The organism is Pseudomonas sp. MF6396 (genome assembly GCF_002018915.1).
GTDB lineage: Bacteria > Pseudomonadota > Gammaproteobacteria > Pseudomonadales > Pseudomonadaceae > Aquipseudomonas > Aquipseudomonas palmensis.
The window spans coordinates 1-57,671 of the sequence record NZ_MVOK01000020.1; the positions used below are offsets into that span (position 1 = coordinate 1).

The window sequence follows — 57,671 nt, forward strand, 5'->3', positions numbered from 1 at the left end:
TCGTTTCACTTCAAACACTTGACTCGCTTCGATCTCTCGTAGCGGGAGGCGAATTCTACAGCGTTACAACCTGCTGTCAACCACCTTTTTCACCGCTGCCGATCTTTCGATCGAAGCACCTCCAGCCCGACCTGAAACGTCCAACTCGTTGATATTCAAGGAGTTTTTCGTTCCGACTGCGCCGGAAGTGGGGCGAATTATAGAGAGATTAAATCGTGCGTCAAGGGCTAATTTGAAACTTTCGTCACCGATACACGCTTGCGCCCTCCCAGACGGGGAATGCGCTTCTCTATAGAAGGCACTCTCAGCAGCATCAACAACCCACCGATGACCGCGTACACCGTCCATTCCTTGAGGTCTGCCCGCACTATCCACAGAAAATGCAGCAGCCCCAGACCCAGGATCACGTAAACAAGCCGGTGCAGCTTCTTCCACCGCGCGCCCAAGCGGCGCTGGCTGTAGCGGTTGGAGGTCACCGCCAGTGCCAGCAGCCCGACAAGCGCCAAACTCCCAACAATGATGTAAGGGCGCTTGCGCAACTCGACGCCCAACTGCCCCCAGTCCAACCCGAGGATAAAGAACAGGTAGGCACACAAGTGCATCAGCACATAGGCAAAGCACCACAGGCCGAGCTGCCGGCGCACCACGATCCAGCCAGACCAGCCTGTCAGCTTCTGCAACGGCGTCATGCAAAGCGTTACCAGCAGCATGACCAGAGCACCCTGCCCCATCCTGTCCACCAGCACCTTGCCCGGATCGGGGCCCAGCGCATCGAGCACAGCCTGGGCCAGCCAGTACAGCGGCCAGACACAAGCCAACAGAAAGGCCGCGAAACGAAACAGTGGATAGCGCATCAGTAGTTCTTCCGCAGGTCCAGGCCGCTATATAAAGAAGCCACTTCGTCCGCATAGCCGTTGAACATCTGCGTATCGCGAACGTTGGGGCTGAACAGGCCGCTGGGCAGCCTGCGCTCACGGGCCTGGGTCCAGCGCGGGTGGTCCACCGTGGGGTTCACGTTGGCATAGAACCCGTACTCTTCAGGCGCGATGTTCTGCCAGGTGGTGCGCGGCTGCTGCTCGACCAGGCTGATACGCACGATGGACTTGATGCTCTTGAACCCATACTTCCACGGCACCACAAGGCGCAGCGGCGCACCGTTCTGGTTGGGCAGTTCGCGGCCATACATGCCCACCGCCAGGATGGCCAGCGGGTTCATCGCCTCATCCAGTCGCAGCCCTTCCACATAGGGCCAGTCGATCAAGGCGAAGCCCGAACGCTGCCCGGGCATGTGCTTTGGATCCTGCAGGGTTTCGAAGCGGATGTACCGGGCCTTGGAGGTCGGCTCCACCTGCTTGAGCAATGCCGAAATCGGAAACCCCAACCAGGGGATCACCATCGACCAAGCCTCCACACAACGCAGCCGGTAGATGCGCTCTTGCAACTGATAAGGCTTCATGAAGTCTTCGAGCGCATAGCGGCCCGGCTTACCGACCTCGCCATCCACCACCACCGTCCATGGCGAAGTCGGCAGCGCACCCGCATTGGCAGCAGGGTCGCCCTTGTCGGTTCCGAACTCGTAGAAGTTGTTGTAGTGCGTGGCATCCTTGAACGGCGTGATCGCTTCACCCTTGACCGTTACCGCCTGCCATTGGGTGCCCGGCAGTTTTTCGGCAAACCAGTTGGGGGCAGCACCGGCGTCGACGTCCGCATACTGCGAAACCTCGGCGGCAGCGGCCCAGCGCGGCAAGCTGCCGACCGCCAATGCAGCCGCAGTGCCACCCAGCAGAGCGCGTCGGGAGAGATAGAGGGACTCAGGCGTGATTTCCGATTCTTTGCAGTCGGAAGGCCGGGACAGCTTGATAAGCATAAAGACTCCGTAGAACCGGTGAGCTGATGCACCAGTAGACTACGGAGCCTTGGGGAAATTACATCACTGCTCGGTGGTTTTCTTGCGACGCGAACGCAACAGGTACTGGATAGGACCCGACGCGGCATACGCGAGGAAAATCAGCAGCAGAATGCGTGGCGGATCGCTGAACACCACCGCGAACACCAGCACCACCACAAGGATCGCCACAAACGGCACCCGCCCCTTGAGGTCCAGCTCCTTGAAGCTGTTGTACTTGATGTTGCTGACCATCAGCATGCCGGCAGCCGCCACCAGCAGCGCCACCAGGAACGAGAGCTTGGAACCCTGGATGCCATAGTCGCTGAACGCCCAGACCGTACCCGCAACCACGCCGGCTGCCGCCGGGCTGGCCAGGCCGATGAAGTAGCGCTTGTCGGCCTTGCCGACCTGGGTATTGAAGCGTGCCAGGCGCAATGCCGCACCCGCCACATAGATGAAGGCAACCATCCAGCCGACCTTGCCCATGTCACCCAGTGCCCAGCCGAAGGCCAGCAACGCCGGGGCCACGCCAAAGGCGACCATGTCGGACAACGAGTCGTACTCGGCGCCGAAGGCGCTCTGGGTGTTGGTCATGCGGGCAACACGCCCGTCCAGACCATCGAGCACCATGGCGACGAAGATCGCGATGGCGGCGAAAGCGAAGTACTTGCTCGCTTCGCGCGGATCACCGGCACTCAGGGCGCTCTGCGCACTCATGGAGTTGATGATCGAATAGAAACCGGCGAACAGGTTCGCAGTGGTGAACAGGTTGGGCAGCAGATAGATGCCGCGATGCCGTACCTTGCGTCCTTCGGCGTCATGCCCTTCTTCAACATGCTCATCGATCGGTAGCAGGCTTTCGGCGTCAGAGGCCTTGTTCGGCTCTTCGGGACGTTCGCTCATGGACATTACCTTGCAACGGTTTGGAAAGTTTCGACAGACGTCTGCGACGAGGGTTCGCCGGCAAACGATGAAGCTTTATACCAGAAGCTGACTGCCTAAACGAAAAAACGCGGCCGAAGCCGCGTTTTCATCGCATCAGATCAAGATCAGTTCTTGGCCTTGTCGACGATTTTGTTCGCTGCGATCCAAGGCATCATCGAACGCAGTTGCTCGCCGATGACTTCGATACCGTGGGCAGCGTTGTTGCGACGCTTGGCGGTCATCGAAGGATAGCCGGTAGCGCCTTCGCTGATGAACATCTTGGCGTATTCGCCGTCCTGAATGCGTTTCAGGGCATTGCGCATGGCCTGACGGGATTCGGCGTTGATGACTTCAGGGCCGGTCACGTACTCGCCATATTCGGCGTTGTTGGAGATCGAGTAGTTCATGTTGGCGATACCGCCTTCGTACATGAGGTCAACGATCAGCTTCAGTTCGTGCAGGCACTCGAAGTAGGCCATTTCTGGCGCGTAGCCCGCTTCAACCAGGGTTTCGAAGCCGGCCTTGACCAGCTCGACGGTACCGCCGCACAGAACGGCCTGCTCGCCGAACAGGTCGGTTTCGGTCTCGTCCTTGAAGGTGGTTTCGATGATGCCGGTACGGCCGCCACCAACGCCTGCGGCGTAGGACAGGGCAACGTTCTTGGCATTGCCGGAAGCGTCCTGGTAGATGGCGATCAGGTCAGGGATACCGCCGCCTTTCACGAACTCGGAACGTACGGTGTGACCAGGCGCTTTTGGCGCGATCATGATCACGTCCAGGTCAGCACGTGGAACGACCTGGTTGTAGTGGATAGCGAAACCGTGGGAGAAGGCCAGGGTGGCGCCCTTCTTGATGTTCGGCTCGACTTCGTTCTTGTACAGCTGCGACTGGAACTCGTCCGGGGTCAGGATCATGACCAGGTCGGCACCGGCAACAGCGCTTGCCACGTCAGCCACTTTCAGGCCGTGGGCTTCGGCTTTGGCAACGGTGGCCGAACCTTTACGCAGACCGACAGTGACATCCACACCGGAGTCTTTCAGGTTGCACGCTTGAGCGTGGCCCTGGGAACCGTAACCGATGATGGCAACTTTCTTGCCCTGGATGATCGAAAGGTCGCAGTCTTTGTCGTAGAAAACTTTCATGAAAATACCCCTGGTTATCTCGGCCCTTTCAGGCCATTCGCTAATTTTTTGAGTTAGATGCTGAGCACTTTGTCGCCACGGGCAATGCCGGTGACACCACTGCGTACTGTTTCGAGAATGGACGCGGTACCAATCGACTGGATGAAGCTGTCCAGCTTGTCGCTGGTGCCCGACAGCTGCACGGTATAGACCGTGCTGCTGACGTCGACGATCTGTCCACGATAGATATCGGTGGTGCGCTTGATCTCGGCACGCTGCGCACCCGTGGCCTTGATCTTGACCAGCATCAGTTCACGCTCGATGTGCGCGCTTTCCGACAGGTCGACCAGCTTGACCACTTCAACCAGCTTGTTCAGGTTCTTGGTGATCTGCTCGATCACCTCGTCATGACCAACCGTGGTCAACGTCAGGCGCGACAGGGTCGGGTCTTCGGTCGGGGCGACGGTCAGGCTTTCGATGTTGTAGTTGCGCTGCGAGAACAGGCCGACCACACGGGACAAGGCACCTGGTTCGTTTTCCAACAGCAGGGAAATAATGTGCCGCATGATTAGGTCCGCTCCGTCTTGCTCAGCCACATATCGCGCATCGAGCCGTCTTTGATCTGCATCGGGTAGACGTGCTCGCTGTTGTCGACCTGGATATCGATGAACACCAACCGGTCTTTCATGGCGAAGGCTTCCTCGAGCTTGGGCTTGAGGTCCTTCAGGTCGGTGATGCGGATACCCACGTGACCATAGGCTTCGGCCAGCTTGACGAAGTCAGGCAGCGATTCCATGTAGGAGTGCGAGTGACGGCTGTTGTAGGCCATGTCCTGCCATTGGCGAACCATGCCCAACACGCCATTGTTCAGGTTGACGATCTTTACCGGCAGGTCGTACTGCAGGCAGGTAGAGAGCTCCTGAATGTTCATCTGGATGCTGCCCTCGCCGGTGACACAGGCAACGTCCTGGTCCGGGAAGTTCAGCTTGACGCCCATGGCCGCCGGGAAACCGAAGCCCATGGTGCCCAGGCCACCGGAGTTGATCCAGCGGTTCGGCTTGTTGAAGCGGTAGTACTGCGCCGCGAACATCTGGTGCTGACCCACGTCGGAGGTGACGAACGCATCCCCCTTGGTGACTTCGCACAGGGTTTCGATCACGGTCTGCGGCTTGATGACGCTGCCATCGCCCTTGTTGTACGGGAACATGATGCCGTCGCCACGCCATTCGGCAATCTGCTTCCACCAGGCATCCATCGCCGCCTGATCAGGCTTCTCGCCGATTTCGCGCAAGGTGGCGAGCATTTCGCTCAACACGCTCTCGACCGGGCCGACGATAGGCACATCGGCCTTGATGGTCTTGGAGATCGATGCCGGGTCGATGTCGATGTGGATGACCTTGGCATTCGGGCAGAACCGCGCCGGGCCGTTGACCACACGGTCGTCGAAACGCGCACCGACGGCCAGGATCACGTCGGCATGGTGCATCGCCAGGTTGGCCGTGTAGCTGCCGTGCATGCCGAGCATGCCCAGGAACTGACGGTCGGTGCCCGGATAGCCACCCAGCCCCATGAGGGTATTGGTGACCGGCAGGTTGAGCAGTTGCGCGACCTCGGTCAACGCAGCCGAGCCACCACCGAGGATCACGCCACCGCCGGAGTAGACGATCGGACGCTTGGCGGCCAGCAGCATCTCGGCGGCCTTGCGGATCTGACCCGAGTGCCCGCGAACGGCCGGGCTGTAGGAGCGCAGCTTGACCTTTTTCGGGTAGACGTACTCGAACTTCTCGGCCGGGTTGGTCATGTCTTTCGGAATATCGACGACAACCGGGCCAGGACGACCGGATTCAGCCAGGTAGAAGGCTTTTTTCAGGATTTCAGGAATTTCCGAGGCATGTTTGATCATGAAGCTGTGCTTCACGATCGGCCGCGAGATACCGATCATGTCGGTTTCCTGGAAGGCATCGGTACCGACCATGGTGCTGGGCACCTGACCGGAGAGGATGACCATCGGGATGGAGTCCATGTACGCCGTGGCAATACCGGTGATGGCATTGGTGGCACCCGGACCGGAAGTCACCAGTACCACGCCGGCCTTGCCGGTGGCACGGGCATAACCGTCGGCCATGTGGGTTGCCGCCTGCTCGTGGCGAACCAGGATGTGGCTTACTTCCGGTTCCTTGAACAGGGCATCGTATACATGCAGGAGAGCACCGCCAGGGTACCCGTAGATGTGCTTAACGCCTTCGTCACGCAAAAAGCGGACGACCATTTCAGCGCCAGATAAAAGCTCCACGTTGTTCACCTCTAAAACGCCAGAATACCGTCCAGGCAGGACGGGTCTTAATAGGTTTACTGCCAAGCAGAGCATGAGCGACGAAATCGCCGACTACGTCAGCACTGACTGAGCAAGTATTGGGAGCGCCCCAAAGTGTTGCGGGGTTTTCCCACCCAGCGCGAGGTAACGCGTTGCGGGGTGTAACAGGTCGGCGCGGGTGTGCGCCTCATGATCTGCTTAGCGGGTCTGCTTCTGGCAGTCCCTCTACAGCGGAAACTGGATTCTTCTGATTCTGCGCCTGCAAGTCAAGAAAAATTATTGCCAATTTTTCCAAATGACGATCCGCAGCCACCACGAATTACAAAGACAGCAGCAGAAAAACAAACTTCAGAAACAAAAAGAGCCACAATCTGCGGCTCTTAGGGTGAAAATAGGGAAATTCAGGCAGAAGCACTGATCAATTGGTCAAACTCTGCTAATAGACGACGCAACTCGCGACTTTCTTGCGGCCGATCCACGTACACCGTTTCAGCCATCACCAGGATGCCCGAGGCACTGGGCAGCGGCGCACCGCTTTCGAGTATCTGTTTCATCTTCGGCAGAAAGATCCACTGCAGCCACTGATCGAAGTTCATGGCGTCGACGGCGAACGGCGTTGTGCTGGCCAGGGCTTGCGCACTGGGCGCCTCGGCGGACCACCAGCCCTGCCTGTGCAGCTCGTGCTCTATCAGCAGCAGGTGGTCTGCAATCGCCAGAATGCGCGCCTCCATTACAGGCTGACCTTGGCTTTCTGGCGAGCCAACGCGGCGCCGGCGGCGTCACCCTGCTTGTCGCGCGCCTGGGCGATGATGTCCCACAGGCCGGCCTGCAGATCGGGGCGACCGTTGGCGTAGGTCAGGGCACGGCGCGCCAGCTGTTCGGACTGCGCCGCATCGCCCTGGGCCAGTCGCACCTGGGCCAGACGGTAGAGTACCTGCGGTTCACGCGGGGCAATGCGCTGGGCACGCTCAAGGCTGGACGAGGCGCCGTTGAGATCGCCGCCGGTCTGCTGCGTCTGCGCCGTGGTCAACAGCGCCAGCACCGGGCCATCGAGCTGTTCGTCAGCCGAGAGGCCGCCGCTGCCGGCGTTCGAACTGGGAATGCCGGTGGGTGCGCTCGGTGCGCTGTAGCCACCGCTGCTGGTGCTCGGGAACGGCGCCGAATTCTGCGGGCCTGGGGTAATCGGCCCGGTGTCGATCGACGCTGGCCCGGTAGGCGCCGCAAAGGTCTGGATCGGCTCGGAGCCGGCGCCCTGGGGCACCATCACCGTCACCCCGGAATCCTGCGGCATCGCCTGCGCCTGGCGAGTACCGGTGTTCACGGCAGCGCCGGCACGGTTGGCCGATACCCGCTCGCTGTTGGAAACCCGCGTCCCTGAATCCACTACGGGGATCGAGCCACGCTGCACGCTGGCGCAACCTGTAAGCAAAGCCAGTGCCGTCAAGGCAGGAAACAACCACTTGTTCACGTCACACCCTCTTTGCTGTGCTTTGGCTTAATTCATCCAGCCCTTGACCCAGTCCATCACGGACTCGGCAGGTGCCTGCTCGCCGCCACAGGCGGCGCCGGCCACTGGCTCACTGCCGCGAATATACGGCATCTGTACCGCGCCCGGGCAGCTGGCATCGGAACCTTGGCCGGTATGCGGATCGACCCAGGCCTGCACCACGTTGTCAGGCTGTGGCATGTCCAGCGGCAGCGGGTCGGCCTTGCGCATGAAGCTGGTCCAGACCTGCAACGCGCCGGTGGCGCCGGTGAACGGTGTCTTGCCGTTATCATCGCGACCCAGCCACACCACTGCCAGCAGGTCCTGGCTGAACCCTGCGAACCAGCTGTCACGCGAATCGTTGCTGGTACCGGTCTTGCCGGCCAGGTTCAACGAACTGGGCAATACACTGTAAACCGAGCGCCCGGTACCTTCACGCATCACCCGCTGCATGGCGTTCTGCACCAGATAGATGGAGCCCGGGTCGAAGGTCTGCTGGATCTGGAACGGGTAGCGCTTGAGCGGCTCGCCCTCGGCGGTCAGCACGCTGCGGATGCCTCGCATCGGCGTGTTGAAGCCGCCATTGGCCAGGGTCTGGTACATGGTCGCAACCTGCACCGGCGACATGCCCCCGGCACCCAGCAGCATCGACGGGAAGGCCGGCCAGTCGACGTTGACACCCAGGCGGCCAATGGTCTTGAGCACGTTGGGCACGCCCACTTCCAGGCCAAGCTTGGCGGTCGACAGATTGTAGGAATTGGCCAGCCCCTGGTACAGGAAGATCGTGCCATGGGCGCGCCGGTCGTAGTTCTGCGGCTTCCACACCTGGCCGTCGGCGCCCTTCACCGAGAAGGGTTCATCCTGCACCCAGCTGGTGAGGGTGAACTGGCTCGGTTTTTCCAGCGCGGTCAGGTACACCGCCGGCTTGACCAGCGAGCCGATGGGACGCACGGCGTCGATGGCACGGTTGAAACCGGCAAACCCGGCCTGGCGGCTGCCGATCAGTGCCTGCACCTCCCCGGTTTCCGGGTTGGTCACCACCATCGCCGCCTCGACTTCGTCCGCCCCCTTGCGCCCGCTGAGGCGCTTGAAGGTTTCGTTCATCGCCGCTTCGGACTTCATCTGCAGGATCGGGTCGAAGCTGGTGAAGATACGCAGCCCCTCCTCGGTCAAGTCTTCGTCACGGTAGTCCTGGCGCAACTGGCGCTTGACCAGGTCGAGGAAGCCGGGGAACGAGCTGTCCGCCAGGCTGCCGCGCTTGGTCACACCCAGTGGCATTTTCTTCGCGGCTTCGACCGCCTCGGGGGTCGCCACGCCCTGCTCGGCCAGCAGGTCGAGCACCAGGTTGCGACGCGTCAACGCGCGTTCCGGGGAACGACGCGGATTGTAGTAGGACGGCCCCTTGACCATGCCCACCAGCAGCGCCACCTGGTGCAGCTTGAGCTCGGACAGCGGCTGGCTGAAGAAGAACTGGCTGGCCAGGCCGAAACCGTGCACCGCACGCTGGCCATCCTGGCCCACGAACACCTCGTTGAGGTACGCCTCGAGGATGTCGCGCTTGCTGTAGTGGGCTTCGAGCAGCAGCGCCATCATCGCTTCGTTGAGCTTGCGGCTGAGGCTGCGCTCGTTGGTCAGGTAGAAGTTCTTGACCAACTGCTGGGTCAGGGTACTGCCGCCCTGGCGCATGGCGCCGGACGAGGTGTTGACCCAGATGGCCCGCGCAATCGACTTGGGCGACACTCCGAAGTGGTGGTAGAAGTCACGGTCTTCCACCGCCACCAGGGTTTCGAGCAGATAGGGCGGCGCCTGATCGAGCTTGATCAGGATGCGGTCTTCAAGGTTCTTCGGGTAGATGCCGCCGATCAGCAGCGGCTCCAGGCGCACCACGTCGAGCTTCGAGCCATTGGTACCGCTCAGGCCGGCAACGTAGTCGCCCGAGAAGCGTACGCGCACGCCCTGGGCTTTTTCCATGCCTTCATAGAACTGGAAGCCGCGGGTATTGAGGTCGATGGTGTTGCCATTGACCGAGGCTGCGCCCGGGCCGTTGGCCACGCTTTCGCGGCGATAGCCCAGGGCATCGAGCTCGATCAGGAAGTCGTTCTTGCTCAGCTTCTGCCCGACGAACAGCTCGAGCGGGCGTGCGTAGACCTTGGCCGGGATGGTCCAGCGTTTGCCGGAGAATTTCTCCTGGACCACGGCATCGAGATAAACCGCAAAGCCGGCCAGCACCACAAGGCCGACCAGGCTGAGCTTGAGGGCCCAGCCCAACCAGGCGCGCGCGCGGCCAGAAGGGCGTTTTTTAGAGGTACGGGAAGATCGGGTACGAGTCATGGCGGCGGATTATACGCACTTTATGGCTTGTCGACAGACGCCCTCCGGCGGTTTGCAGCGGCCCCGCTTGCCGCCATAATGGTCGATTCGAATCTCCCACGACCCAGAAGGATCGACCGTGAGCCAAGCCTTGATCGCCGCCCTGCAAAACCCGGCCCTGTTTGCGCACCCTGTAAAGGAATTCCAGGTCATCGAGACGCACATTTCCTGGGTGCTGCTCACGGGCGAATACGCCTACAAGATCAAGAAACCGATGAACTTCGGCTTCCTGGACTTCACCGAGCTGTCGGGTCGCGCGCATTTCTGCGCCGAAGAACTGCGCCTCAACCAGCGCCTGACCGACGACCTGTACCTGGAAGTACTGCCCATCACCGGCAGCGTCGAGGCCCCGCAGCTGGGAGGTGACGGCGCGCCGATCGAGTACGCGCTGAAAATGCGCCAGTTCCCCCAGAACCAGATGCTCAGCACGCTGCAGGCCAATGGCGAACTGACCGCTGCGCATATCGACCAGATGGCCCGCCAGATCGCCCAGTTCCACCTGGCCGCACCGAAAGTGGCTGTCGAACACCCACTGGGCACGCCCGACAGCGTGATGGCTCCGGTTGAACAGAACTTCGAACAGATTCGCCCGTTCCTCAGCGACAAGGCCGACCTGGTGCAGCTCGATGCGTTGCAGGCCTGGGCGCGCAGCAGCTTCGATCGACTGCATGGCCTGTTCGAAACGCGCAAGGCCGAAGGTTTCATACGCGAGTGCCATGGCGATATCCACCTGGGCAACGCCACACTGATCGACGGCAAGGTGGTGATTTTCGACTGCATCGAATTCAACGAACCCTTCCGCCTGACCGATGTGTACGCCGATACGGCGTTCCTGGCCATGGACCTGGAAGACCGCGGCCTCAAGTCGCTGGCGCGGCGCTTCATCAGCCAGTACCTGGAAATCACCGGCGATTACGCCGGCCTCGAACTGCTGAACTTCTACAAGGCCTACCGTGCGCTGGTGCGGGCCAAGGTCGCGCTGTTCAGCATGCCGGCCGACGCCGATGGCGTACAACGGGCCACCACCCTGCGTCAGTACCGCAACTACGCCAACCTGGCCGAGAGCTACAGCGCCATCCCGTCGCGCCTGCTGGCCATCACCCACGGTGTGTCGGCCGTTGGCAAAAGCCATGTCGCCATGCGCATGGTCGAAGCACTGGGTGCCATTCGCCTGCGCTCGGACGTTGAACGCAAGCGCCTGTTCGGCGAGCAGGCCGAGCAGGCCGCCGGTCAGCTGCAACAAGGCATCTACGCCGATGACGCCAGCCAGAAGACCTACCAGCACCTGCATCAGCTGGCCGGAACAATCCTGCGCGCGGGGTTCCCGGTGGTGATCGATGCCACCTACCTCAAGCAGGCACAGCGCCAGGCCGCCGCCGACGTTGCCAGCGAAACCGGCGTTCCCTTCCTGATCCTCGACTGCAATGCACCGGACGCCGTGATCGCCAGCTGGCTGGCACAGCGCCAGGCCGACCAGAACGACCCGTCCGACGCCACTCTGGAAGTGGTCGCCGCCCAGCAAGCCAGTCGCGACCCGCTGACAGGCGAAGAGCTGCTCAAGGCCAAGCGCGTGGAAACCAACGAAAGCGGCAGCCTGGATGAACTGGTCAAGCAGATTCGCCAGCGCCTGCCCGGCCTTTAAAACGGCGAGGGCGTGAAGCAGTCCACACTTCACGCCTCTATCTCGGGCGCCTCCGCACAGTGGCACTATAATGCCATCATCAGGCCACACAAGGAGGCGCCCTCATGAACCAGCCACGCCAGCTCGACAGCGCGCTATACGCTCTGGTGCACAAGGAACACATCGCGGAATTCAATCGTGAGAAGCCCAGGAACGCCATTGTCGACTTCAAGGACGGTGACTTTCGAGGGCTGGACCTGCGCAAGCTGGACACCGAGGGCATCGATTTCAGTGGCGCCTACTTTCGCGCCTCCGACCTGCGTGGGCTGGACCTGCGCGAGAACTGCCTCGAAGGTGCCAGCCTGGCCCATGCGCAGATCTCCGGCACCTACTTCCCCGCAGAACTGAGTGCCGACGAGATTCTGATGTCGGTCAATTTCGGCACCCGCCTGCGTTACCGCACCCGCTGAAAGCATCTGCCTACAGACACCGCCTGGCAACGCCGGCGGTGGCTGCAGGCCCCGCCGTGCACCGCCCATGGCAAAACGCCGCGTATTTTCCAACTGCCGCTACACTCCTTCTTGACCTGCCCACGAATCAATCTCCAGGACCCGTTCAGCCGTCGCAAGGAGGCTTGATGAACGATGAACTTCAGCATCTGAAAAATCTTGGCAAGACGTCGGCGCAGTGGCTGCATGCGGTGGGCATCCACAGTCTCTCGGACCTTCGTCGGCTGGGCGCGGTGAACGCCTACCACGCGGTACGCAGCCGCGGCTTTCGTGCCTCGAAGGTGCTGCTCTACGCGATAGAAGGCGCGCTGCTGGATGTGCACTGGAACGACATCCCCGTTGAACGCAAGGATGCGCTGAACAAACAGCTGGATGCCAAGGCGCCCTGCAAAAATAATTGAAATAAGCAGAATGAAAGGATTGACTTCGAAATGAGAATCGTTATGATTATCACAACTGGTCGCGAGACTGGTTGGATATTCTGAAAGACCTTGGTTCGGACTCTCAGATTATCTCCTCATCAGGCTAATCACGGTTATTGACCCGGCACTTTGCCGGGTCTTTTTTTGCCTGGGATTTGAGTTGCCTGTCATGGCCTATGCACTGGCAAGCCAGCGAAAAGGGCCACCACACATTCCCAGCCTGTATCACCCGCCCTTGCGCAGGCTCGCACAGTAATCCTGCTCGGCCACGCCAGCGGTAAACCACACGTAATCGGCCATGCCTGCGTCCACCTTTTCCCCCACCTGCGCCAGCATCAGCACGCTGGTGCCCTGCTCTACCCCCAGGTCCAGCAGATGCAAGGGCACGCCCAGGTCGTTGCGCACGTGATAGGCCCCCGCCAACAGCAGGGCCGGCGTCGGCGCCTGCATCAGGCGCTGGGCGATTCGCCGGTCACGCTGCTGCTGTACCGCCAGCATGGCCGGCATCTGCGATTCAGGCAGCAGCCCGCAATGCCCTTCACGTACCTGGTCGAGCAAGGCCTGGGTAACCGTAGCGGTCGTAGCGTGCTGCCCCTCCAACTTCGGTACCTGGCGGTAGATATCCCGCACCTCGGCGCGATCAAGGTTCGCCGCCAGCAACGGATAGGGCTGCCCCAGCGCATGGCGCACGATCGGGCCATACAGGGCCCAATCCCAACCTGATTGCCAGTGCAGCGCCGACACCAGGTCGACCGGCAGCGTGGGCTGCTGCTTGAGTGCATCCACCCGCGCCTGCTGCGCCGGCTCCAGCATCTCCAACAGCAGGCTGCCCTGCGGCCGTTGCTGCTCCAGCGCGCGTAACAACCACAACTGCAAGGCATGGTGATCGGGGTTGTCGTGCTGCTCCCCCACCAGCACCCGCGGTACCGCAGCCAGGCGCCGGACCAGTTGCTCCGGTGTCAGTAACCGGCCTGTGCTCAACTCGCGGATCTGCCCCAGCTCGGCATGCTCGTGCCCCTGCGGACCTTGCCACTGCGGCAGTGGCGCCAACGCTGCGCCGGACTGGCAAGCGCTCAGTCCCAACGCCAGCAGCAACAGGGTGCCAAACAGCAACGTGCGAGGCATGGGCGAGCTCCTAGCGGGCGATGATGAGCGGGTGCCCCCGCTCGGGGTGAGGTTGAACCAGTACTTCAAGGCCGAACACGGCGCGCAGCGCTTCGGGCCGAAGCACCTGTTCAGGGGTATCCAGCGCATGCGGGCAGCCACGTTCGAGCAGCAGGATGCGGTCACAATAGCGCGCCGCCAGGTTCAGGTCATGCAGGATCACCAGTACCGCCGCACCACGGTCGGCAAAGGCTCTGACCGCCTGCAACGTGGTGTGCTGATGCAGGGGGTCGAGCATGGACGTCGGCTCGTCGAGCAACAGCGTGCAGCCGTCGCCCCCTGGCCAGAGCTGCGCCAGCACCCGCGCCAGGTGCACTCGCTGACGCTCGCCCCCCGACAGCGCCAGGTAGCTGCGCCCCACCAGGTGCCCGGCATCCGCCGCCTCCAGTGCCTCGACCACGATTGCCTGGTCGCGCACCTGACCAGTGCGGTGGGGCAGTCGCCCCATGGCCACCACCTCCTCGACACGAAACGCAAAGCCCAGGCTTGAAGTCTGCGGCAGTACCGCCAGGCGTTGTGCCCGCTCATGCCCGCTCCAGTCGCCCAACGCACGCTCATCCAGCAGCACACGGCCATGATGGGCAGGCAATTCGCCGCACAACGCTGCGAGCAAGGTGCTCTTGCCAGCACCATTGGGGCCCAGCACACCCAGCACCTGCCCCGGCTCGATGCCCAGGGTGATGCCATCGAGCACCCGGGTCTGCCCGCGCACCACCTGCAGGTTCTCCACCCGTAGCATCAGGCACGCCCCCGTAGCAGCAGAAACAGGAAGAAGGGGGCACCGATAAATGCAGTGACGATGCCAATCGGCAGTTCTGCCGGCGCCAGTGCCAGCCGCGCGATCAGGTCGGCGAACAGCAGCAGCGACGCTCCGGCCAGCGGCGACGCCGGCAGCAACACGCGATGGTCGGGGCCGGACAACAGTCGCACCATGTGCGGCACCACCAGCCCGACAAAACCGATCAACCCCGCCGCCGCTACCGCCGCCCCCACGCCCAGCGCGGTGCAGAACACCAGTTCGCGCTTGAGTGTTTCGACCTCGATACCCAGGTGGCGCGCCTCCGACTCACCCAGCAGCAGGGCATTGAGCGCCTCGGCCCGGCGTGGCAGCCACCAGGCCACTACCACCGCCACCAGCAACAGCGGCCACAGGCGCGGGTAGCTTGCGCCATTGAGACTGCCCAGGTTCCAGAACGTCAGCGTACGCAGCGTGGCGTCGTCGGCAAGATAAGTGAACAGCCCCACCACCGAGGCGGCCAGGGCGGTCAGGGCGATGCCCGCCAGCAGCATGGTGGCGACACTGGTCTGACCGTCACGCCGGCCCAACCGGTAGACCAGCGCCGTCACGCCCAGCCCGCCGAGAAATGCGAAGATCGACAACAGATAGGGCGCGAACACCTCGGGCACGCCCCCCAGCCAGTTGCCGCCCACAATCGCCACCGCCGCCCCGAGTGCAGCACCGCTGGACACCCCGACCAGGCCGGGGTCGGCCAGCGGGTTGCGAAACAGGCCCTGCATCGCCACGCCGGAAATCGCCAACACCGCGCCGCCCACCAGCCCGAGCAAGGTGCGCGGCAGACGAATCTGGCCCAGGATCAGTTCGGCCTGCTCCAGCCCCTGGGCCTGAATCGGCACGCCTATCAGGCGCAGCCCGGCTCGCAGGGTGTCGAGCAACGGCAGGCTGACCGGCCCCAGTGCCAATGACAGCCACACCGCCAACAGGCACAGCAGGCTCAGGCCGATGAACAGAGCACGCGGTGGTACCAGTCGATTCATGGGGCCAGTTGCGCCTTGGCCGCCGGGTAGAAGGCTTGCGCCAGCGCTTGCAGGCTGGCCGGCTGACGCGGCCCGAGGCCGCCCACCAGCAAGGTCGGGTCAAGTTCGACCAGACGCTTGTCCCGTGCTGCGCGAGAGGCCGCCAGCGCCGGGTTTTCCTTGAGCAGGGCCTGCAGCGCCGCCTCGCCCGACAGGCTGCGATCGGCAAACACAAGCACCTGGGGGTTCAGCGCCGCCAGCGCCTCGACCGAGAAGTTCTTGTAGCCGTCATTGTCGGCCAGGTTGCGCCCGCCGGCCTGGCGAATCATCCAGTCGCCTGCGGTCCCCTTGCCCGCGATCATCGGCTTGGCACCGCCATGCCCCACCAGCAGAATCACGCCAGGGGCCGCCTGACTGCCCTGCACTGCCTTGATTCGTGCCGCCAGCCCGTCAAGCTGCTGCCGGTACTCGCCGAACAGGCGCTCTGCCTGTGCCTCGTCGCCCATCAGGCGGCCCAGTTGCCGGAGGTTGCCATGCACGGCCTGCAGCTCGGGCGTGCTCGAAAACAGCTCCACCTTCACCCCGGCCCCCCGGAGCTGCTTGAGCACCTCTGGCGGGCCCATTTCCTCGGTGCCCACCAGCAGGTCCGGGCGCAAGCTGAGCACCCCTTCGGCCGACAGCTGACGCTGGTAGCCGATGCTGGGCAGCGCCTTGAGGCTCGCAGGGTGCTGGCTGGTGGTGTCGACGCCCACCAGCCGCGACTCGCCGCCCAGCGCCACCACCCACTCGCTCAGCGCACCGCCGGCACTGACCCAGCGGGCGGCCAGGGGTTCGGCCTGGGCCGCCGAGTTGAAAACAAGCCCGATACACAGGGCGATCAGGCTGGCACGTCGGCGCATAGCAAGGCTTCCTTAGATGAAGGCGGACCGTTGTCCAGGTGGATAACGGTTGGGCAGTGCCCGTACTCGCGGTATAAAGACGCCGGGCACGGCCATTGCGGGCAATTTGATAATTATTTGCATTTGGACGTCAAGCCGACTCTCGTTTCTTCAAGTGAACCTACCCATGCACCTTCTTTTCCGCCCGTCCGATCTGGGCGAGGGCCAGAGCCGTGGCTTCAAGGCCGCAGGCATCGACCTGTTCGGCGTACGTCGCCAGGGCCGCGTCTACCTGTACCGCAACCGCTGCCCTCATCGTGGCATCGGCCTGAACTGGGAGGCAGACCAATTCCTGGACCCCAGCGCCCAACTGATCGCCTGCGTTCATCACGGCGCACTGTTCGTGCCGGAGTCCGGTGAATGCGTGGCCGGCCCCTGTACCGGGGATGCATTGCAGGCCCTGGACTGCCGGGAAGACAGCCAGGGCATCTGGCTCATTACGTGAGCATCACCGGCAATGCGCGGTCGATGCTGATCTGCTCGCCGTCCAGGTGCACGCCGTAGGCCAGCACCTCGACACCTTCGGCTGCCGCTGCACGCAAGGCCGCGGCATAGGCGCTGTCGATTTCCTCGGCCGGGCGCACCGCATCGATGCCGCTCAGGTTCACGCAATACAGTTGCACCGCCCGCACACCCTGGCGCACCAGTGCCGACAGTTCGCGCAGGTGCTTGGCGCCACGTTGGGTCACCGCGTCGGGAAACGCCGCTATCCGCGAGCCGTCGAAGCCCAGGGTCACGCTCTTGACCTCGACATAGGCCGGCCCTGTGGGGTACTCCAGGCGAAAATCGATGCGGCTGCGTTCCTCGCCATAGGCCACCTCCCGCCGGAGCGCCGTGAAGCCGGCCAGCTCGGTGATGCGCCCGGCGTGCAGCGCCTCTTCGACGATGGCATTGGCCCGCCCGGTGTTCACACAGGCCAGCCGGCCTTGCGGGGTCTCGGCGATTTCCCAGGTGCCCGGCAATTTGCGCTTGGGGTCGCTGGACCGACTGAACCAGACCTTGCCGCCCTCCAGCATGCAGTTGAGCATCGACCCGGTGTTGGGGCAGTGGATGGTCATCTGTTCGCCGTTGGCCAGTTCGATGTCGGCCAGAAAACGCTTGTAGCGCCGCAGCAGGCGCGCCTGCTCAAGTTCGGGGAAAAAACGCATCAGCCTTGCCAACTCCGCAAACCGCGGGCGATCCGCTCGACCGCCTGCTGCAGGCGCGGCAGGCTCTGGGTGTAGGCAAACCGCACATGGTGCCCGGCCTGGTGACGACCGAAGTCCAGGCCCGGGGTGAAGGCTACGTGCTCGGTTTCGAGGAAGTGCTGACAGAACGCGAAGGCATCACCGCCGAACGCGCTGATATCGGCGTACAGGTAGAACGCCCCTTGCGGTTCCACCGCGATACCGAAGCCCAGCTCGCGCAGGGCCGGCAACAGGAAGTCGCGACGCCGCGCGAACTCGGCGCGACGCTCCTCGAAAATCGCCAGCGTGCGGGGTTCGAAACAGGCCAGCGCAGCATGTTGGGCCATGCTCGGCGCACTGATGTAGAGGTTTTGCGCCAGCTTCTCCAGGTCGGCGACCGCTGCAGGCGGCGCTACCAGCCAACCGAGGCGCCAGCCGGTCATGCCGAAATATTTTGAGAAACTATTCAGCACGAAGGCTTCGTCATCGACTTCCAGCACGCTGGGGGCGTCGATGCCGTAGGTCAGGCCGTGATAGATCTCGTCGACCACCAGGTGGCCATTGTGCGCACGGGTAGCCTGCGACAGGCTGGCCAGTTGCTCGCGGTCGAGCACCGTGCCGGTGGGGTTGGCGGGCGAGGCCACCAGTGCACCGACGGTCTCGTTGTCCCAGTAACGCTCGACCAGGTCGGCATTGAGCTGGTAGTTGGCCTCGGGGCCGACCGGCACCAGTTGCGCACCGCCCTCGACCAGGCGCAGAAAGTGCCGGTTGCACGGGTAGCCCGGGTCGGCCAGCAGCCAGTGCTTGCCTGGGTCGACCAGCAGGCTGGCCGCCAGCAGCAATGCGCCCGAGCCGCCCGGGGTGATCAGGATGCGTTGCGGGTCGATGTTCACCCCGTAACGCTGGGCATAGAACCCGGCAATCGCCTCGCGCAGCGCAGGCAGGCCACGTGCCGCGGTGTAGCGCGTGTGGCCTGCGGCCAGGGCAGCCTGACCGGCTTCGACGATGGGCGCGGCAGTGGTGAAGTCCGGCTCGCCGATCTCCAGGTGGATCACGTCATGCCCGGCTGCCTGCAGTTCGTTGGCCCGCGCCAGCAGCGCCATGACATGAAAGGGTTCGATGGCGCGACTGCGCGCACTGTAGGGCTGGGCCATGGCCTTCTCTCAAATGGGTCTAAAATGATGATTCTACCCATGCATGGGAACGAACGTGTGGGTAAAGCCGTGGTCAACCGGGGAGACAACCGGGAGTAGCGCGCCCCGATTCGATCTGGTAAGTTCGGCGGCTCGCAGTCGCAGGGCCGGCGGGCGCCGGAGATGGAGAAGCCTGCGCAATGGATTAGAAGAGTGAGAGGCGGTCTATTCATGTCCACCCAAGAAAAGAAACAAACCGTTCAAGCCGTTGGCGACTTCACCCCCTATGAAGCTGGTAAGGGTGAGGAGTACATGAGCGATGACATGCGGGCCCACTTTGTCTCCATCCTGAACAAGTGGAAGCAGGACCTGATGAAGGAAGTGGATCGGACTGTAGACCACATGAAGGAAGAGGCAGCCAACTTTGCCGACCCGGCAGACCGTGCCAGCCAGGAAGAAGAGTTTGCGCTGGAACTGCGCAATCGTGACCGCGAGCGCAAGTTGATCAAGAAGATCGACAAGACGCTGCAACTGATCCAGGACAAGGACTACGGCTGGTGCGAAGACTGCGGTGTTGAAATCGGTGTGCGCCGCCTGGAGGCCCGCCCTACCGCCGACAAGTGCTTCGACTGCAAGAACCTTGCGGAAATCAAGGAAAAACAGGTCGGCAAGGCCTGACCTGAACAGAACGGGGCGCTCAAGGCGCCCCGTTTCATTTATGGCTGTCGGATCTACCCGCCTGTGATGAACACCCCGCGCTACATCGGGCGCTTCGCCCCCACCCCCAGTGGTTTTCTGCATTTCGGCTCGCTGGTCGCCGCCCTCGCCTCGTGGCTGGACGCACGCGCGGTGGGCGGGCAATGGCTGCTGCGCATGGAAGACATCGACCCGCCGCGCGAAGCCCCCGGCGCCCAGGCCGCCATCCTGCACACCCTGGAAAACTACGGCCTGCACTGGGACGGCGCAGTGGTGTACCAGAGCCAGCGTCACGACGCCTATGCCGCTGTGGTGCAGCGCCTGTTCCAGCAGGGCCTGGCGTACGCCTGTACCTGTTCGCGCAAGCAGCTGGAAGGGTACAACGGCATCTATCCGGGCCTGTGTCGCAACCTGGGCCACGCCCAGGAGGACGCGGCCATTCGCCTGCGCGTGCCCGAGCTGAGCTATCACTTCACCGACCGTCTGCAGGGCCGCTTCGAGCAGCACCTGGGACGCGAGGTGGGCGACTTCGTGATCCGGCGCCGCGATGGCCTGTACGCTTACCAGCTGGCAGTGGTGCTGGACGATGCCTGGCAAGGCGTGACCGATATCGTGCGCGGCGCCGACCTGCTCGACAACACTCCGCGCCAGCTGTACCTGCAGGAGCTGCTGGGCCTGTCGCAGCCGCGCTACCTGCATGTGCCGCTGATCACCCAGCCCGACGGGCACAAACTGGGCAAGTCGTATCGCTCGGCACCGTTGCCGGCGGACCAGGCCACACCCTTGCTGTTGCGGGCCTTGCGTGCGCTCGGCCAACCGGTCGAGGCGGGCATGGCGCTGGGTACGCCGAGCGAGGTACTCACGCACGCCGCCCAGCACTGGAATACCGACGCCCTGCCCCGGCGCCTGAGCGTGCCCGAAGCCGACCTTCATTGATCGCTGCCCACTGCTGATACAGGCGCTGAGCCGTTCGCTGGCAGGCCAGCGCCCATCGGTGCACCGTTGCCCTCAAGGCCAGTACAGAACCTGGGCAGCGAAGAGGCCGGAACAGCTTGCACAAAGCCCAACAAATTCAATTCGTTGGGCATTCTGGCGAAGGTCGTTTGCAGGCATCGGCCCTTCCGTTACCATCGACGCCGATTTGCGCCAATAATAAGCCCAGGCACGCAGCGTCCACAGCCAACGAGGCCCGCATGTACATCTATCGCTTGGTCCTGCTTCTGGTAGTGGGGATCTACCTGTTCTCCCCGGCCATCATGGACTGGTGGATCGAACCCACCGGCGCCTGGTATCGCCCCTACCTGCTGTGGCTGATCCTGATCGTCGTGACCTTTATCCTGCAGAGCCAACGTGATGCCGATGAGCTTTAGCCTGACCCAGATGATCCTGATCAGCGCCGCCTACCTGCTGGTGCTGTTCGGCGTGGCCTGGATCAGCGAGCGCGGCATGATCCCGCGCTCGATCATTCGCCACCCACTGACCTATACCCTGTCGCTGGGCGTGTACGCCAGTGCCTGGGCCTTCTACGGCACAGTCGGCCTGGCCTACCAGTACGGCTACGGTTTCCTGGCCTGCTACCTGGGAGTGTCCGGTGCATTCCTGCTCGCCCCGGTGCTGCTCTATCCGATCCTGAAGATCACCCGCACCTACCAGCTCTCGTCGCTGGCCGACCTCATCGCGTTCCGCTTTCGCAGTACCTGGGCCGGCGCCCTCACCACGATCTTCATGCTGATCGGCGTGCTGCCGCTGCTGGCCCTGCAGATCCAGGCCGTGGCCGACTCCATCAGCATCCTCACCGGCGAGCCGGTCAAGAGTCGCGTGGCCCTGGCCTTCTGCGCCATGATCACGCTGTTCACCATCTTCTTTGGCTCACGCCATATCGCCACCCGCGAGAAACACGAAGGGCTGGTGTTCGCCATCGCCTTCGAGTCGGTGGTCAAGCTGCTGGCGTTGGGCGGTATCGGCCTGTATGCGCTGTACGGGGTGTTCGGCGGCCCGCACGAGCTGGAGGTGTGGCTGCTGCAGAACCAGACCGCCCTCGCCGCGCTGCACACACCCTTGCAGGAAGGCCCGTGGCGCACCCTGCTGCTGGTGTTCTTCGCCTCGGCCATCGTGATGCCGCACATGTACCACATGGCCTTTACCGAGAACCTCAACCCGCGCTCGCTGGTCAGCGCCAGCTGGGGCCTGCCGCTGTTCCTGCTGCTGATGAGCCTGGCGGTACCGCTTATCCTGTGGGCCGGGCTCAAGCTGGGCGCCAGCACCAGCCCGGAATACTTCACCCTGGGCCTGGGCATCGCCGCCAACAATCAGGCCCTGGCGCTACTGGCCTACATCGGCGGGCTATCCGCTGCCAGCGGGCTGATCATCGTCACCACGCTGGCGCTGTCGGGCATGGCGCTGAACCACCTGGTGCTGCCGCTGTACCAGCCGCCGGCCGAAGGCAACATTTATCGCTGGCTGAAATGGACGCGCCGCGCGCTGATCGTGGCGATCATCGCCGCCGGTTTCGGCTTCTATCTGCTGCTCGGCGCCCAGCAGGACCTGGCCAACCTGGGCATCGTCGCCTTCGTTGCCACCCTGCAGTTCCTGCCCGGCGTGCTGTCGGTGCTGTACTGGCCCACCGCCAACCGGCGCGGCTTCATCGCCGGCCTGCTGGCGGGGATCCTGGTGTGGATGGTGACCATGCTGCTGCCGCTGGTGGGCAACCTGCAGGGCTTCTACATTCCGCTGCTGAACATGATCTATGTGCTCGACGACACCAGCTGGCACATGGCGGCGATCGCCTCGCTGGCGGCCAACGTGCTGCTGTTCACCCTGATCTCGCTGTTCAGCAACGCCAGCGCCGAGGAAGTCGCCGCCGCCGAGGCCTGCGCCGTGGATAACGTGCGCCGTCCGCAACGGCGCGAACTGCACGCCGCCTCGCCGCAGGAATTCGCCACCCAGCTGGCCAAGCCACTGGGCGCCAAGGCCGCGCAGAAAGAAGTCGAGCAAGCCCTGCGCGACCTGTACCTGCCCTTCGACGAACGCCGCCCGTACGCCCTGCGACGTCTGCGCGACCGCATCGAGGCCAACCTGTCGGGCCTGATGGGCCCCAGCGTGGCACAGGACATGGTCGAGACCTTCCTGCCGTACAAGTCGGGCAGCGAAAACTACGTGACCGAAGACATCCATTTCATCGAGAGCCGCCTGGAAGACTATCACTCGCGCCTCACCGGCCTGGCCGCCGAGCTCGATGCCCTGCGCCGCTACCACCGCCAGACCCTGCAGGAGCTGCCCATGGGCGTCTGCTCGCTGGCCAAGGATCAGGAGATCCTGATGTGGAACAGGGCCATGGAAGAGCTGACCGGCATCCCCGCCAAGCGTGTGGTCGGCTCGCGCCTGACCACCATCGGCGAACCCTGGCGCGGCCTGTTGCTGGGGTTCATCAACGTGCCCGACGAGCACCTGCACAAGCAGCGCCTGGGCCTGGACGGGCAGACCCGCTGGCTCAACCTGCACAAGGCGGCCATCGACGAGCCCCTGGCACCGGGCAACAGCGGCCTGGTGCTGTTGGTGGAAGACCTCACCGAAACCCAGATGCTCGAAGACAAGCTGGTGCACTCCGAGCGCCTGGCCAGCATCGGCCGCCTGGCCGCCGGGGTCGCCCACGAAATCGGCAACCCGGTCACCGGCATCGCCTGCCTGGCGCAGAACCTGCGTGAAGAGCGCGAGGACGACGGCGAGATCACCGAGCTGAGCAGCCAGATCCTGGAGCAGACCAAACGCATCTCGCGCATTGTCCAGTCGCTGATGAGCTTCGCCCACGCCGGCAGCCACCAGCACAGTGACGAACCGGTGTGCCTGGCCGAAGTGGCGCAGGATGCCATCGGTCTGCTGGCCTTGAACCGGCGCAATTTCGAAGTACAGTTCTTCAACCTGTGCGACCCCGAGCACTGGGTCGACGGCGATCCGCAGCGCCTGGCGCAGGTACTCATCAACCTGCTGTCCAACGCCCGCGATGCATCGCCGGCCGGCACGGCGGTACGGGTCAAGAGCGAAGCCAGCGAGCACACCGTCGACCTGATCGTCGAGGACGAAGGCAGCGGCATTCCGAAGAGCATCATGGACCGGCTGTTCGAACCCTTCTTCACCACCAAGGATCCGGGCGAAGGCACCGGGCTGGGGCTCGCTCTGGTCTATTCCATCGTGGAAGAGCATTATGGACAAATCACCATCGACAGCCCGGCCGATACTCAAAGCCAGCGTGGCACCCGGATCCGTGTGACCCTGCCGCGTCATGTCGTAGCGACGTCCGCTGTGAACTGAGACCGTCGAGAGAATTGAATCAATGCCGCATATTCTGATCGTCGAAGACGAAACCATCATCCGCTCGGCCTTGCGTCGCCTGCTCGAACGCAACCAGTACCAGGTCAGCGAAGCCGGCTCGGTACAGGAGGCCCAGGAACGCTTCAGCATTCCGAGCTTCGACCTGATTGTCAGCGACCTGCGCCTGCCCGGCGCACCGGGTACCGAGCTGATCAAGCTGGGCGAAGGCAAGCCGGTGCTGATCATGACCAGCTACGCCAGCCTGCGCTCGGCCGTCGACTCGATGAAGATGGGCGCAGTGGACTACATCGCCAAGCCCTTCGATCACGACGAGATGCTCCAGGCCGTCGCCCGCATCCTGCGCGACCGCCAGAACGCCCCCGCCGCCCCTGCCGAGCGCAGCAGCGCCGGCGCCAAGGCGGCCCCGGCGGACAAGCCGGGCAATGCCAATGGCGAAATCGGCATCATCGGCTCGTGCCCGCCGATGCAGGACCTGTACGGCAAGATCCGCAAGGTCGCGCCCACCGACTCCAATGTACTGATCCAGGGTGAATCGGGTACCGGCAAGGAGCTGGTGGCGCGCGCGCTGCACAACCTGTCACGCCGGGCCAAGGCGCCGATGATTTCGGTCAACTGCGCGGCGATTCCCGAAAGCCTGATCGAGTCCGAGCTGTTCGGTCACGAAAAGGGCGCGTTCACCGGCGCCAGCGCCGGCCGTGCCGGCCTGGTCGAAGCGGCCGACGGGGGCACACTGTTTCTCGACGAGATCGGCGAACTGCCGCTCGAAGCCCAGGCCCGCCTGCTGCGCGTACTGCAGGAAGGCGAGATCCGACGGGTGGGCTCGGTGCAATCGCAAAAGGTCGATGTGCGCCTGATTGCCGCCACCCACCGCGACCTGAAGAACCTGGCCAAGGTCGGCCAGTTCCGCGAAGACCTTTACTATCGCCTGCACGTGATCGCCCTCAAGCTGCCCGCCCTGCGCGAGCGTGGCGCCGACGTCAACGAGATCGCCAATGCGTTCCTCGCCCGCCAGAGCGCACGCATCGGGCGCAACGACCTGAAGTTTGCCCATGACGCCGAACAGGCCATTCGTCATTACTCCTGGCCGGGCAACGTGCGAGAGCTGGAAAACGCTGTGGAGCGCGCGGTGATCCTGTGCGAAAGCCCGGAAATCTCTGCCGACCTGCTGGGCATCGACATCGAGCTGGCCGACCTGGAAGACGATGACGTGTTCGCCGGCCTGCCGTCTGCCGGTGGCGCCGCCAGCAACACCAGCCACGAACCGACCGAAGACCTGTCACTGGAAGACTACTTCCAGCACTTTGTACTCGAACACCAGGACCACATGACCGAGACCGAGCTGGCCCGCAAGCTCGGTGTCAGCCGCAAATGCCTGTGGGAACGTCGTCAGCGCCTGGGTATCCCGCGGCGCAAGAGCGGGGCCACCAGCGAAAGCTGAGCCAGCACGCGCACCGGTGTTACCGGCAGGTAACACCAGGGCGTGTGAAAAAAATGTTACCTCACGCTGATCACGTAACAGAAACCGGGGCATACGGTAACGAATCCCCGGTTTTTTTATGCCCGCCAAACGCCCCCAAAACCGCCTAACCCCTTGTTTTACTGGGGTTTGCAAAAGTTGGCACGGCACCTGCTATATGTTCGGTACAAGAACAATAACAAGCACTGCAAAAGACAATAAAAATAAGACGAATCGGCTCACGCACAATAAGAACAAGACGGCGGAGGCGCAGCTAACTGATTCTTTTGGAGAGGAGTTGTATTTGGGGCTTGCCCCACAACCAGGCAGAGAACAACAAAAACTGCACTCAAGCAGGGCCTGAACTGGTTGGATCGCATGATCACTGCAACCTCAGCGACCAAAGCAATCCGTTTGCTCTTGACTCCCGGTTAGGGAGAACACCCACAAGCCTTGCGGTTTTGTGGGTAGGGCACTCAACAAAAACAAGAAGCCCGGCAAAAGAACAATAAGAGCATGCAACTACTTCTTGGGGAGCTTCGGCTCCCCTTGTAGTTTCCGGCTTTCAGCCCGCCCGATGCACCCGCCTACACCATCCTTCGAGTAAATGCTAGAATCCCCGCCCATCATGCGGCCATTCTTCGTTTTTGGCCGAACATTCCTTCAAACAGTGCATCCCATGCTGAAGAAGTTGTTCCAGTCATTCCGTCCTACCGTGCGTGGCCAGCACCACATTCGCACCACGCCCGAAGTGATCAATAGCGGCCAGCATTCACTGCAACGTGGCCAGTTCAGCCGCCACGCGGTGAACATCGTCGAGCGCCTGCAGAACGCAGGCTACCAGGCCTACCTGGTCGGCGGTTGCGTTCGCGATCAACTCCTGGGCATTACCCCCAAGGACTTCGACGTCGCCACCAGTGCCACCCCCGAACAGGTCCGTGCAGAGTTTCGCAACGCCCGGATCATCGGCCGGCGGTTCAAGCTGGTGCATATCCATTTCGGTCGCGAAATCATCGAAGTCGCCACCTTCCGCGCCAACCATCCCGAGGTCGAGGAAGAGAACAGCCACACCTCTTCACGCAACGAGAGCGGGCGCATCCTGCGTGACAATGTATACGGCACCCTGGAAGAAGACGCGCAGCGCCGCGACTTCACCATCAACGCCCTGTACTACGATCCGGTCAGCGAGCGCATTCTCGATTACGCCAACGGCGTGCACGATATCCGCAACCGTCTGATCCGCCTGATCGGCGACCCTGTGCAGCGCTACCAGGAAGACCCGGTACGTATGCTGCGGGCCGTGCGCTTCGCGGCCAAGCTCAACTTCGGTATCGAAAAGCACACCGTGCAGCCGATCCGCGAGCTGGCCCCGATGCTGCGTGAAATCCCTGCCGCACGCCTGTTCGAAGAAACCCTGAAGCTGTTCCTGTCCGGCTATGCGGCCGACACCTTCGAGATGCTGGTCGACCTGCAACTGTTCGACCCGCTGTTTCCGGCCAGTGCCCAGGCGCTGGAAGACCAGCCGACCTACACCCACACCCTGATCAGCCAGGCGCTGATCAACACCGACCTGCGCATCAAGCAAGGCAAGCCGGTCACCCCGGCCTTCCTGTTCGCCGCCATGCTCTGGCCGGCGCTGCCAGGGCGTGCCCTGCGCCTGCAGAGCCGCGGCATGCCGCCGATCCCGGCCCTGCAGGAAGCCGCCCACGAGCTGATCGCCGAACAGTGCCAGCGCATTGCGATCCCCAAGCGCTTCACGATGCCGATCCGCGAGATCTGGGACATGCAGGAGCGCCTGCCACGGCGCCGCGGCAAACGTGCCGACCTGCTGCTGGACAACCCGCGTTTTCGCGCCGGCTACGACTTCCTGCTGCTGCGCGAGAGCGCGGGCGAGGAAACCGACGGCCTGGGCCAATGGTGGACCGACTACCAGGAATGCAACGACAGCGAGCGCCGCGACATGATCCGTGACCTGGGCAGCCGCGACGACGGCGCCGGCGCGGGCCCGCGCAAACGCAAGCGCAGCCCGAGCAAGCGCAAGCGCGCCGACGGCGCAGGCGAGTAACGCCGCATGGTGCGTGCCTACATCGGCCTGGGCAGCAACCTGGCCGACCCGCAACAGCAACTGCGCAGCGCCCTCGAGGCGCTGGGCCGGTTGCCGGGTTCGCAACTGGCCGGTGTGTCGTCGTTCTACGCCAGCGACTCGCTGTCGCCTGGCCAGCCGCGCTACACCAACGCGGTTGCGGCGCTCGATACTTCGCTGGCGCCGCTGGCGCTGCTCGATGCCCTGCAGGCCATCGAGGCCGACCAGGGCCGCGAACGCAAGGAACGCTGGGGCCCACGCACCCTGGACCTGGATATCCTGCTGTATGCCGATCAGGTGCTCGACGAGCCGCGCCTGAAGGTTCCCCACTATCACATGCACGCCCGCCCGTTCGTGCTGTACCCCCTGGCAGAGCTGGTGCCCGGCGACTTCTGCCTGCCCGACCAGCGCCCCCTCGCGCAATGGCTGGCAGAATGCCCGTTCGTTGGCCTCGAGCGCCTGTAACCGGGCGCTCCCCCACGCGGTAACGCCCGTAACAGCGCCTTCGTAACAATGCGGTAACAGGGTAATTGACTTCAGTCTTCGTGCTCACGACTATAGGCGTCCCGCAGCGCCCCGGCGCCGCATAAGGCGTATATAGGCCTGGAACAGGGTTGTACTCCAAACACCACAATCGATGATGTGCTGTTCCAGTAGATGAATACACGCGTTGTACGCAGTCGTTTTTCACAGCGCCTGAACGAGGATTCCTTTCATGCCAGAAGTAACCCTGACCACCCTGCAAGGCCTCAAGGCCAAGGGCGAGAAAATAACCATGCTGACCTGCTATGACGCGACCTTTGCCAAGGTGGCGAGTCAGGCCGGCGTGGAAATATTGCTGGTGGGTGACTCCCTGGGCATGGTCCTGCAGGGCCATGACAGCACCTTGCCGGTGACCAACGCCGAAATGGCCTACCACACCGCCTGCGTCAAGCGCGGCAACCAGGGTGCGCTGATTCTGGCCGACCTGCCCTTCATGGCCTGCGCCACCACCGAGCAGGCCTTCGCCAATGCCGGCGCACTGATGCAGGCCGGCGCGCACATGGTCAAGGTCGAGGGCGCCGCCTGGCTGGCCGAGACCATTCGCCTGCTGGCCGAACGCGGCGTGCCGGTGTGTGCGCACATGGGCCTCACGCCGCAGACCGTGAACATCCTGGGCGGCTACAAGGTCCAGGGCCGCCAGGAGAACCAGGCACGGCAGATGCGCGCCGACGCTATCGCCCTGGAGCAGGCCGGCGCAGCCATGCTGCTGCTCGAATGTGTGCCCAGCGAGCTGGCGGCGGAAATCACCCAGGCCGTGACCATTCCGGTCATCGGCATCGGTGCCGGCAGCGCCACCGATGGCCAGGTACTGGTGATGCACGACATGCTCGGCCTGTCGCTCAGCGGCCGCGTGCCCAAGTTCGTGAAGAACTTCATGCTCGGCCAGCCCGACATTGCCGGTGCTTTCGGTGCCTACGTGCAAGCCGTCAAGGGCGTGACCTTCCCCGGCACCGAACATGGGTTCAGCGCATGAACACCGTCAAGACCATCCTTGAACTGCGCGCTGCGGTCGCCCGCGCACGCAGCGAGGGCAAGCGCATCGGCTTCGTGCCCACCATGGGCAACCTGCACAGCGGGCATGCCGCGCTGGTGACCAAGGCCGCGCAGCGGGCAGATTTCGTGGTGGCGAGCATCTTCGTCAACCCGCTGCAGTTCGGCGCCAACGAAGACCTCGACAAGTACCCGCGCACCCTCGCCGCCGACCAGGAAAAACTCCTGCAGGCCGGCTGCCACCTGCTGTTCACCCCCAACGTCGAAGAAATGTACCCCGACGGCATGGCGGCCCAGACCCTGGTCAGCGTGCCGCACCTGTCCGAAGGGCTGTGTGGCGCCAGCCGTCCCGGGCACTTCGAGGGTGTTGCCACGGTGGTCAGCAAGCTGTTCAACATGGTCCAGCCCGACCTGGCCGTGTTCGGCCAGAAGGACTTCCAGCAACTGGCGGTGATCCGCGCGCTGGTGCGCGACCTCAACCTGCCCATCCAGATCATCGGCGAACCGACCGTGCGCGCCGAGGACGGCCTGGCCCTGTCGTCGCGCAACGGTTACCTGACCGACGCACAACGTGCCACTGCGCCCACGATCTACCGCACCCTGAGCCGGATCGCCCAGGCAATCGGCCAGGGCCGCCGTGACTTCGAGGTGCTGATCGCCGAAGGTCGGCAACAACTGGTGGAGGCCGGCTTCAAGCCCGACTACCTGGAAATCCGTCAGGCGCTGAACCTGCGCCCGGCAGGGGCGCACGACCGCGACCTGGTGATTCTGGTGGCAGCGGTACTGGGCGCCACGCGCCTGATCGACAACCTTCACCTGAACCTCGACGAACAGTGACAACGCACCCGGCCGGGCTGCCGGGCAATTAACCTGCCACACTGGAAACGGGCCCGTCTTTCCAGTGTCAAAGGCAGTTCACGTACCAAGGAAACCTGCAGCGATGGCGTACTACCGCACCCCCCACGATGTCACTACGCTGCCCGCCTGGCAGGCGCTCCAGCAACACCGCAGCGCCATGCAGGGCTTCAGCATGCGCGAAGCGTTCAACGCCAACCCGCAGCGCTTCGAGCAGTTCAGCCTGAGCAGCTGCGGGCTGTTTCTGGACTATTCGAAGAACCTCATCGACCGCCAGACCCGCGACCTGCTGGTGGGGCTGGCCAACGAAGTGGGCCTGCAGGACGCGATCAAGTCGCTGTTCGCCGGCGAAATCGTCAACGCCTCCGAAGGCCGCCCGGCCCTGCATACCGCGCTGCGGCGCCCGGTGGGCGACAAACTGAGCGTCAATGGCGTGAACATCATGCCCGACGTGCACAAGGTGCTGAATCAGGTCACCGAGCTGGTGGGGCGCATCCACGACGGCCTGTGGCGCGGCTACAGCGAAAAGCCGATCACCGACGTGGTCAACATCGGCATCGGCGGCTCGTTCCTCGGCCCGGAGCTGGTCTCCGAGGCCCTGCTGCCCTACGCCCAGCGCGGCGTGCGCTGCCACTACCTGGCCAATATCGACGGCAGCGAATTCCACGAGCTGTCGGCCAAGCTGCGTGCCGAGACCACGCTGTTCATCGTGTCGTCCAAATCCTTCAATACCCTGGAAACCCTGAAGAACGCCCAGGCGGCTCGGGTCTGGTACCTGGCCCAGGGTGGTTCGGAAGCCGAGCTGTACAAGCACTTCATCGCCGTATCGAGCAACAAGGCCGCTGCGGTGGCCTTCGGTATCCGTGAAGAGAACATCTTCCCGATGTGGGACTGGGTAGGCGGACGCTATTCGCTGTGGTCGGCCATCGGCCTGCCGATCGCCCTGGCCATCGGCACCGCCAACTTCAAGGAGCTGCTGTCGGGTGCCTACACCATGGACCAGCACTTCCAGACCGCACCGTTCGAGCAGAACATGCCGGTGCTGCTGGCCTTGCTGGGCGTGTGGTATGGCAACTTCTGGGGCGCCCAGAGCCACGCGATCCTGCCGTACGACCATTACCTGCGCAACATCACCAAGCACCTGCAGCAACTGGACATGGAGTCCAACGGCAAGAGCGTGCGCCAGGACGGCACCCCGGTCGACCACGACACCGGGCCGGTGATCTGGGGCGGCGTGGGCTGCAACGGCCAGCATGCCTATCACCAGTTGCTGCACCAGGGCACCCAGCTGATCCCGGCCGACTTCATCGTGCCGGTGGTGAGCTTCAACCCGGTGGCCGACCACCACCAGTGGCTGTACGCCAACTGCCTGTCCCAGAGCCAGGCGTTGATGCTCGGCAAGACCCGCGCCGAGGCCGAGGCCGAGCTGCGCGACAAGGGCATGGCCGAAGCCGAGGTGCAGCGCCTGGCGCCGCACAAGGTGATCCCGGGCAACCGTCCGAGCAACACCTTGGTGGTGGAGCGCATCAGCCCGCGGCGCCTGGGCGCGCTGGTGGCGATGTACGAGCACAAGGTGTTCGTGCAGAGCGTGGTGTGGGGCATCAATGCCTTCGACCAGTGGGGAGTGGAGCTTGGCAAGGAACTGGGCAAGGGCGTGTACCAGCGCCTGACCGGCGGTATCGAAGAGCCGGCCGAAGATGCCTCGACCCAGGGCCTGATCAACTACTTCCGCGGGCGTCACCGGGGCTAAGGGCTACACTGTCGGGATGTTGTTGTACCCATCGCGGGCCAAGCCCGCTCCCACAGGTACGATGCACACCGCGTGGGAGCGGGCTTGGCCCGCGATGGGAGCGACACCTATCCAACAGGAAAGGGCCCCCCAATGTTCGATATCAGCGACTACCCCGAAGCCGATGCCGTCAGCAAGGCGGCACAACTCTCCCAGGCCGACTACCAGCGCCTGTATCGCCAGTCCGTAGACGATCCCGACACCTTCTGGGCCGAACAAGCCAGGCGCCTGGACTGGATCATCCCCTGGTCGGCTGTTCAGCAGAGCGATCTGCGCACGGGCCAGGCAACCTGGTTCAAGGATGCCAAACTCAACGTCAGCTACAACTGCCTGGACCGCCACCTGGCTCAGCGCGGCGACCAGCCGGCGATCATCTGGGAAGGCGACGACCCGCAGCAGTCCACCACCCTCACCTACCGCCAGGTTCATCAGCAGGTGTGCCGCCTGGCCAACGTGCTCAAGCAGCGCGGGGTGAAAAAGGGCGACCGGGTGTGCATCTACATGCCGATGATTCCCGAAGCTGCCTTCGCCATGCTGGCCTGTACCCGCATCGGCGCGATTCACTCGGTGGTGTTCGGCGGCTTTTCCCCCGACGCCCTGCGCGACCGCATCCTCGACGCCGACTGCCGCACGGTGATTACCGCCGACGAAGGCGTGCGCGGCGCCAGGAGCATTGGCCTGAAGAACAACGTCGACAAGGCCCTGCAAAGCTGCCCGGACGTCAGCAGCGTGGTGGTGGTACGCCGCACCGGCGGCCCGGTGGACTGGAACGAAGGCCGCGACCTCTGGTACCACGAGGCAATCAGCCAGGTGGGCGACGACTGCCCGCCCGAGCCGATGGATGCGGAAGACCCGCTGTTCATCCTCTACACCTCCGGCAGCACCGGCAAGCCCAAGGGCGTGCTGCACACCAGCGCCGGCTACCTGCTGCAGGCCGCCCTGACCTTCAAGGTGGTGTTCGACTACCGCGACGGCGAGGTGTTCTGGTGCACCGCCGATGTCGGCTGGGTAACCGGCCACAGCTACATCGTCTACGGCCCGCTCGCCAACGGCGCCACCACCCTGATGTTCGAAGGCGTGCCCAACTACCCCAATGCCTCGCGCTTCTGGCAGGTGGTCGACAAGCACCAGGTAAACATCTTCTATACCGCCCCCACCGCTCTGCGGGCACTGATGCGCGAAGGTTCGGCGCCGCTCGACGGTACCTCGCGCAAGAGCCTGCGCCTGCTGGGCAGCGTGGGCGAGCCGATCAACCCGGAAGCCTGGGAATGGTACTTCGAGAAAGTCGGTGAGAAGCGCTGCCCGATCGTCGACACCTGGTGGCAGACCGAGACCGGCGGCATCATGCTCAGCCCGCTGGTCAGCGCCCGCCACATCAAGCCCGGTTGCGCCACCCGTCCGCTGTTCGGCGTGCAGCCAGTGCTGCTGGACGACAAGGGCGCGCTGATCGAGGGCCCCGGCAGCGGGCTGCTGGCGATCAAGGCCAGTTGGCCGGGGCAGATCCGCAGCGTATACGGCGATCATCAGCGCATGATCGACACCTACTTCAAACCCCTGCCGGGCTACTACTTCACCGGCGACGGCGCGCGCCGCGATGCCGATGGCGACCTGTGGATAACCGGGCGCATCGACGACGTGATCAACGTGTCCGGGCACCGCATCGGCACTGCCGAGGTGGAAAGTGCCCTGGTGCTGCACGACAGCATCGCCGAAGCCGCCGTGGTCGGGTACCCTCACGACCTGAAGGGCCAGGGCATCTATGCCTTCGTCACGCCCATGAACGGCGTGACCCCGGACGACCACCTCAAGCAGGCACTGCTGGCGCTGGTCAGCAAGGAGATCGGCAGCTTTGCCAAACCCGAGCTGATCCAGTGGGCGCCAGCACTGCCCAAGACCCGCTCGGGCAAGATCATGCGCCGCATCCTGCGCAAGATCGCCTGCAACGAGCTGGACAACCTGGGCGACACCTCGACCCTGGCCGACCCGAGCGTGGTCCAAGGCCTGATCGAAAAACGCCTGAATCAATGAACGGCACCGCGGCGACGGTGCCTCAAGGTACCCATGGAAGCGCTACGCCGCCGTATCGAAACACAGTTGCTGAGCCTCACGGGCCTGGCCCTGGGCCAACTCGACCTCGAACAGCCCAAGGGCGACCCCGGGCTGTTCGGTCCGCGCAGCATCAGCTGGCAGGTGCACGGGGATTTCCCCAGCATGCTCATCGGCGGTATCAGCGCCTTGCTGCTGCAGGTGCTGCACCCGCTGGCCCTGGCCGGGGTGTGGGACCATTCCAGCTTTCGCCAGGACATCATCGGCCGCCTGCGCCGCACCAGCCAGTTCATCTCCGGCACCACCTTCGGCTCCACCCGCGACGCCGAATGGCTGATCGACAAGGTACGCACCATTCACCTGCAGGTGGTGGGGACCGCGGCCGATGGCCGCCCGTATGCCGCCAGTGACCCGGACCTGCTGACCTGGGTGCACGTGGCCGAAGTCAGCAGCTTCATGGCCGCGCACCTGCGCTACCGCAACCCGCACCTCTCGCTGGCCGACCAGGACGCCTACTACGCCGAGATCGCCCTGGTGGCCGAACGCCTGGGGGCTCGCAACGTGCCGCGTTCGCGCCAGGCGGTGGCGCACTACCTGCAAGCCATGCGCCCGCAACTGGTATGCGACGAGCGCAGCCGCGAAGTGGTGCGTGTGTTGCTGGAGGCCCCGGCGCCGAGCCGCCTGGCCAAACCGGTGGCCAACCTGATGATGCAGGCGGGGATCAACCTGCTGCCCGATTGGGCCGGCGAACTGCTCGAGCGCACGCCGCACCCGCTCAAGCGGCGGCTGGTAGGCCTGGGCATCGACAGCACGGCGCCGGTGCTGCGCTGGGCCATGCGCGACAGTTCGCTGCACCGGGCCAGGCGGCGAGTGGGCTGCGCCTGAACAGGTGCAAGGCACCCGCCTGCTGTTAAACTGCACGCCCGCAAACCAAGGCTACGTGCATGTCCTCCTTGAATCAGGCGCTGCGCGCCGCCCTCGACGCCCGCCAGCAGCTTCTAAGTGAGCTGCACTCCCAGGGCACCGACTGTTACCGGCTGTTCCACGGCAGCCAGGAAGGCGCGGGCGGACTGACCGTCGACCGCTATGGACCGCAGTTGCTGGTACAGAGCTTTCACCACACCCTCGAGCGCGATGCCCTGCTGGACCTGCATGGGCACATCGAGCGCGAACTGGGCCTGCCACTGCTGCTGGTGTACAACGACCGCTCCCAGGGCAACAGCCGCATCGACCGGCGCGACCCGGTCTACCAGCCCAGCGAGGCCGCGCTGGCCGACCTGGTCGGTCACGAGTGGGGCCTGAACTACCGCGTGCGCGGTCGCCATGCCGGCCAGGACCCGCTGTTGTTTCTGGACCTGCGCAATGCCCGTGGCTGGGTCAAGCAACACAGTGCCGGCAAACGCGTGCTCAACCTGTTCGCCTATACCTGCGGGGTAGGCCTGAGCGCTGCCGCCGGAGGTGCCAGCGCGGTGTGCAATCTGGATTTCGCCGAAGGCAACCTGGCCGTTGGCCGCGAGAACGGCGCACTCAACCCGCAACTGGCGCCCATGGAGTTCATCCAGTCCGACTACTTTCCGGCCATTCGCCAGCTGGCAGGCCTGCCGGTCAGCCAGCGTCGCGGGCACAAGCTGCCGGCCTACCCGCGCCTGGAGCCGCGCGAGTTCGACCTGGTACTGCTCGACCCGCCTGCCTGGGCCAAGAGCGCGTTCGGCACCGTCGACCTGCTGCGTGATTACCAGAGCCTGCTCAAGCCCGCCCTGCTGAGCACGGCCGAAGGCGGCGTGCTGATCTGTTGCAACAACCTGGCCAAGGTTGGCCTCGACGACTGGCGCGAGCAAGTACTGCGTTGCGCACAGAAGATCGGCCGCCCGGTGCGGGAATGGCAGGTGCTCAAGCCGGCAGACGACTTCCCGTCACTGGACGGACAGCCGCCCCTGAAGTGCTTGATCCTGCAGCTGTAAGTGGAAAAAACCGCAGGTGGTCCGGTATTTCGGACTACCTTCGGAACCGAATTAACGTGCCATACTCCAAGCACTCCCGCTCTAGACAGACGACGCCGCACATGCCCAAAGGATTGAAACGCGCCCTCGGCGCCTTGTTGGCCGGCCTGGCCCTGTACAGCCTCCTCGGTTTCCTGATCCTGCCTGGCGTAGCCTTGCGCATCGCCAATCAGCAGTTGGCCAGTTACGCCACCGTGCCGGCGCACATCCAGCGTATCGAGCTCAATCCGTTCAGCCTCGAGCTGACGCTATGGGGCTTGCAGATCGGCGAGACCGGCAAGGAGCAGGTCGGCTTCGAACGCCTCTACGCCAACCTGCAGCTCGACAGCCTGTGGTCCGGTGCCCTGCACCTGGCAGCCGTCGAGCTGGACAAGCCGCGCACCGAGCTGCTGTTCGCCAAGGACGGCAGCCTGAACCTGACCCAGCTGTTCAAGCTGCCGCCCAGCGAGCCCAAGCCCGAGACGCCGGCAAGCGAACCGTTCCCGCTGCGCATCGGCAGCATCAAGCTGAGCGAGGGCTACCTGCACTTCCAGGACCTGCGCCCGAGCGAGCCGATCGAGTTCCTCTACGACTCGATGAACCTGGAGCTGAAGAACCTCAGCACCCTGCCCGACGACAATGCCGACATGACCCTGGTGGCCGCCGGGCCAGAGGGCGGGCGCATCGACTGGGCCGGCACCATCAGCCTGGTACCGATCGCCTCCGAAGGCACCCTCAAGGTCACCGACGGCAAGATGAAGGTGTGGTGGCCGTACGTGCGCGACGCCCTGCCGCTGGTGCTTGAAGACGGCGTGCTCAACCTGGACACCCATTACAAGCTCAACCTGTCGAAGGAAACCGAGCTGCTGCTGGACAACGCCTCGCTCAGCATCGCCCCCTTCGCGATCAAGGCCCCGGACGGTCGCCCGCTGGCCCGCCTGGCCCGACTGGACGTGAGTGAAACCACGGTCGACCTGGCCAAACAGCTGGTCACGGTCGGCAAGATCCGCAGTGAAAAGCTGGAAACCTGGGCTGCCCTGGAAGCCGACGGCCAGCTCGACTGGCAAAAACTCTTCGCCAGCCAGCCTGCCAAGGCCACCCCCAAGGAAAAGGCCGAGCCGGCCACTGCCGGGGCCGCGCCGCAGGAAGCCAGCGCCAAGGCCGCGCCCGGCAAGCCGTGGCAGGTGCTGCTGCGCGACGTGCAACTGCGCAACTACCAGGTTCATCTGGCCGATCGCTCGCAGAAAGAAGCGGTGGCGCTGGATGTCGGACCGCTCAACCTCGACCTGCAGAACTTCGACAGCCTCAACAAGAGCCCCTTCACCCTCAAGCTCGACAGCGGCGTCGGCCGCCAGGGCAAGCTGCAGGCATCGGGTGAGGTCAACCTGGCACCGGTCAGCGCCCGGCTCAAGGTCAGCACACAGGACATCGACCTGCGGGTCGCCCAGGCCTACATCAGCCCGTTCATTCGCCTGGAGCTGCGCAGCGGCATGCTCGGCAGCGACCTGAACGTGGACCTGAAGAACACCGCCCCGCTGGCGTTCAGCGTCACCGGCAAGGCGCAGGTCAATCAGTTGCATACCCTGGACACCATCAAGGGCCGTGACTTCGTCAAATGGCAGCAACTGAACGTGGACGGCCTGGACTATCGCCACGGCGATGCGCTGAGCATTGCCAAGGTGACCCTGCAGCAGCCCTATGCCCGCTTCATGATCAACGAAGACCGCACCACCAGCGTGGATGACCTGCTGATTCCGCAGCCGGCCAACGGCGCCGCCAAGCCCCAGGGCAAGCGCACGGCCAGCAATGAAAAGCCCTTGGGTATCCGTATCGGTGGCATCGACATCAACGATGGCTCGGCCAACTTCGCCGACTTCAGCCTGACGCCCAACTTCGCCACCGCCATCCAGCAGCTGAACGGCCAGATCGGCACCATCGACAACCGCCAGCCACACCCGGCCAAGGTCGATATCAAGGGCAAGGTGGACCGTTATGCGCCCGTCACCATCAAGGGCGCGCTCAACCCGTTCGACCCGATGGCCAGCCTGGACATCGCCACCAGCTTCAAGCGTGTCGAGCTGACGACCCTGACGCCGTACTCGGGCAAGTTCGCCGGCTACCGGATTCGCAAGGGCCGCCTGAACCTGGACCTGCATTACCTGATCACCAAGGGCCAGCTCAAGGCCGAGAACAAGGTGGTGGTCGAGCAGTTGCAACTGGGTGAGAAGGTCGACAGCCCCGACGCCGTCAACCTGCCGATTCGCCTGGCGATCGCGCTGCTCAAGGACACCGAGGGCAAGATCTCCATCGAGCTGCCGGTGTCGGGCGACCTCAACAACCCGCAGTTCAGCGTAATGCCGATCGTGTGGCAGACCCTGCGCAACCTGGTGCTGCGCGCCGCCCAGGCGCCGTTCAAGTTCATCGGCGGGCTGGTCAGTGGTGGCGGTTCCGAAGACCTGGGCACCGTGTCCTTCGCCCCCGGCTCAAGCGAGCTGAGCAGCGATGCCCAGGGCTCGCTGGACAAGCTGGCGGCAGCACTCAAGGAACGCCCTGCCCTGCGCCTGGAAATCGAAGGCACCAGCGCCCAGAGCAGCGACGGGCCACTGATTGCCGCACAGCGTCTGGATCGTGAGTACCAGAGCACCTACTACAAGATCCTTCAGCGTCGCGGCGACAAGGTGCCGGCACAGGCCTCGCAACTGCAGGTGCCCGATGGCGACAAGCCGGCCATGCTCGAGGGTATCTACCGCACCCGTCTCAAGCAGCAGCCACCGGCCGAGTGGGAGCAGCTGGACCGTGCACAGCGCACTGCCAAGCTGCAGGAAGCGGTGATCAAGTCATGGGCCGAGAGCACCGTGCTGCTGCGTCAGCTCGGTCAGGCACGCGCCAGCAGCATCAAGGACTACCTGGTCGACAAGGGTCAGTTGCAAGACGACCGGGTGTACTTCATCGACGCCACGCTGGGCCAGGCCGAAGCGGATGGCCGGGTGATCTCGCCCCTGCACCTGGACGCCGAGTAGGGCTGGCGGGGAGCACTGACGCCAGGCCAGTGTTCCAGCGCACAAAGAAAAGCCCCGGCTGACTGCGCCGGGGCTTTAGGGTTGGCCACCTCCGTGTGGCCTTTCGCATGAACCGTCAGGATCAGCGAGCGAAACGCTTACTCGGCTTTCAGGCCATCAGCCGAAACGGCTTTCACGCCCTTGATTTTCTTGGCGATGTTCACCGCAGTGGTTTTCTGCGCTTCGGTGATCGCGGTGGTCGAGGACAGGGAAACCACACCTTTGTTGGTTTCGACCTTGATGTCGGTACCCGGGATGCCTTTCTCGGTGACCAGGTCGGCTTTGACCTTGGTGGTAATCCAGGTATCGGAAGTTTCTTCTTTGGCCTTGGTCATTTCACCAGCAGCCAGCATCATCGGTGCTTGCGATGCAGGTTGGGCTGCAAAGGCGGCGTTAGCCATGGTCAGGGTCAGCGCGGTGGCAGTAGCAGCAGCAATAGCGAACTTCTTCATACGAGACACTCCTGTTTTTCGAAAGGTCTGCGCCGTCATTCCTGGCAGCAGGTAACAGGGATATTGCAGAAGCTGTGCCAACCCGAATAAAAAATAAAACCTTTAAAAATCAACAGGTTAAAAATCACCAAAAAATAGCCCATCGTGCACATTGCATGCTTTGCGATGGATGCGCGTGCAAGTTGCATGTTCACAAAATACCGCCGCACCCATGCCCGGGAATCCAACGGGCGTTGCAATATGTACCACTGCCTTCAACAGGGCACCCTCTAACGTGGCAGGCGTCGTGAGCCGGATGAACCGGGTCCCCCGCTGCAGGAAACGCCATGATCGTGATGCCCTACTTTGAGCCCGGCACCTTGCGCGCAGGCTTCATCACCGCGCTGGAGACCGCACAGCGCGACCTGAGCCTGAGCATCATCGAAGCGCGGTGGCTGCATCGCCTGGCCGATCAAACGACCCTGCCGGCGAGCATGCGGGTGGAGGTGACAGGCAACCTGCAGCCACTGTCTGCCAATTGCCTGGTCATTCATCAGCGAGACCCACTGCTTGAGGCGACCTACCTGTACAGCCCATTGCATGGCGTACAGGGCTTCAACACGCTGCAACAGCTTGAAAGTGCCCTGCAGGCCCAGCTGACTCACCTGGGCGTGCCGAGCGAACCGCTGCAGTTCGTGAACCTGAGCGATGCCGTGTTCACGCGGTGGTCACACCACCTGATGCAACAGCAAATCGATCTGCTGCGGGGGCAATCCGGCGGGCTGGCCAAACTGCCCACCCTGACCGGTGTTCTCGACAGTTGCTTGAGCACAGCCTTCTCGACGCTGCTGGAGGGCGTCGACGACATCGCGCAACAACGGGTCCAGGTCATTGCCAGTAACGCCAGCGTGGTGCGCACGCAGGCCCTGGCCGATGTTGCACTGGACGCGTTCAGCGGCCAGCCACTGGGCATCGACCTGAAGCGCCGCTTCGTACGCGATGGCACCGCAACGCACGACACGCCCGACCCGCTCGCCTGCGAGCAGGCCCTTGCCAGCACTGCCAAGGCCGTTCCGGGGGCCTTTGCACAGGCCCTGCGAAGCTATTGGAGCAGTGTCGACAACGACGTGGGCAGCGATAACCGCGAAGCCCTGGCTCTTGGCCTTGCCGACAACTACTGTCGTACGCTGTTGCGAGCGGCCAATGAACAACGCATCGACACCCCTCAGCTGCAATGGCTGCGTGAAGCGCTGATCCCCGACCTGGGCGCCTTGCGGGTGTGTAGCCTGGCGTTGGTGCCAGCGGCTCAGGACATGGGTAGGACGGTGCTGCTGGCCGACAGCCTGGCCCTGCAGCAACCGACCGATACCAGCAAGGGGGTGTTCCTGTTCAGCACACGAACCGGGTTCCAATACTTCGCCGATCAGGCCGCCCTTGAACGGCATTGCCAGGCCCTGCTCACACAACCTGCTTGCCCCGCCTCGATCAGCCGCGATGACTGGGAGCAGTTGCAAGCCAGCGCGACGCCTGTGGTCAGGCTGGTCGAGGTCGGTCAACCGATGTTCCTCGCACTTGCTGATGCGCTGATCGCACTGGTCAACCGGCGTCTTGCCCACGCACTACGCTTCCCCGGTGCCCAGAGCAGCACGGCCATGGCCGGGGTCGAAGATGCACTGGACATGCGCGCGCTGGTGGACAGGCGCCTGACCCACCTGGGGGTCAACGGTCGATGGCTGCCCGATGCACAGCCAGCAGTCGCCATGAGGCTGCCCGTGCCACCCAGCCAGAGCGTTACGCTGGTGGAGCGCCTCACCCGTGCCAGGGCACTGCATCAGCTGTTTCAATCCCTGGCCACCGCCCAGCCGAAGGTGCAGTCCTGTGTTCTGGACATGCTTGCCCCCAGCCTCGACGCCATCAGCGACGGCCAGTTGCACCCCTTGGACATCCAGCTCAAATGGGCAGAAAAGACTGGCACGGTGGTCGACAGGTTTCTCGAACAGCTGGGCGAAACAGGCAACCAGCACGCGCCGCAGGATCAGGTGCAGGACCGGCAAGGCTTGCCACTGTCGTGGCCGTCGGCACCCGTGATCCGGCAACAGATCGACACCCTTAAAGCGGGCTTTGCCTCGACCTACCTTGAACAACTCGAGGCGTTCGACACGGGTCGGTTGCGCCTGAAGGACAGTGTGGTGTCCCCGCTCACGAGCATGCGCAGCTTGTACGAAGCGCTGCTGCGCATCGAACTGGAGCAAGCCCGCGAGAACGGCGTGATCGATGACGCGCTGCTCGACCTGCTGCAGCAAGCATTGGACCGGCCGGGGCACAGTGCCATTCGCCTGCACAGCCTGAGCTTGTCGGTACCCGGCAAGGCCGGGCTGCTGCCACTGGCCGATGCATTCGTGCTGCAGCGGGCAACGGCCGACAATGACAGCCTGTTGCTCTGGTCACCGCTGGAGCCACTGAGTCAATTCAGCAGCGAAGCAGCCTTGCGCTCTGAAATGACCGGCGCATTCGACGACCCGGAGAAGCTTCATCAGTGGCTGAGCCTGGTGAACGCCGAAGACCTGCGCAACTGGCACACCCTGGCGCAGCTTCCAGGTGCCAGTCAGCCCAGCGTACGCCTCATCGAACAAAGCGAGCTGTTCGCGTTTGTTGAACACAGTGCGGCACGCTTTCGTGCTGCAACCCGGCGTTACTACCTGGGCTATGCCCTGCGCAGCAGGCTCGGCACCTCATTGCTGCAACGCTTCATCGATAACCAGGCCGCCAGGCACCCGTTCGAAGGGGCCTTGCAGCGGGTACGCGACAGCCTCGAGGTTCAGTATTTGCGCACCCTTCTACCGGCATGGCTATGCAACGCGACACCGCAGCAAATGAAAAACTACGCGCAACTGGTGCAGGCCTGCGCCCGTGTCAGCAACCCCAAGTTCAACTACCTGTTCTCGATCCCAACGCTCAACGACTTCGCCAACCAGCAGCTCAAGGCAGGGCTCGCCCAGGATTACCCGAGCGCACCGGACGATCCCGACCTGATTACCGTCACCTTCACGCACTTCACCCCCAACCCGGTAATGCCCGGCCAGACGCCCTCGCCGATTTCCTCGGACCTGGCCACCACCACCAAGACACTGAGCGAGTACGCCCTGACCCACAGCCGGTTGACCGGCACAGCGACAAGCATGAAGGTCAGCGTCACGCGACCAGGCATGGCACCTGAAGCGCTGGAAGCAGCCACCATCCGCAACATGATCGACCGCCTCGACGTGGCCAGTGCATACCGTGCCCTGCTCGAGAAGAAGTTAACCCCGCAGGATCCCGACTACCTCGAACGCCGTCATCGCTACACGCTGGTATCCACCGCCTACCTGATGGAAGAGGGGTATCAGCATTTTCTGGACAACAAACTATCGGCCAAGGCGCTTTACTACTTTTCCCATGTGCTGGCCAAGCCGGATGCCCTCGCCCGCGACCTGGTCGAGGGCAGGAAGATCACCCTGTGCCAATTGCAGCTACGGGCCGAGCAAGGGTTCGCCCCCGATACCGTGAGGGGCATGTATGTGATCGGCCCGCAGGGCGAACAGGACGGGCCCCTGGTGTTGTACTGCGCCTACCGGCCACACAAGATGTTGCTCGAGTTCAAGGACCAGGGCGCACTGCGCAGTGCCATCCTCTCGGACCCAGAGCTGCAACGAGATATTCTGAACCGGCTTCCCGACACGGTGCAGTCGCGATACGACCACAACGGCTTTCTTCACCCCCATTTGTTCTGGTCCTCATCGGACCTGTTCGATTTCTCGCCCACCCCCGGTGCGGTTCAACTGGTGCGCAGCGAGATCGAAGGCAATGCCCTTGACTACCTGTTCACCGAGAACGTGGCATTCCTGCGGGCACTGACCAAGGCACGCACGGTAACTACCGCCGAGGAATACTGGAATGTGCTGCGCTATGTAATGGGCCTTGCCATCGAGCAGAGTTCGTTTTTCCTGCCTGGAAAGCTGGCAGCCATGCTCAGCTCGCTACAAAGTGTCCAGTGGTTGCAGGCATCCGGTAACGCCGCTTTGCAGCACAACTGGGGCGAATCGCTTGCGGAGTTCGTCACCGCCCTGAGTGGCCTGGTCATGATGCGCCCAGGTGGCTCGAGCATAAGCAGGAAGACACCTAACGAGCCTTCACCCGTCACGCCTGCACTGGAACTGGACCCTGCCTGGAACGAGGTACTGCTCAACCCCCTGGTACCCAACCGGCTGAGTGACCTGCAGGCGCAGAACGTGCAACTCAAGGACATGGTCCGCAACACCACCCTGGGGCTTTATTTCGCCCCGGGTACCGAGCGTTTCTATTGCGTGATCGCGGGCCACGTCTATGAAGTGGCCAAGCCAGCACAGCAGTGGCAGATCATCAAGCAGGGCCGACTCGGGCCCACGCTGCAAAGAACGGGAAATCAGTGGCAGGTTGATCTGCAGGAAGGCTTGCGTGGCGGCGGTGCGGCCTACAGCAGTTTCGAAACGGCCCTGGCCGACGAAGACATATCCCTGCGCTACACCACGCTGGCTTCGGGGATGAAGAACATTGCCGCGCTCCAGCCGACCAAGTACCAGATGCTACTGCGTGCCCATGCCTTGAGCCGCCACTATCTGGACACCTGCCTGAAGAACCTCAACCTGTCTTCGCCCCAGGCGCCCCTGCCGCCCGAAACACTGAGCATCTTGCAAAACGTGTTCGACCACCCTCCCTCAGACCAGACAGTACGCCTGCTGCGTGACTATACCCAGCGGATACTGGACGAGCTGTTGTCGGCCTCGATGGACACGGTCACCTCCAAACGCCTCGTGGTGGGCATGAACATGCCCGATCAGCGCGATACCTACGGTTTCACCTACCACAACGACCCCGGCAAGCGGATCTTTCTCACCGAGCGCGTGTTCACCCTGCCATGGGACGTTTCGATTTACGCAACGCCACCGGCCATCGAGCTGCTCGCCCACCAGCAAGCAACGACGCTGATACACGAGCTGTCACACCAGGTACTTCGAACCGTGGATATCGCCTACGTGGAAGCCGCGGCCCCCTTCCCGGACCAGATCAGCCAGCACACGCGGGGCGGGCGTATCGCCTATCAGACGATCCTTGGCTACAAACAGAACGGGCTCTCGATCAACACCCCCGCCCAGGCGCTGTTCAGAACCTTCGACACCTCGAGCCAGACCTGGAGAGATATCAGGAAAAAGGATGGACGAGCCCTGCCCGCGATCTTTCGGCTAAGCAAGACAAACACCCTGGCAGCTGCACGCACTGCGTTCTACAGCGATCCGCAGGTACGCACCGACTTGATCCTGGCCAACGCCGACTCGCTGAGCCTGATCATCACCAACCTGGGGCGCAGGCGCTTTGCCGGCGCTGCCGGCTGAAAGCAAAAAAAATGCCCCGTATCCTGCGATACGGGGCATTGGCACTTCCGGGCAGTTACCTGCCCTGCTGCATCATCAGACGCCCGACGCCTTGGCGGCGGCAACGTCCTTGATCGACAGCTTGATACGGCCGCGGTTGTCCACGTCCAGTACCAGTACTTCGACTTCCTGGCCTTCTTTCAGGATGTCGGTCACTTTCTCGACGCGAGCATCGCTCAGCATGGAGATGTGAACCAGACCGTCCTTGCCCGGCAGGATGTTGACGAATGCACCGAAGTCGACGATGCGCTCGACCTTGCCGACGTAGATCTTGCCGATCTCGGCTTCGGCAGTGATGCTCAGAACGCGCTGGCGCGCAGCTTCTGCAGCATCCTTGGTTTCGCCGAAGATCTTGATCGAACCGTCGTCTTCGATATCGATCGACGCCTTGGTTTCTTCGCAGATGGCACGGATGGTTGCGCCGCCCTTGCCGATGACGTCGCGAATCTTGTCGGTGTCGATCTTCATCGCGATCATGGTCGGTGCGTTTTCCGACAGCTCGGTACGCGACTGGCCAATGATCTGGTTCATCTGGCCGAGGATGTTCAGGCGCGCTTCCAGGGCCTGGCCCAGGGCGATTTCCATGATCTCTTCGGTGATGCCGTTGATCTTGATGTCCATCTGCAGCGCGGTCACACCCTTGGCGGTACCGGCTACCTTGAAGTCCATGTCGCCCAGGTGGTCTTCATCACCCAGGATGTCGGTCAGGATGGCGAACTTCTCGCCCTCTTTGACCAGACCCATGGCGATACCGGCTACCGGCGCCTTCATCGGTACACCAGCGTCCATCAGGGCCAGGGAAGCGCCACAGACCGAAGCCATCGAGCTCGAACCGTTGGATTCGGTGATCTCCGACACCACGCGGATGGTGTACGGGAACACGTCGGCGGCCGGCAGCATGGCCTGGACCGAACGACGGGCCAGACGGCCGTGACCGATTTCGCGACGACCAGCACCGCCCATGCGGCCACACTCGCCCACCGAGAACGGCGGGAAGTTGTAGTGCAGCATGAAGGGGTCTTTGCGCTCGCCTTCCAGGGTGTCCAGCAGCTGTGCGTCACGTGCAGTACCCAGGGTCGCAACGACCAGGGCCTGGGTTTCGCCACGGGTGAACAGGGCCGAACCGTGGGTTTTCGGCAGCACGCCGACTTCGATGTTCAGCGGGCGCACGGTCTTGGTGTCGCGACCATCGATACGTGGCTTGCCGTTGACGATGTTTTCGCGAACGGTGCGGTATTCGATTTCACCGAAGATCTCTTTGACTTCAGCGGCAGTCGGCTGGCCTTCTTCGCCGGAGAACTTGGCGATGACCTGCTCGCGCAGCTCGCCCAGGCGAGCGTAACGGTCGGCCTTGACGGTGATGGTGTAGGCATCGGACACCGCGGCACCGAATTCGCCACGAATGGCGCTCAGCAGCGGGGTGTTCTCGGCCTTGGCAGTCCAGTCCCAGGTAGGCTTGGCGGCTTCGGCAGCCAGTTCCTTGACGGCCTGGATCACGGCCTGGAATTCATCGTGGGCGAACAGCACGGCGCCCAGCATCTGGTCTTCGGTCAGCTCCTTGGCTTCCGATTCGACCATCAGCACGGCGTCGGAGGTACCGGCAACGACCATGTCCAGGCTCGAGGCAGCCAGTTGCTCGTAGGTCGGGTTCAGCAGGTAGCCGGTGCTTTCGTGGAAAGCGACACGGGCGGCGCCGATAGGGCCTTCGAACGGAATGCCGGAGATGGCCAGCGCAGCCGAGGTACCGATCATGGCAGCGATGTCCGGATCGGTTTTCTTGCTGGTGGAAACGACGGTGCAGACAACCTGCACTTCGTTCATGAAGCCTTCAGGGAACAGCGGACGGATCGGACGGTCGATCAGACGCGAGGTCAGGGTCTCTTTCTCGGAAGGACGGCCTTCACGCTTGAAGAAACCACCAGGGATCTTGCCGGCGGCGTAGGTCTTTTCCTGATAGTGAACGGACAGGGGGAAGAAGCCTTTGCCTGGATCGGCCTGTTTGGCACCGACCACGGTCACCAGCACGGTGACATCGTTGTCGACGGTGACCAATACGGCGCCGGACGCTTGACGAGCAATACGGCCCGTCTCGAGGGTAACGGTCGATTGACCGAACTGGAATTTCTTGATTACCGGGTTCACGGTTTCCTACCTTCTTCAGTGGCTCTGGGGGAACTGGTTCTTGCGAATTCTTGGGCAGCACAGGGAATCGGCCCTGTTGGCAGTCCAGATAAAACTAGAGGTTGGGAGCCTGCCCTGCCCTTGCGGTAAACCGCGCGGGCGAGGCAGACAGCCAACCTCATAGATACGCGCGGCGTGCTCACCCGCGCGGGGGCCGAAGCCCTCGGCGGATGACAGCAGCACGCCGTGCACACCACTGACCAGGCCGCTATTAGCGACGCAGGCCCAGACGACCGATCAGGGCGCTGTAACGAGTGGTGTCTTTACCTTTCAGGTAGTCCAGCAGCTTGCGACGCTGGTTTACCATGCGGATCAGACCACGACGGGAGTGGTGGTCTTTACCGTTGGCCTTGAAGTGGCCTTGCAGCTTGTTGATGTTGGCGGTCAGCAGGGCAACCTGCACTTCCGGGCTACCGGTGTCACCGGCTGCTTGCTGGTATTCGCCAACGATCTTTGCTTTTTCTTCAACGCTGAGTGCCATCTGGCTTCTCCAATATCAAGGGAAACCGTACACACGGTTTCCAATAGGCCAGGGACAGATCCCTGTATTTAAAAGTGAGGCGTGACCGTGCCTATTGACAGCCATCCTCTTGCCCGCCAGTGCCGGGCCTGAACCCGACACTGAAGGTTTCGATCATTCCGACCGAATCAGTCGACGTGGCGCAATGCGCCCGTCTTCGCTCACTTCACCGATACCGATGAAACGACCGTTGTGATCCTGCACGCGGACCATGCCGAACTTCGGCGCATCCGGTGCACGCACCGGCTGACCATGCAGCCAGTAGAACGCGCTGTGCTCGGAGAAGTGCAGCAACGGCCAGTCCTGCAACCCGCTGTCCGATGGCATCAGGAAGCGGTCGACCGCTTCGTTGCCACCTTCGGCGTGCACCTGCTCGAGCTCTTCGAGGGTGACGGTCTGGGCCAGCTCGAAGGGGCCGGCATGCGTACGGCGCAGTTCTGCAACATAGGCGCCGCAGCCCAGCTGCTCACCGATGTCCTCTACCAGCGTACGGATGTAGGTGCCCTTGCTGCAGCCTACCGAGAGGCGTACCCGGGTGCCTTCGCACTCGAGCAGCTCCAAGCGGTTAATAGTAACAGAACGCGCTTCACGCTCCACTACTTCGCCTGCACGTGCCAGCTTGTACAGCGGCTGGCCATCGCGCTTGAGCGCCGAGTACATCGGCGGTATCTGGCTGATTGGACCACGAAACTGTGGCAGTACGGCTTCAACGTCGCTGCGACCAACGGTCACTTCGCGGGTTTGCAGAATTTCGCCTTCGGCGTCGCCCGTGTTGGTGGTCTGCCCCAGTTGCATCACCGTCTCGTAGCCCTTGTCGGACTCGAGCAGGTATTGCGAGAACTTGGTCGCCTCGCCGAAGCACAGCGGCAGCACGCCACTGGCCAGCGGGTCGAGGCTGCCGGTATGTCCGGCCTTCTCGGCGTTGAGCAGCCAGCGCACCTTCTGCAGGGCAGCATTGGAGGTGAACCCCAACGGCTTGTCGAGCAGGATGATGCCGCTGACGTTACGACGGATACGCTTGACCTGAGCCACCGCTTACTCCTTGGTGTCCAGGGGGGTATCGTCGGACTTGTGCTGGCTGTCCTCGGCGACCGCGCGCTCGATCAGTGCCGACAGATGGGCACCGCGGGTCACGCTCTCGTCGTAGTGGAAGTGCAGTTGCGGCACGCTGCGCAGCTTCATTTCCTTGCCCAGTTGCATGCGCAGGAAACCGGCGGCGCTGTTGAGCACCTTGAGGCTTTGCTTGATGTCTTCTGCGCTGTCCTCGCCCATCACGGTGATGAACACCTTGGCGTGGCCGACATCGCGGCTGACGTCGACGGCGGTGATGGTCACCAGGCCGACGCGCGGATCTTTGACTTCGCGACGGATCAGTTGCGCCAGTTCGCGCTGCATCTGATCGCCGATACGTTGGGTACGGCTGTATTCTTTTGCCATGTTTTGCTACCTGTAACTAAAGCGGCAAACGCCCGGCCAGGCTTGGGCCTGACCGGGCGTTGCGTTCAGAGCCGCCGACCTGCGCCTTGCGGCGGGCGATCTGCGGCTCCCAAGCTCGCGGCTTAGAGCGTGCGAGCCACTTGGACTTTCTCGAAGACTTCGATCTTGTCGCCGACCTTGACGTCGTTGTAGCTCTTGACGCCAATACCGCACTCCATGCCGGCACGCACTTCGGACGCATCGTCCTTGAAGCGACGCAGCGACTCCAGTTCGCCTTCGAAGATCACCACGTCGTCGCGCAGTACGCGAATCGGACGGTTGCGGTAAACCACACCCTCGGTGACCATGCAGCCGGCGATGGCGCCGAACTTCGGCGAACGGAACACGTCACGCACTTCGGCGATACCCAGGATGTTCTCGCGAACATCGCTGCCGAGCATGCCGGTCAGGGCTTTCTTGACGTCTTCAATGATGTCGTAGATCACGTTGTAGTAACGCATATCCAGACCTTCCTGCTCGACGATCTTGCGCGCGCCGGCATCGGCACGCACGTTGAAGCCGAACAGTACTGCATTGGAAGCCAGGGCCAGGTTGGCGTCGCTCTCGGTGATACCACCGACACCGCCGCCGATCACGCGAACCTGTACTTCGTCGTTGCCAAGACCGCTGAGGGAGCCCTGCAGGGCCTCCAGAGAACCACGCACATCGGACTTGAGTACGATGTTGAGGGTCTTCTTCTCTTCCTGGCCCATGTTCTCGAAGATGTTCTCGAGCTTGCCAGCGTGGGCACGTGCCAGTTTGACTTCGCGGAACTTGCCTTGACGGAACAGAGCCACTTCACGGGCTTTCTTCTCGTCGGCAACCACGCTCAGTTCGTCACCGGCATCCGGGGTGCCATCCAGGCCGAGAATCTCGACCGGGATCGACGGGCCGGCTTCCTTAACAGGCTTGCCGTTCTCGTCGAGCATGGCCCGTACACGGCCGTAGTTCGAACCGCACAGCACCATGTCGCCCTGACGCAGGGTACCGTCCTGAACCAGCACGGTAGCCACCGGGCCACGGCCCTTGTCCAGGCGCGACTCGACCACGACACCACGGCCAGGGGCCGATGGGGTGGCCTTGAGCTCGAGGATCTCGGCTTGCAGCAGAACGGCTTCGAGCAGTTCGTCGACGCCGGTACCCATCTTGGCCGAAACCTTGACGAATGGCGTGTCGCCACCCCAGTCCTCGGAGGTCACGCCTTCGACGGCCAGTTCGTTGCGGATGCGGTCCAGGTCTGCACCTGGCTTGTCGATCTTGTTCACTGCAACGACCAGTGGAACACCTGCCGCCTTGGCGTGCTGTACCGCTTCACGGGTTTGCGGCATCACGCCGTCGTCCGCCGCGACCACCAGGATCACGATGTCGGTCGCCTTGGCACCACGGGCACGCATTGCGGTAAACGCGGCGTGACCCGGGGTGTCGAGGAAGGTGACCATGCCACGGTCGGTTTCCACGTGGTACGCACCGATGTGCTGGGTGATACCACCGGCTTCGCCGGCAGCTACCTTGGCACGACGGATGTAGTCGAGCAGGGAAGTCTTACCGTGGTCAACGTGGCCCATTACGGTCACGACCGGCGCACGGGAGAACGACTCGCCTTCGAACTTCAGGGACTCGGCCAGGGAATCTTCCAGCGCGTTGTCGCTGACCAGCGTGACCTTGTGGCCCAGCTCTTCGGCGATCAGCTGAGCAGTTTCCTGATCGAGCACCTGGTTGATGGTGACCGGAGTACCCATCTTGAACATGAACTTGACGACTTCAGCGGCCTTGACCGACATCTGCTGTGCCAGCTCGGAAACGGTGATGGTCTCGCCAATGGCCACGTCGCGGATAACCGGACCGGTCGGGCTCTGGAAGCCGTGGGCATTGCGCTTCTTCATCTTGCCCTTGCCACGGCCACCACGGCGGAAGCTGTCGCTTTCCTCTTCGGTGGTACGTGGGGCGGCACGTGGAGCTGGCGCCTTTTCCTTTTCCTTGACCTTGACCGATACGCGCGGGGCCTCGTTGCGGCGCTCGCCACCACGGCGGTCGTCGTCACGCGACTTGTCGTTGCGACGGGCGTCTTCGGCTTTCTTGCGCTCGACACCCGGGGCCGGAGCTGCAACCGGTTCGGCAGTTGCAGGCGCAGCTGTCACGGCCGGTGCTGCAGCGGCTGGCGCAGGGGCGCTGGCCGGCTGACGGCTGGCGGATTCTTCGGCACGTTTACGCGCTTCAGCTTCAGACTTTTCGCGTGCTGCGTTTTCAGCGGCACGACGTTCTTCCAACTCGCGATTCTGCTCAGCCTGGATTTCTTCGGGGCTGCGCTGTACGAAAACTTTCTTCTTGCGTACTTCTACGCTGATGCTCTTGCTACCAGCAACACGCAGGGTGCTGGTGGTCTTGCGCTGCAAGGTAATCTTGCGCGGCTCTTCCACCTTCGCCTTGTGGCTGCTTTTCAAGTGGGTCAGCAGAGCCTGCTTCTCACTGTCGGTCACTACCTGACCGGCGTCGGTGTGCGGCAGACCTGCCTCACGCATCTGCTGCAGCAGGCGCTCTACCGGTGCAGCGACCTCTTGGGCCAATTCTTTCACCGTGACTTGCGTCATGCACTTCTCTCCTCAGGCCAGCCTACTTACTCGAACCAGTGGGCTCGGGCGGCCATGATCAACTTGCCGGCACGTTCTTCGTCGATGCCGTCGATGTCGAGCAGGTCATCAATCGACTGCTCGGCCAGGTCTTCGCGGGTAACCACGCCGCGCACCGCCAGTTCCGCCGCCAGATCCTTGTCCATACCCTCAAGCGAGAGCAGGTCTTCGGCCGGATGGGCGTCTGCCAGTTTTTCCTCAGTAGCGATGGCTTTGGTCAACAGGCGGTCCTTGGCACGCGCGCGGAGTTCGTTGACGATCTCCTCGTCGAAGCCATCGATGTTGAGCATTTCTTCCAGCGGTACGTAGGCAATTTCTTCCAGGCTGGTGAAACCTTCGTCAACGAGAACCTGCGCCAGCTCTTCGTCGACTTCCAGCTCTTCGATGAAGTTACGCAGAATGTCGCCGGTTTCAGCTTGTTGCTTGGCCTGGATGTCCGACTCGGTCATCACGTTCAGGGTCCAGCCGGTCAACTGGCTGGCCAGACGTACGTTCTGACCACCACGGCCAATGGCTTGCGCCAGGTTGTCCGCGGCTACAGCGATGTCCATCGCGTGGGCATCTTCATCAACGATGATCGCCGCGACTTCTGCCGGCGACATGGCGTTGATGACAAACTGGGCCGGGTTGTCGTCCCACAGGACGATATCCACTCGCTCGCCGCCCAACTCGCCAGACACTGCCTGTACGCGCGAACCGCGCATACCGATGCAGGCGCCTTGCGGGTCGATGCGCTTGTCCTTGGAGCGGACAGCGATCTTGGCGCGAGAACCCGGGTCACGGGAAGCCGCCATGACCTCGATAAGGCCCTCGGCGATTTCCGGCACTTCGATGCGGAACAGTTCGATCAGCATCTGGGGCGCGGTACGCGACAGGATCAGCTGCGGGCCGCGGTTTTCGGTGCGGATTTCCTTGAGCAGTGCACGTACACGCACACCGACACGGAAAGTCTCGCGGGAGATGATGTCTTCACGGGCCAGCAGCGCTTCGGCGTTGTTGCCCAGGTCGACGATCACGTTGTCACGGGTAACCTTCTTGACGGTACCCGAGATGATTTCGCCCAGACGCTCGCGATAGGCATCGACCACCTGTGCGCGCTCGGCTTCGCGGACCTTCTGCACGATGACCTGCTTGGCGGTCTGTGCAGCGATGCGGCCGAATTCGATGGACTCGATCTTCTCTTCGATGACATCGCCAACCTTGGCTTCAGGATGGGTTTCCTGAATCTTGCTTGGCCAGGTTTCGATCGCAGGATCGTCAAGATCCTCTTCCTCGACCACCGTCCAGCGACGGAAGGTCTCGTAGTTACCGGTGTGGCGGTTGATCTCCACACGCAGGTCGACTTCATCTTCGAAGCGCTTCTTGGTAGCAGTGGCCAGGGCCACTTCCAATGCTTCGAAAATCACGTCTGCCGGTACACCCTTTTCATTGGATACCGACTCAACAACCAGCAGTACTTCTTTGCTCATCGTACGCCTCGCCTTTCGCAAGCCATTGGGTCCGCACGAACTATCGGACCCGGCATGTCTCAGTCAAAACTGGGAATAATGTTGGCCTTGTCGATCATGTCGATCGGCAGAAGGAATTCGTGGTCATCTACCTGCACCACGACATCCTGCTCTTCCACACCGCGCAGAAGGCCCTGAAAATTACGTCGACCTTCGAAAGGCGAGCGCAGTTTAATCTTCACCTGCTCACCGACATACTTTGCAAACTGTTCAAGTGTGAACAGCGGGCGTTCCATGCCAGGAGAGGAAACTTCAAGGGTGTATTCAACGGAAATGGGATCTTCGACATCCAGAATGCCGCTGATCTGACGGCTGACGATGGCGCAGTCATCCACCAGCACACCGCCTTCTTTGTCGATATAAACGCGCAACATTGAGTGGCGGCCTTGAGCCGAAAACTCGATACCCCAGCATTCATAGCCTAGGGCCACGACCACCGGGGCCAACAAGGCCTGCAACTCTTCTAGCTTGCTCGACACCTGAACCCCCTTGTGCATGCTATGCAAATAAAAAATGGGCGAAGCGCCCATCCCTGATACGCCGGGTGAATACCGGCGCTGAGAACTGATCAGCTAACAAAAAGCCCCTGAAAAGGGGCTCTGCTGAAACTGGTTGCGGGGGCTGGATTTGAACCAACGACCTTCGGGTTATGAGCCCGACGAGCTACCAGACTGCTCCACCCCGCGTCAAAGCTGGGGCGAAAGTATACGACCGAACCCAGCGAGGGGTCAATCTAACCTCCACCTACAAGAAAGCCCGCTGTAGCGGGCTGTCTTGTTTCAATTGGTACCGAGAAGGGGACTCGAACCCCTACACCCTATGGGCACAACCACCTCAAGGTTGCGTGTCTACCAATTCCACCACCTCGGCAATACTACTTTGAAACCCGTTACTTCTGCTCTTGAGCTGGAGGTACATCGCCGGTGTTGCTGGCGGGTGCCTGTTGCTCCTGGAGCACCGGTACATCATCTGTTGCCGGTTTTTGCTGCTTCACTTCAAGTACCGCTGGATCTGGAAGCCCTACCTGAGTCAGCTGATGAGCTTTCTCTTTAGCAAAGTAACCTAACCCCAGGGCGGTTATGAAGAAACTGGCGGCAAGTATAGCAGTAAACTTACTAAGAAAGGTAGCAGAACCTTGGCTTCCGAACACAGTATTTGAAGCCCCTGCGCCGAAAGATGCACCTGCTTCCGCACCTTTACCCTGTTGCAGCAACACCAGCACTACCAAACCCAGTGCGCCCAACAGATGAAAAACTACTACGACTGTTTCCAGCATTTTTCAGTTTCCTGCGGCGCGACAAATTGCACCGAATTCGTCTGCGTTCAGGGAAGCTCCACCAATGAGCCCCCCATCGATATCCGGCATGCCGAACAGCTCAGCCGCATTGGCCGCCTTCACGCTGCCGCCGTATAGAAGCCGCACATTCATCGCGACCTCTGAATTCTTTGCCGCCAGTTGCTCACGAATGGCCTTGTGCACATCCTGAGCCTGTTGCGGGCTGGCCGTGAGGCCGGTGCCGATGGCCCATACAGGCTCATAGGCAATGATTGCACTGGCGAAGGCCTCAACACCGAATGCGTCGATGATGCTGCTCAACTGACGCCCTACAACCTCAAGCGTCTTGCCAGCTTCGCGCTCCTCCAGGGTTTCCCCTACACAGAGCACAGGCTTCAACCCGCAAGCCTGAGCCGCAGCGAACTTGCGATTCAGCACTTCGTCGCTTTCGCCCAGTATCTGGCGACGCTCCGAGTGCCCGATCAGCACCAGCTCACATCCCGCATCGACCAGCTGACTCGGAGCAACCTCACCGGTCAGCGCGCCTTGCTGGGGCTCTACCGCAGAATCCTGAGCACCCACGGCTATCGACTTGCCCTGCAACCCTTCAATCGCTTGATTGATGTACAGGCAGGGCGGGAACACCGCGACTTCAACACCGCTCGGCAGGGCTAGATTGCTCAAGCCCTTGATCAGCTCAGCGACGCTGGCGCGGGTACCGTGCATCTTCCAGTTACCAGCTACCATAGGGCGACGCATGCTGTACCTCGTCGGTCAAAGTGGGCGCAGATGTTACCCAACCCGATCACCACTGGCAAGCGCTAATCAGGCGCAAACTTCAGTTACCAGCTTTGCCAGTTCCTCGGCATAGCCGCGCACCTGACTTTCGTCATCACCTTCGACCATCACACGCACCAGTGGCTCTGTGCCGGACTTGCGCAGCAGCACGCGACCACGACCCGCCATGGCCTCGGTGACCCGCTCGCAGGCCTGCTTGACCGCCGGGTGCTCGACAGGGTCTACCTTGCTCTCGCCAAAGCGAACATTGATCAGCACCTGCGGGCATTTGCGCAGCGCCTGACGGGCCTGAGCCAGGGTTTCACCGCGACGCTTGAGCGCCATCAGCACCTGCAGGGCAGCGATGATCGCATCCCCTGTGGTGGTATGACTGAAGCACACCACGTGCCCGGAGTTCTCGCCGCCGATGTTCCAGTCGCGCTCCAGCAGTTCGGCAATCACATAGCGGTCACCCACCTTGGCACGCACAAACGGTATCGAGAGCTCCTGCAAGGCCAGTTCGAGGCCCAGGTTGCTCATCAGCGTACCCACAACGCCACCATTGAGCTTGCCACGCTCCTGGAGGTCACGGGCAATGATGAACAGCAATTCGTCACCATCGACGATCGCGCCGGTATGGTCGACCATCAGCACCCGGTCACCGTCACCGTCGAACGCGATCCCCAGGTCGGCATGCCCTACCAGCACCGCCGCCTGAAGCGACTCGATATGGGTCGAACCGCAGTTCTCGTTGATGTTGAGGCCATCCGGCTGCGCTGCCAGCACCGTGACATCGGCGCCGAGCTCGCGAAACACGCTGGGGGCCACCTTGTACGTGGCGCCGTGGGCGCAGTCGACCACCAGCTTGAGGCCGGCGAAATCGGTACTGGTCGGCACGCTGCTCTTGCAGAACTCGATGTAGCGGCCGGCCGCGTCGTTGATGCGCGACACCTTGCCCAGCTTGCTCGACTCGACCACGGTCATGGGCTTGTCGAGCAACTCCTCGATCATCTGCTCCACATCGTCGGGCAGCTTGGTGCCCTGACCGGAGAAGAACTTGATGCCGTTGTCGTCATGCGGATTGTGCGACGCACTGATGACGATCCCGGCTTCGGCATGAAAGGTGCGGGTCAGGTAGGCGATGGCCGGCGTCGGCATCGGGCCGAGCAGCAGCACATCTGCGCCCGCCGCAGACAGACCGGCCTCAAGGGCCGACTCGAACATGTAGCCGGAGATACGCGTGTCCTTGCCTACGAGCACCCGGCAGGCGCCGAGCTTGCGAAAGGCCATGCCTGCGGCCCAACCGAGCTTGAGCATGAAATCCGGCGTGATCGGGTATTCGCCGACACGGCCACGAATGCCGTCGGTACCAAAATATTTTCTGCTCATCGTGAAATGCTCCGTCACTCTTATTCGGCGGCTTCAATCGCTGCAATCATCCGTACCACGTCGACGGTCTCGGCAACATCGTGAACCCGCAGGATGCTCGCACCCCGGGTCATCGCCAGCGCAGCAAGCGCCAGGCTGCCATAAAGCCGCTCACCGACCGGACGCTCCAGCGCCAGGCCGATCATGCTCTTGCGCGAAACGCCCACCAGGAGGGGGCGGCCCAGGCGATAAAGGTCCTGCATATGCTTGAACAGGCTGAGGTTGTGCGCAAGCGTCTTGGCAAAACCAAAGCCCGGATCGAGCACAATCTTTTCGGCGCCGATACCCACCGAAGCACAGGCTGCCATGCGCTGCTCGAGAAACATCGCCACCTCGACGGTCACATCGTCATAGTGCGGGTTGTTCTGCATGTCGCCGGGCTCGCCGCGCATGTGCATAAGGCAGACCGGCAAACCGGTGGCTGCAGCGGCATCCAGGGCGCCATCGCGGGTCAGCGAGCGCACATCGTTGATCAGCCCCGCGCCCAGGCGGGCAGTCTCGCGGATCACCGCCGGCGTCGAGGTATCGACCGAGATGATGACATCCAGCTCGCGACTGATCGCCTCGACAATGGGTGCAACCCGCTCGAGCTCTTCGAGAGCAGTGACCACGCGTGCACCTGGCCGGGTGGACTCCCCACCGACATCGACAAGCGTAGCACCGGCCGCCACCATCGCTTCGGCATGGCGCAAGGCCGCATCACGCTGGGTGAAGCGACCGCCGTCCGAGAAGGAATCAGGAGTTATGTTGAGGATACCCATCACATGGGTACGGGAAAGGTCGAGAACCCGGTTGCCGCAAGGCAACCGGGTTGGGTACTGCTGTGAAGTCATGTCAACCCTTAGAGCTGCGCCGCCGGACCACCGATCGGGGACTCGGGGCGATCACCTTGCGTGGCAGAGGTGCCCGAAGTGCCCGAACCACCTTCCCAGTCACGTGGCTCACGCGGCTCGCGACCGGCCATGATGTCGTCGATCTGGTCAGCATCGATGGTCTCGTACTTCATCAGTGCATCGGCCATTGCATCGAGCTTGTCACGGTTTTCGGTGAGGATCTGCTTGGCAGTGGCATAGCACTGGTCGATGATGCTGCGCACCTCGGAGTCGATCAACTTGGCCGTCTCGCCCGAAACGCTGGCGTGCTGGGAACCGGCACTGCGGCCCAGGAACACCTCGCCTTCTTCTTCGGCGTACATCAGCGGGCCGAGTTTTTCCGACAAGCCCCACTTGGTGACCATGTTGCGAGCGATCTGGCTGGCTCGCATGATGTCGTTGGAGGCACCCGTGGTAACGCCATCGAAGCCAAGGGTCATTTCCTCGGCGATACGACCACCGTACAACGAGCAGATCTGACTGATCAGCGCA

47 protein-coding genes and 2 tRNA genes (1 of these 49 running past the window's edge) are annotated in these 57,671 nt (G+C 62.8%); 19 read left to right on the top strand and 30 right to left on the bottom strand.

Annotation, left to right across the window (positions count from 1 at the left end):
- Window positions 1–227 precede the first annotated feature (227 nt).
- From msrQ to mrcB, 9 genes are all read right to left on the bottom strand, one after another.
- Window positions 228–854 (bottom strand): protein-methionine-sulfoxide reductase heme-binding subunit MsrQ, encoded by a 627-nt coding sequence (msrQ, locus tag MF6396_RS19255; RefSeq protein ID WP_078481312.1) that lies wholly within the window; start codon window positions 852–854, stop codon window positions 228–230.
- Window positions 854–1,867 carry a protein-methionine-sulfoxide reductase catalytic subunit MsrP gene (gene msrP, locus MF6396_RS19260; RefSeq protein WP_078481314.1) on the bottom strand — a complete coding sequence of 338 codons (1,014 nt, stop codon included), beginning with the start codon at window positions 1,865–1,867 and terminating at the stop codon, window positions 854–856. Before msrP ends, msrQ begins: the two co-directional genes overlap by 1 nt.
- Window positions 1,868–1,930: 63 nt before the next feature.
- The gene (gene pssA, locus MF6396_RS19265; RefSeq protein ID WP_043863786.1) at window positions 1,931–2,791 is read right to left on the bottom strand and encodes a CDP-diacylglycerol--serine O-phosphatidyltransferase; all 861 of its coding nucleotides are present in this window, start codon (window positions 2,789–2,791) and stop codon (window positions 1,931–1,933) included.
- Between the two features lie 146 nt (window positions 2,792–2,937).
- Window positions 2,938–3,954, bottom strand: a complete 1,017-nt coding sequence (gene ilvC / locus MF6396_RS19270) for a ketol-acid reductoisomerase (protein ID WP_043863787.1) — start codon at window positions 3,952–3,954, stop codon at window positions 2,938–2,940.
- A 53-nt stretch (window positions 3,955–4,007) separates the two neighbouring features.
- The gene (ilvN, locus tag MF6396_RS19275; RefSeq protein WP_043863788.1) at window positions 4,008–4,499 is read right to left on the bottom strand and encodes an acetolactate synthase small subunit; all 492 of its coding nucleotides are present in this window, start codon (window positions 4,497–4,499) and stop codon (window positions 4,008–4,010) included.
- 2 nt (window positions 4,500–4,501) lie between these two features.
- Window positions 4,502–6,226 (bottom strand): acetolactate synthase 3 large subunit, encoded by a 1,725-nt coding sequence (locus MF6396_RS19280; protein WP_043863936.1) that lies wholly within the window; start codon window positions 6,224–6,226, stop codon window positions 4,502–4,504.
- 422 nt (window positions 6,227–6,648) lie between these two features.
- The gene (locus MF6396_RS19285) at window positions 6,649–6,978 is read right to left on the bottom strand and encodes a YqcC family protein (protein ID WP_054916523.1); all 330 of its coding nucleotides are present in this window, start codon (window positions 6,976–6,978) and stop codon (window positions 6,649–6,651) included.
- Entirely contained in the window at window positions 6,978–7,715 is a 738-nt protein-coding gene (locus tag MF6396_RS19290) for a hypothetical protein (protein ID WP_078481315.1), read from the bottom strand. Before MF6396_RS19290 ends, MF6396_RS19285 begins: the two co-directional genes overlap by 1 nt.
- A 27-nt stretch (window positions 7,716–7,742) precedes the next feature.
- Window positions 7,743–10,064, bottom strand: coding sequence for a penicillin-binding protein 1B (gene mrcB / locus MF6396_RS19295; protein WP_054916525.1), 2,322 nt, complete (start codon window positions 10,062–10,064; stop codon window positions 7,743–7,745).
- A 118-nt stretch (window positions 10,065–10,182) separates the two neighbouring features.
- Here mrcB and MF6396_RS19300 point away from each other — a divergent pair, with 118 nt between their 5' ends.
- From MF6396_RS19300 to MF6396_RS19310, 3 genes are all read left to right on the top strand, one after another.
- Window positions 10,183–11,745: a bifunctional aminoglycoside phosphotransferase/ATP-binding protein gene (locus tag MF6396_RS19300; protein ID WP_043863792.1), complete on the top strand. Its 1,563-nt coding sequence runs from the start codon at window positions 10,183–10,185 to the stop codon at window positions 11,743–11,745.
- Between the two features lie 104 nt (window positions 11,746–11,849).
- The gene (locus tag MF6396_RS19305) at window positions 11,850–12,194 is read left to right on the top strand and encodes a pentapeptide repeat-containing protein (RefSeq protein ID WP_043863793.1); all 345 of its coding nucleotides are present in this window, start codon (window positions 11,850–11,852) and stop codon (window positions 12,192–12,194) included.
- A 167-nt stretch (window positions 12,195–12,361) separates the two neighbouring features.
- Window positions 12,362–12,634: a TfoX/Sxy family protein gene (locus tag MF6396_RS19310; protein WP_043863794.1), complete on the top strand. Its 273-nt coding sequence runs from the start codon at window positions 12,362–12,364 to the stop codon at window positions 12,632–12,634.
- 246 nt (window positions 12,635–12,880) lie between these two features.
- Here the strand turns inward: MF6396_RS19310 and MF6396_RS19315 are convergent, their stop codons facing one another.
- From MF6396_RS19315 to MF6396_RS19330, 4 genes are read right to left on the bottom strand one after another with little or no spacing between them, the layout of a single operon-like run.
- Window positions 12,881–13,780, bottom strand: coding sequence for a ChaN family lipoprotein (locus MF6396_RS19315; RefSeq protein ID WP_078481317.1), 900 nt, complete (start codon window positions 13,778–13,780; stop codon window positions 12,881–12,883).
- 10 nt (window positions 13,781–13,790) lie between these two features.
- On the bottom strand, window positions 13,791–14,558 hold the full coding sequence (locus MF6396_RS19320; RefSeq protein ID WP_043863796.1) for a heme ABC transporter ATP-binding protein: 768 nt from the start codon (window positions 14,556–14,558) through the stop codon (window positions 13,791–13,793).
- Window positions 14,558–15,541 (bottom strand): FecCD family ABC transporter permease, encoded by a 984-nt coding sequence (locus tag MF6396_RS19325; protein WP_177346335.1) that lies wholly within the window; start codon window positions 15,539–15,541, stop codon window positions 14,558–14,560. The genes MF6396_RS19320 and MF6396_RS19325 overlap by 1 nt, the downstream gene beginning before the upstream one ends.
- Window positions 15,542–15,591: 50 nt before the next feature.
- Window positions 15,592–16,473 carry a heme/hemin ABC transporter substrate-binding protein gene (locus MF6396_RS19330; RefSeq protein WP_054916529.1) on the bottom strand — a complete coding sequence of 294 codons (882 nt, stop codon included), beginning with the start codon at window positions 16,471–16,473 and terminating at the stop codon, window positions 15,592–15,594.
- Between the two features lie 166 nt (window positions 16,474–16,639).
- Between MF6396_RS19330 and MF6396_RS19335 the strand changes: the two genes are divergently transcribed.
- Window positions 16,640–16,957: a Rieske (2Fe-2S) protein gene (locus MF6396_RS19335; protein ID WP_078481320.1), complete on the top strand. Its 318-nt coding sequence runs from the start codon at window positions 16,640–16,642 to the stop codon at window positions 16,955–16,957.
- Here MF6396_RS19335 and sfsA read toward each other — a convergent pair.
- Both sfsA and MF6396_RS19345 read right to left on the bottom strand, forming a co-directional pair.
- A complete protein-coding gene (gene sfsA / locus MF6396_RS19340) occupies window positions 16,950–17,660 on the bottom strand; it encodes a DNA/RNA nuclease SfsA (RefSeq protein WP_043863800.1) in 711 nt (236 codons plus the stop codon). The genes MF6396_RS19335 and sfsA overlap by 8 nt on opposite strands.
- Entirely contained in the window at window positions 17,660–18,832 is a 1,173-nt protein-coding gene (locus MF6396_RS19345) for a pyridoxal phosphate-dependent aminotransferase (protein ID WP_078481321.1), read from the bottom strand. Before MF6396_RS19345 ends, sfsA begins: the two co-directional genes overlap by 1 nt.
- A gap of 210 nt (window positions 18,833–19,042) precedes the next feature.
- On the opposite strand from MF6396_RS19345, the gene dksA reads away from it, so the two are divergent.
- The 14 genes from dksA (at window position 19,043) to MF6396_RS19410 (ending at window position 38,597) form a co-directional block, all read left to right on the top strand.
- On the top strand, window positions 19,043–19,489 hold the full coding sequence (dksA, locus tag MF6396_RS19350; RefSeq protein WP_043863802.1) for an RNA polymerase-binding protein DksA: 447 nt from the start codon (window positions 19,043–19,045) through the stop codon (window positions 19,487–19,489).
- 66 nt (window positions 19,490–19,555) lie between these two features.
- Window positions 19,556–20,443, top strand: a complete 888-nt coding sequence (gene gluQRS / locus MF6396_RS19355; protein WP_078481323.1) for a tRNA glutamyl-Q(34) synthetase GluQRS — start codon at window positions 19,556–19,558, stop codon at window positions 20,441–20,443.
- Between the two features lie 257 nt (window positions 20,444–20,700).
- Window positions 20,701–20,877, top strand: coding sequence for a hypothetical protein (locus MF6396_RS28245; protein ID WP_003250005.1), 177 nt, complete (start codon window positions 20,701–20,703; stop codon window positions 20,875–20,877).
- A complete protein-coding gene (locus tag MF6396_RS19360; protein ID WP_162484883.1) occupies window positions 20,861–23,815 on the top strand; it encodes a sensor histidine kinase in 2,955 nt (984 codons plus the stop codon). Before MF6396_RS28245 ends, MF6396_RS19360 begins: the two co-directional genes overlap by 17 nt.
- Window positions 23,816–23,837: 22 nt before the next feature.
- Complete coding sequence (locus tag MF6396_RS19365; protein ID WP_043863805.1) at window positions 23,838–25,274, top strand: sigma-54-dependent transcriptional regulator; 1,437 nt, start codon at window positions 23,838–23,840, stop codon at window positions 25,272–25,274.
- A gap of 697 nt (window positions 25,275–25,971) precedes the next feature.
- Window positions 25,972–27,357 carry a polynucleotide adenylyltransferase PcnB gene (locus tag MF6396_RS19370; RefSeq protein WP_078481324.1) on the top strand — a complete coding sequence of 462 codons (1,386 nt, stop codon included), beginning with the start codon at window positions 25,972–25,974 and terminating at the stop codon, window positions 27,355–27,357.
- 6 nt (window positions 27,358–27,363) lie between these two features.
- Window positions 27,364–27,840: a 2-amino-4-hydroxy-6-hydroxymethyldihydropteridine diphosphokinase gene (folK, locus tag MF6396_RS19375; RefSeq protein ID WP_043863807.1), complete on the top strand. Its 477-nt coding sequence runs from the start codon at window positions 27,364–27,366 to the stop codon at window positions 27,838–27,840.
- A gap of 250 nt (window positions 27,841–28,090) precedes the next feature.
- Window positions 28,091–28,891: a 3-methyl-2-oxobutanoate hydroxymethyltransferase gene (gene panB / locus MF6396_RS19380; RefSeq protein ID WP_043863808.1), complete on the top strand. Its 801-nt coding sequence runs from the start codon at window positions 28,091–28,093 to the stop codon at window positions 28,889–28,891.
- Window positions 28,888–29,745, top strand: coding sequence for a pantoate--beta-alanine ligase (gene panC, locus MF6396_RS19385; RefSeq protein ID WP_078481325.1), 858 nt, complete (start codon window positions 28,888–28,890; stop codon window positions 29,743–29,745). The genes panB and panC overlap by 4 nt, the downstream gene beginning before the upstream one ends.
- Before the next feature lie 103 nt (window positions 29,746–29,848).
- Window positions 29,849–31,513 (top strand): glucose-6-phosphate isomerase, encoded by a 1,665-nt coding sequence (gene pgi / locus MF6396_RS19390; protein ID WP_078481326.1) that lies wholly within the window; start codon window positions 29,849–29,851, stop codon window positions 31,511–31,513.
- 132 nt (window positions 31,514–31,645) lie between these two features.
- A complete protein-coding gene (acs, locus tag MF6396_RS19395) occupies window positions 31,646–33,580 on the top strand; it encodes an acetate--CoA ligase (protein WP_078481328.1) in 1,935 nt (644 codons plus the stop codon).
- 33 nt (window positions 33,581–33,613) lie between these two features.
- The gene (locus MF6396_RS19400; RefSeq protein ID WP_058540550.1) at window positions 33,614–34,483 is read left to right on the top strand and encodes an oxygenase MpaB family protein; all 870 of its coding nucleotides are present in this window, start codon (window positions 33,614–33,616) and stop codon (window positions 34,481–34,483) included.
- A 59-nt stretch (window positions 34,484–34,542) separates the two neighbouring features.
- Window positions 34,543–35,559 carry a class I SAM-dependent rRNA methyltransferase gene (locus MF6396_RS19405; protein ID WP_078481329.1) on the top strand — a complete coding sequence of 339 codons (1,017 nt, stop codon included), beginning with the start codon at window positions 34,543–34,545 and terminating at the stop codon, window positions 35,557–35,559.
- 56 nt (window positions 35,560–35,615) lie between these two features.
- The gene (locus MF6396_RS19410) at window positions 35,616–38,597 is read left to right on the top strand and encodes a DUF748 domain-containing protein (protein ID WP_443217215.1); all 2,982 of its coding nucleotides are present in this window, start codon (window positions 35,616–35,618) and stop codon (window positions 38,595–38,597) included.
- Window positions 38,598–38,734: 137 nt separating this feature from the next.
- On the opposite strand, the gene MF6396_RS19415 is transcribed toward MF6396_RS19410, so the two are convergent.
- Window positions 38,735–39,088: a BON domain-containing protein gene (locus MF6396_RS19415; RefSeq protein WP_043863815.1), complete on the bottom strand. Its 354-nt coding sequence runs from the start codon at window positions 39,086–39,088 to the stop codon at window positions 38,735–38,737.
- Window positions 39,089–39,414: 326 nt separating this feature from the next.
- On the opposite strand from MF6396_RS19415, the gene MF6396_RS19420 reads away from it, so the two are divergent.
- Window positions 39,415–44,475 (top strand): hypothetical protein, encoded by a 5,061-nt coding sequence (locus tag MF6396_RS19420; protein WP_078481332.1) that lies wholly within the window; start codon window positions 39,415–39,417, stop codon window positions 44,473–44,475.
- A gap of 75 nt (window positions 44,476–44,550) precedes the next feature.
- On the opposite strand, the gene pnp is transcribed toward MF6396_RS19420, so the two are convergent.
- The 14 genes from pnp to ftsH form a co-directional block, all read right to left on the bottom strand.
- Window positions 44,551–46,656, bottom strand: coding sequence for a polyribonucleotide nucleotidyltransferase (gene pnp / locus MF6396_RS19425; protein WP_043863817.1), 2,106 nt, complete (start codon window positions 46,654–46,656; stop codon window positions 44,551–44,553).
- Window positions 46,657–46,906: 250 nt separating this feature from the next.
- Window positions 46,907–47,176, bottom strand: coding sequence for a 30S ribosomal protein S15 (gene rpsO / locus MF6396_RS19430; protein WP_010222985.1), 270 nt, complete (start codon window positions 47,174–47,176; stop codon window positions 46,907–46,909).
- A gap of 153 nt (window positions 47,177–47,329) precedes the next feature.
- Window positions 47,330–48,247 (bottom strand): tRNA pseudouridine(55) synthase TruB, encoded by a 918-nt coding sequence (truB, locus tag MF6396_RS19435; RefSeq protein ID WP_043863818.1) that lies wholly within the window; start codon window positions 48,245–48,247, stop codon window positions 47,330–47,332.
- Window positions 48,248–48,250: 3 nt separating this feature from the next.
- Window positions 48,251–48,652: a 30S ribosome-binding factor RbfA gene (gene rbfA / locus MF6396_RS19440; protein WP_043863819.1), complete on the bottom strand. Its 402-nt coding sequence runs from the start codon at window positions 48,650–48,652 to the stop codon at window positions 48,251–48,253.
- 122 nt (window positions 48,653–48,774) lie between these two features.
- Window positions 48,775–51,279 (bottom strand): translation initiation factor IF-2, encoded by a 2,505-nt coding sequence (gene infB / locus MF6396_RS19445; RefSeq protein ID WP_078481334.1) that lies wholly within the window; start codon window positions 51,277–51,279, stop codon window positions 48,775–48,777.
- Window positions 51,280–51,305: 26 nt separating this feature from the next.
- The gene (gene nusA, locus MF6396_RS19450; RefSeq protein WP_043863821.1) at window positions 51,306–52,787 is read right to left on the bottom strand and encodes a transcription termination factor NusA; all 1,482 of its coding nucleotides are present in this window, start codon (window positions 52,785–52,787) and stop codon (window positions 51,306–51,308) included.
- Window positions 52,788–52,846: 59 nt separating this feature from the next.
- Window positions 52,847–53,305: a ribosome maturation factor RimP gene (gene rimP, locus MF6396_RS19455; RefSeq protein ID WP_043863937.1), complete on the bottom strand. Its 459-nt coding sequence runs from the start codon at window positions 53,303–53,305 to the stop codon at window positions 52,847–52,849.
- A gap of 130 nt (window positions 53,306–53,435) precedes the next feature.
- A tRNA-Met gene (locus tag MF6396_RS19460) sits at window positions 53,436–53,512 on the bottom strand.
- A 98-nt stretch (window positions 53,513–53,610) separates the two neighbouring features.
- Window positions 53,611–53,696: transfer RNA gene (locus tag MF6396_RS19465), tRNA-Leu, on the bottom strand.
- Window positions 53,697–53,715: 19 nt separating this feature from the next.
- Complete coding sequence (gene secG / locus MF6396_RS19470; protein ID WP_078481335.1) at window positions 53,716–54,102, bottom strand: preprotein translocase subunit SecG; 387 nt, start codon at window positions 54,100–54,102, stop codon at window positions 53,716–53,718.
- 3 nt (window positions 54,103–54,105) lie between these two features.
- Window positions 54,106–54,861, bottom strand: a complete 756-nt coding sequence (gene tpiA / locus MF6396_RS19475; RefSeq protein WP_043863822.1) for a triose-phosphate isomerase — start codon at window positions 54,859–54,861, stop codon at window positions 54,106–54,108.
- Between the two features lie 66 nt (window positions 54,862–54,927).
- Complete coding sequence (gene glmM / locus MF6396_RS19480; RefSeq protein ID WP_078481337.1) at window positions 54,928–56,268, bottom strand: phosphoglucosamine mutase; 1,341 nt, start codon at window positions 56,266–56,268, stop codon at window positions 54,928–54,930.
- Window positions 56,269–56,288: 20 nt separating this feature from the next.
- A complete protein-coding gene (folP, locus tag MF6396_RS19485; protein ID WP_078481338.1) occupies window positions 56,289–57,140 on the bottom strand; it encodes a dihydropteroate synthase in 852 nt (283 codons plus the stop codon).
- Window positions 57,141–57,148: 8 nt separating this feature from the next.
- Window positions 57,149–57,671 carry the final stretch of an ATP-dependent zinc metalloprotease FtsH gene (gene ftsH / locus MF6396_RS19490; RefSeq protein ID WP_043863825.1) on the bottom strand. It continues 1,385 nt past the right edge of the window, so only the last 523 of its 1,908 coding nucleotides appear in the window; the start codon falls outside the window, past its right edge — the gene reads right to left on this strand; its stop codon occupies window positions 57,149–57,151.

Bases quoted from the DNA above. Each gene is read 5' to 3' on its own strand.
- ilvN (WP_043863788.1), bottom strand. From the start codon at position 4,499: ATGCGGCACATTATTTCCCTGCTGTTGGAAAACGAACCAGGTGCCTTG.
- MF6396_RS19365 (WP_043863805.1), top strand. From the start codon at position 23,838: ATGCCGCATATTCTGATCGTCGAAGACGAAACCATCATCCGCTCGGCC.
- MF6396_RS19330 (WP_054916529.1), bottom strand. From the start codon at position 16,473: ATGCGCCGACGTGCCAGCCTGATCGCCCTGTGTATCGGGCTTGTTTTC.
- MF6396_RS19420 (WP_078481332.1), top strand. From the start codon at position 39,415: ATGATCGTGATGCCCTACTTTGAGCCCGGCACCTTGCGCGCAGGCTTC.
- MF6396_RS19405 (WP_078481329.1), top strand. From the start codon at position 34,543: ATGTCCTCCTTGAATCAGGCGCTGCGCGCCGCCCTCGACGCCCGCCAG.
- MF6396_RS19310 (WP_043863794.1), top strand. From the start codon at position 12,362: ATGAACGATGAACTTCAGCATCTGAAAAATCTTGGCAAGACGTCGGCG.
- msrP (WP_078481314.1), bottom strand. From the start codon at position 1,867: ATGCTTATCAAGCTGTCCCGGCCTTCCGACTGCAAAGAATCGGAAATC.
- rpsO (WP_010222985.1), bottom strand. From the start codon at position 47,176: ATGGCACTCAGCGTTGAAGAAAAAGCAAAGATCGTTGGCGAATACCAG.
- ilvC (WP_043863787.1), bottom strand. From the start codon at position 3,954: ATGAAAGTTTTCTACGACAAAGACTGCGACCTTTCGATCATCCAGGGC.
- tpiA (WP_043863822.1), bottom strand. From the start codon at position 54,861: ATGCGTCGCCCTATGGTAGCTGGTAACTGGAAGATGCACGGTACCCGC.
- MF6396_RS19320 (WP_043863796.1), bottom strand. From the start codon at position 14,558: ATGCTACGGGTGGAGAACCTGCAGGTGGTGCGCGGGCAGACCCGGGTG.
- MF6396_RS19335 (WP_078481320.1), top strand. From the start codon at position 16,640: ATGCACCTTCTTTTCCGCCCGTCCGATCTGGGCGAGGGCCAGAGCCGT.
- MF6396_RS19360 (WP_162484883.1), top strand. From the start codon at position 20,861: ATGCCGATGAGCTTTAGCCTGACCCAGATGATCCTGATCAGCGCCGCC.
- MF6396_RS19315 (WP_078481317.1), bottom strand. From the start codon at position 13,780: ATGCCTCGCACGTTGCTGTTTGGCACCCTGTTGCTGCTGGCGTTGGGA.
- msrQ (WP_078481312.1), bottom strand. From the start codon at position 854: ATGCGCTATCCACTGTTTCGTTTCGCGGCCTTTCTGTTGGCTTGTGTC.
- MF6396_RS19415 (WP_043863815.1), bottom strand. From the start codon at position 39,088: ATGAAGAAGTTCGCTATTGCTGCTGCTACTGCCACCGCGCTGACCCTG.
- MF6396_RS19285 (WP_054916523.1), bottom strand. From the start codon at position 6,978: ATGGAGGCGCGCATTCTGGCGATTGCAGACCACCTGCTGCTGATAGAG.
- secG (WP_078481335.1), bottom strand. From the start codon at position 54,102: ATGCTGGAAACAGTCGTAGTAGTTTTTCATCTGTTGGGCGCACTGGGT.
- MF6396_RS19370 (WP_078481324.1), top strand. From the start codon at position 25,972: ATGCTGAAGAAGTTGTTCCAGTCATTCCGTCCTACCGTGCGTGGCCAG.
- glmM (WP_078481337.1), bottom strand. From the start codon at position 56,268: ATGAGCAGAAAATATTTTGGTACCGACGGCATTCGTGGCCGTGTCGGC.
- mrcB (WP_054916525.1), bottom strand. From the start codon at position 10,064: ATGACTCGTACCCGATCTTCCCGTACCTCTAAAAAACGCCCTTCTGGC.
- infB (WP_078481334.1), bottom strand. From the start codon at position 51,279: ATGACGCAAGTCACGGTGAAAGAATTGGCCCAAGAGGTCGCTGCACCG.
- folP (WP_078481338.1), bottom strand. From the start codon at position 57,140: ATGACTTCACAGCAGTACCCAACCCGGTTGCCTTGCGGCAACCGGGTT.
- pgi (WP_078481326.1), top strand. From the start codon at position 29,849: ATGGCGTACTACCGCACCCCCCACGATGTCACTACGCTGCCCGCCTGG.
- rbfA (WP_043863819.1), bottom strand. From the start codon at position 48,652: ATGGCAAAAGAATACAGCCGTACCCAACGTATCGGCGATCAGATGCAG.
- gluQRS (WP_078481323.1), top strand. From the start codon at position 19,556: ATGAACACCCCGCGCTACATCGGGCGCTTCGCCCCCACCCCCAGTGGT.
- MF6396_RS19400 (WP_058540550.1), top strand. From the start codon at position 33,614: ATGGAAGCGCTACGCCGCCGTATCGAAACACAGTTGCTGAGCCTCACG.
- folK (WP_043863807.1), top strand. From the start codon at position 27,364: ATGGTGCGTGCCTACATCGGCCTGGGCAGCAACCTGGCCGACCCGCAA.
- panC (WP_078481325.1), top strand. From the start codon at position 28,888: ATGAACACCGTCAAGACCATCCTTGAACTGCGCGCTGCGGTCGCCCGC.
- dksA (WP_043863802.1), top strand. From the start codon at position 19,043: ATGTCCACCCAAGAAAAGAAACAAACCGTTCAAGCCGTTGGCGACTTC.
- MF6396_RS19345 (WP_078481321.1), bottom strand. From the start codon at position 18,832: ATGGCCCAGCCCTACAGTGCGCGCAGTCGCGCCATCGAACCCTTTCAT.
- MF6396_RS19305 (WP_043863793.1), top strand. From the start codon at position 11,850: ATGAACCAGCCACGCCAGCTCGACAGCGCGCTATACGCTCTGGTGCAC.
- acs (WP_078481328.1), top strand. From the start codon at position 31,646: ATGTTCGATATCAGCGACTACCCCGAAGCCGATGCCGTCAGCAAGGCG.
- MF6396_RS28245 (WP_003250005.1), top strand. From the start codon at position 20,701: ATGTACATCTATCGCTTGGTCCTGCTTCTGGTAGTGGGGATCTACCTG.
- pssA (WP_043863786.1), bottom strand. From the start codon at position 2,791: ATGAGCGAACGTCCCGAAGAGCCGAACAAGGCCTCTGACGCCGAAAGC.
- nusA (WP_043863821.1), bottom strand. From the start codon at position 52,787: ATGAGCAAAGAAGTACTGCTGGTTGTTGAGTCGGTATCCAATGAAAAG.
- sfsA (WP_043863800.1), bottom strand. From the start codon at position 17,660: ATGCGTTTTTTCCCCGAACTTGAGCAGGCGCGCCTGCTGCGGCGCTAC.
- panB (WP_043863808.1), top strand. From the start codon at position 28,091: ATGCCAGAAGTAACCCTGACCACCCTGCAAGGCCTCAAGGCCAAGGGC.